We start from the raw sequence: 57,671 nt of genomic DNA, 5'->3' as shown, positions 1-57,671 counted from the left end.
CTCGGCTTGTCGCCCTGGTCATTGGTGGCAGTCACCCTGCTGATGACCCACGTGACAATCGTCGGCGTCACGGTCTATCTGCACCGTTACTCAGCCCATCGCTCGCTTGAGCTGAATGCCGGCCTGAAACATTTTTTCCGTTTCTGGCTGTGGTTGACCACGGCGCAGAACACCCGCGAGTGGACCGCTATCCACCGCAAGCATCACGCTAAATGCGAAACCGTCGATGACCCGCACAGCCCGGTCATCAAGGGTCTGTCCACTGTTCTGCGCAAAGGCGCCGAGTTGTACCGCGCCGAAGCGGAAAACCCCGAGACCCTGCGCATCTACGGCAAGAACTGCCCCGAAGACTGGATCGAGCGCAATCTCTACACCCCCTTCCCGCTGCTGGGCGTGGCGATCATGGCCGTCATCGACCTGCTGCTGTTCGGCACCATCGGCATCACCATCTGGGCCATCCAGATGATGTGGATCCCGGTATGGGCCGCCGGCGTGGTCAATGGCCTGGGCCATGCCATCGGCTACCGCAACTTCGAATGCCGTGACGCGGCGACCAATCTGGTGCCTTGGGGCATCCTGATCGGCGGTGAAGAACTGCATAACAACCATCACACCTACCCCAACTCGGCAAAACTGTCGGTGAAGAAGTGGGAGTTCGATCTGGGCTGGGCCTGGATTCAAGTGTTCAGCTTCCTGCGTCTGGCCAAGGTCCAGCGGGTCGCGCCGATTGCCCATCGTGTCGAAGGCAAAGGCCACCTGGACATGGACACCGCCATGGCGATCCTCAACAACCGCTTCCAGATCATGGCCCAGTACCGCAAACTGGTGATCGGGCCGCTGGTCAAGCAGGAGCTGGAAAAGGTCGATCACTCGGTCCGCCACCAGTTCCACCGCGCCAAGCGCTTGCTTTCGCGCGAAACCAGCCTGCTGGACGACAAACACCATGTCCGCATCCAGAACATGCTCGAACACAGCCAGGCGCTGAAGGTCATTTACGAAAAACGCCTGGCCTTGCAGCAGATCTGGGTCAAGACCAGCTCCAATGGTCACGACATGCTGGCCGCCATCAAGGATTGGGTACACGAAGCCGAAGCCAGCGGGATTCAATCCCTGCGTGACTTCGCCGGCCAACTCAAAACCTACTCCCTGCGCCCGACCGCTGCCTGACGCCATTGATCGGTGCGCCCCCTAACCAGGGCGCACCTTTCGGAACTTCGCTTCAAATCCTCCCTCTCAAAGACACTTCGCCACCCAGGCAGGCTTCGTTGTGGCCGCTTTCGAATCCAAAGCGGCGCACGCCCTTTGAGATGTGTACCCATGGTCATTACAAACCAAGAAGACCCATCCCCTTCGCAATGGCCCGAGGCCGCGCAAACCCTGCTGGCGCTGATGCATGCCCAAGGTGAAGTGGCGCGACTGAGCGAACGCGAACAGCTGTTCAGCACCCTGCTGGTGAGTGTCAATGCCGTGCTCTGGGCATTCAACTGGGAAACCCGCCAGGTGCTGTATGTCAGCCCGGCCTATGAGCGGATTTTCGGGCGCTCCGCCGACCTGCTGCTGTCCGACTACAACCACTGGCGTGACAGCATCTACCCCGACGATCTGGAATATGCCGAGCGCAGCCTGGCGGACGTGCTGGAAAAAGGCGCGATCGAAGACCGCGAATACCGGATCATTGCCGCCGACGGCCAAGTGCGCTGGCTCAGCGACAAATGCTTCATGAACCGCCAGGCCGAGCCAGGGCAGCCGGTCATCATCGTTGGCATCGCTGAAGACATCACCGACAAGAAGCAAATGGAAACCGAGCTGCAACGCCTGGCCACCACCGACGCCCTGACCCAGAGCAGCAATCGTCGCCACTTCTTCGAAGGCGCTCATCAGGAATTCGAAATCGCACGTCAACAAGGGACACCGTTGTCCTTCCTGATGCTGGACATCGATGACTTCAAAATCATCAACGACACTTATGGTCACCAGGAAGGCGATAACGTGCTGCAGCGTATCGCGGAGAGCGGTCGAGCAGTGTTGCGCCGTGGCGATCTGTTCGGGCGCATTGGCGGTGAGGAGTTCGCGGCGGTGTTCCCGGGCTGCACGCCGGACATGGCCCTGCAAGTGGCTGAACGACTGCAGAGGGAGATCCAGCGTTTGAGCTTCAAGCATGACGGCCAGACGTTTGGCATCACCGTCAGTCAGGGGCTGACCAGCCTTGTCGCCGGGGACGAAAGTGTGGATAGCCTGTTTGCCCGCGCGGATGCAGCGATGTATCAGGCCAAGCGTGAGGGCAAGAACCGGATAGTGACGGCCTGAATACCCTTCCAGGAACTGCCTTGCCAGCTCCTGCAGGGTTTGGGTGAAGCCTTATTTTTTGCGCAGGCGTACCAACTCCGGCAAACCGATCTTGAGCAAGCGCGCCGTACGGCTCTTGGCCAGGTCCTCAAGCCCCTCATGCTCACTCAGGCGCGCCAGCTGCGCCGCCATGTTCATCACCAGCGCTTCGCGGGAATAGACACCGCCACCGAGCTGGTAGGTCGCCGCAATCAGTTCTCGTAGCTCCAGCGGCAATCGCCAGCGGGTACGCAGCGCCGAACCGTAGGCCGCGCTGAATTCGGCCAACGCCTCGCCAACCGCCTCTTGCTCGTCCAGCTCACCACCGGCCTGCTTCCATTCCTGCAAACAACGCAACAACGCCAGATCGCCGAGCCGATGCAACATACCCGCGCAATAGCATCGCGCCTGATCCAGATCGAGCAAGCGCGCCAGCGTTCGCGCGTATTCGGCGGTGTGCAGCGACAAGTCCCAATAGCGCTCGGCGTAGTCCGACAGGGACGGATCACTGAGCCGTGCACTGCGCTTGAGGGCCAGCCCGAGAATCAGGTTCATGCTTTGCCCGGTACCCAGTCGGTGCAGCGCCTGCGACAGGGTTTGTACAGGTGCGCCGTGATGCTGGGCCGCGCTGTTGGCGGCGGCGATCAGAACCGCCGTGACCTGCGGGTCTGTGCGGATCTCGTCTTCCAGCACCGCCAAGTCCAGACCGTCAGGATTGAGGCTCCGCTTGACCGCCAACTGCACGTCGGTCATCAGCGGCGCGCCCTCGGACAGTTCACGACGACGCTCCAGGAATACAGACAGGGTCATGCCCGGCGCCAGCGCCGGCACTTCGCACGACACCTCTTCCCCCGCATCGAGCAGCAATCCGTGCAAGCGCTGAGTCAGGCTTTCCATGTTCAACGGTTTGGTCAGGTAGGCGGCAGGCGCCAGCGGCAAGACCTCGCGTACGCTGGCGCTGTCGTTGCGACTGCTCATCAGGATGAATGGCAACGGCGGGTTGCGTTTGCGCTGGCGAACACTGCGCAACACATTCAGGCCATCGACACCGGGCAATTCCCAGTCGACGATCACCAGATCGTAAGGGTGGGCCGCCAGCAGCTCCAACGCCTGCTGGCCGTCGGCGCACAGATCCAGTCGTGCGTCACAGCGAACGTTCAACAACACTTCCTTGAGCAGATCACGGGACCAAGGGTCGGCCTCAGCGATCAGTACTCTCGGAACCGCGGGTAAAATGACAGCTGTCATACAGCGCTCCCTGACAATGCTCGAACCTTATCCAATGCCGCTCCTTCGAATAGTATCAATACGTGGTATCTGTTCTGGCAGATATGAAAAAACCCGCCGAAGCGGGTTTTTTGTCGATCAAGTCACACTTGGCGATCAGAGCTCAGCGAAGCATTCTTCGATGATCGCCAGACCTTTGTCCAGTTGTTCGTCCGGAGCAGTCAGCGGTACCAGGACGCGCAGAACGTTGCCGTAGGTGCCGCAGGACAGCAGGATCAGGCCTTTGTCGCGAGCCTTGGCCACAACGGATGCCACAGCGGCAGCGTTCGGCTTGTGGCTGTCGCCGTTTTCGAACAGTTCAACAGCGATCATTGCGCCCAGGGCACGGACTTCGCCGATCACCGACGGGTATTTGGCCTGGATGGCCTTGAGGCCAGTGACCAGACGCTCGCCGACGGCCTTGCAGCGGTCCAGCAGGTGCTCTTCTTCGAACACTTCCATCACGGCCAGGGCCGCAGCGCAAGCGATCGGGCTACCGGCGTAGGTGCCGCCCAAGCCGCCCGGAGCGATGGCGTCCATGTATTCGGCCTTGCCGCACACACCGGCCAGCGGGAAGCCGCCAGCGATGGATTTGGCGAAAGTGGTCAGGTCGGCAGCGACGCCCATCTGTTCCATGGCGAAGAACGTACCGGTACGGCCAGCGCCCGTCTGAACTTCGTCAGCGATCAGCAGGATGCCGTGCTGGTCGCACAGGGCACGCAGACGCTTCATGAATTCTTTCGGCGCGACGTAGAAACCACCTTCACCCTGTACAGGCTCGATGATGATCGCGGCGATGTCTTTCGGCTCGGCGTCGTTCTTGAAGATGCGCTCGATGGAAGCGATCGAATCGTCGATGCTCACGCCATGCAGTTCGTTCGGGTACAGCGCGCGGAAGATACCGCCTGGCATCAGACCCATGCCGGCCGAGTAAGGCACGACTTTACCGGTCAGGCCCAGGGTCATCATGGTGCGACCGTGGTAGGCGCCGGTGAAGGCGATCACGCCGGCACGGCCAGTGGCGGCACGAGCGATTTTCACGGCGTTTTCCACGGCTTCGGAACCGGTGGTGACCAGCAGGGTTTTCTTGGCGAAATCACCTGGCACCTTGGCGTTGATTTTTTCGCACAGTTCCACGTACGGCTCGTAGGCCAGTACCTGGAAGCAGGTGTGGGTCAGCTTGTTCAGTTGCTCGGTCACGGCGGCGATGACTTTCGGGTGCACGTGACCGGTGTTCAGCACAGCGATACCGCCGGCGAAGTCGATGAACTCGCGACCTTCAACGTCGGTCACGGTAGCGTTCTTCGCGGACTCGGCGAAGATCGGGTGAATCTGGCCTACGCCACGTGGAACAGCAGCGGTACGGCGGGCCATCAAAGAAGCGTTAGTCTTGCTCATACATTCCTCATTCGCCGCTCATCGGTCGGCGTGGTTCAAGGATCAGGCAGCGAGGAGGCAACTTCGGCAGCATGCGATGATCGACTGCCACAGCTTTCCCCGCCACAGAGAAAATTCCGTTTGAAGCACGCAAAGGAACAGCGCTCTCGTGCCCTTTGCGTTTGAAGCAATGCCTTGCCGGGCTTATGCCCTCGAGCTTAGATGCCCAGGCAGAGGTATTTGATTTCCAGGTAATCTTCGATGCCGTACTTGGAGCCTTCACGGCCCAGGCCCGAGGCCTTGATGCCGCCAAATGGCGCGACTTCGTTGGAGATCAGCCCGGTGTTGACGCCGACCATGCCGTATTCCAGGGCTTCAGCCACACGGAACACACGACCCAGGTCACGCGCATAGAAGTACGAGGCCAGACCGAACTCGGTGTCGTTGGACATCGCGATCACGTCAGCTTCGTCTTTGAAACGGAACAGCGGCGCCAATGGACCGAAGGTTTCTTCCTTGGCCACGGCCGCGTTGTTCGGCACGTTGGTCAGGATGGTCGGCTCGAAGAAGTTGCCTTCCATCGGCTTGCCGCCGGACAGCACGGTGGCGCCTTTGGCAACGGCGTCAGCGATGTGCTCTTGCACCTTGGCCACGGCTTTTTCATCGATCAGCGGGCCAGTGGTGGTGCCGGCTTCCAGACCGTTGCCGATCTTCAGCTTGGCCACGGCCACTTTCAGCTTCTCGGCGAAAGCGTCGTAAACACCTTCCTGGATGTACAGGCGGTTGGCACAGACGCAGGTCTGACCGTTGTTACGGTACTTGGAAATGATCGCGCCTTCGACGGCCTTATCCAGGTCCGCGTCGTCGAACACGATGAACGGAGCGTTGCCGCCCAGTTCCAGAGAAACCTTCTTGATGTCCTTGGCGCATTCGGCCATCAGTTGACGACCGATTTCGGTCGAGCCGGTGAAGGACAGTTTGCGCACGATCGGGTTGCTGGTCAGTTCGGTGCCGATGTCGCCGGCGCTGCCGGAAACCACGCTGAACACACCAGCCGGGATGCCGGCACGCTGGGCCAATTCAGCCAGGGCGAACGCGGAGAACGGCGTTTGCGAAGCAGGCTTGAGCACCATGGTGCAACCGGCGGCCAGGGCCGGGCCGGCTTTACGGGTGATCATTGCGGCCGGGAAGTTCCACGGGGTGATGGCAGCGGTCACGCCGATTGGCTGCTTGATCACGATCAGGCGCTTGTCTGGCTGGTGGCCCGGAATCACATCACCGTAGATACGCTTGGCTTCTTCGGCGAACCACTCGATAAAGGAAGCGGCGTAAACGATTTCGCCCTTGGCTTCGGCCAGTGGCTTGCCTTGTTCCAGGGTCATCAGGCGAGCCAGGTCGTCCTGATTCTCGATGATCAGTTCGAACCAGCGACGCAGCTTGTTCGCACGCTCTTTGGCGGTCAGTGCACGCCAGGCCGGCAGCGCTTTGTCAGCAGCTTCGATTGCACGGCGGGTTTCGGCAGCGCCCATTTTCGGCACAGTACCCAAAATTTCGCCCGTTGCCGGGTTGTTGACCTTGATCGTCTGACCATTGTCCGCATCAACCCAAGCGCCATCGATGAAGGCTTGCTGGCGGAACAACTGGGTGTCTTTAAGCTGCATGTCGGCTTTCCTTAACAGCACCGCGCGATACGCGGAGCAAATTATGATTGTAGAAAGGCGCCTCAGTAGGCTGCCGTCAGGGAAATCATTCACCGGGCTGAAGCACATAAATAGCGCACGTATTGAATTCGTGCGGTTCAGCACCCAGACAAGAGCGTTTGAAATCTCAAACGAATCCTAGGATCAAAGGGGTTAAAGGACAATAGGGCGTTCGAAAAAAAGAACGAAAACGTCTTTTTTGCTGCGATTTTCTGATCAACGTAACAAAGGCAGGTTACGCTTTGGAAAAACGCAGGCGATTCAGCAGCATGGACGCCCGCAGTGCATATGAGTATCATGGCGCCCGCGCTGCACCAGTAGCTCAGCTGGATAGAGTACTGCCCTCCGAAGGCAGGGGTCGTGGGTTCGAATCCCGCCTGGTGCACCATCTATAGAAACGAGAAAGCCTCAGGCCGTAAGGTCTGGGGCTTTTTTGTGGGTGCACAAAAAAACCGCCTAAGCGGTTTTTTTCATTCCGTCGTCCAATCAAACTCGTCGTATTCATCATCGTCCTCGTCATCCTCGAACACTTCATCTTCGAGCACGTCGTCTTCAACGATGTCTTCTTCCGGCTGATTCAGCAGAAAATCCTTACGACTTTCGGTAATCGCTCGCCGTAGTTCCTCACCCTTTTCCGGGCAGTTAAGCATTTGGGCGATGCGGTCGATTTTTTTTGTCACGGCATCCTCCAACGCATCGACTTCAAGCTGATAGTGCGCGCTTTCGGGGAGGGATGCCAAATCCCCGGAAGGCCGCGCACTTCAGTTTTTTCTGCAAAGCCGCTGAAGTGATCAGGCTTCAGCGGTGGTAACGCCGGACCACGCTGCTGTTTTTCAGCACATGACCGTTGATTCGTTCCAGCAGCTGCGCACGGGTCAGGCCTGCCGGCAACGCCTCCGGTGCGAGGTCCAGGGCGTAGATCTGGATGATGTAATGGTGCGCACTGTCGCCAGCCGGCGGGCAAGGGCCGACGTAACCGGCGGTGCCTTTGCTGTTGATGCCGGACACGCCTTCAAGTGTGGACTTTGCGCCGACACCGGACGCGATCTGGTGGGTGCTCGCTTTGATGCCGTAGTGCACCCAGTGATCGACACCCTGTCCTTTCTGGCCGTCAGGGTCGTGCATGACGATGGCGTAACTGAGCGTTCCGGCCGGGCCGGCGCTCCAGCTCAGCGCCGGTGAAACATTATGCCCGCCGCAGCCCGGCGCATCGCTGGCAGCGGCAGAAGTGAACAACCGGTCATCCGACACGCCTGGGATGTTCAGGGTGAAACGCTCCTGGGTCGCTTGTGCCGCCTGCGCCGCATGCGCCGGCAATTGCACGCAAAGGGCGACCGCTATGGCCGCTAGCCAAGGGTTCAGAGAGGTCAATCGGGTCATGCCGGAGTACCTTGTGCGGGTGGGGCCGTCGTCGGCGTGCAAACTATAGCTGGAGCTTTCATTTGGTGGCACCAGGATTTGGCGCAACCTTCAACAATTGCGCCGTTTTTTCAATGAAGCACCGCGCCTCAGAACCGTCCTACACCCGTTACTGAAGACGGTGACGAGGATAGGTCGACCGCATTTCAACCGCCGAACAGCAAAACGCCCGGCGCCTGCATTGCGCAGAGGCCGGGCGTTGTCTGGAGGGTGGCGGTTTTATTGAACCTCGCCTGCGCCAGCAAATTTGCTCATGACGAAGCCGACAAATTCTTCGACTGTCATTTTCTGGCCGTTGAACTCGACCTGATTGTTGGCGTAATGCAGTTTGCTGACGATGTTGCTTGCGTCCAGTTTCGCCAGTTGCGAGCCGACGGCCATGCTGCCAAACATGTCGGCGGTGGCGGTGGCCTGATCGGCGATCAGCTTGGCGTCCGTCTGGCCGTCGATTTGCGATTGCACGGTGAACACATCAACGAGCATTGGCTTGGACACTTGCAGATTGATGTCCAGCAGCGCAATCAACTGTCTGATCAGTTGGTCAGTCGGCAATTCGATCGATTGTGGTTTGGTCAGGTCCAGCACCAGGTTGGCGCGGCTTTCACCGTTGGTGGTTTTGAACGAGAGGTTTTCCAGGGCCACCTGCGGGCCGGCCGCCAGCAATTGCTCCAGACCGGTTTTCAGTTGCGCCTCTTCGGCTTCGGTCAGCTTCAGTTCCGGCACCGGTTGACCCGCCTCGGCTGCCTCGGCGGCAAGTTGCTCGTACGGCTGCAGTTTGCTCTGGTAAACCTGCATCAGCGACATCGTCGCCGGTATGTCGAGGTTCTTCAGGCTCATCGCCAACTGTGCCGAACCGAACGCCTTGCCGTTCAAGGACACTTCACCCACCTTGTAATCGGCACGCCCGGAGGCGCTGGTGCCCGATTCCTCGGTCTGGTTCTTCATCTCGAAATTCTTGAAGCCCAGCACGGACTGTTTGGCACCGAACGTGGTTTGGCTGCTGGTCAGCACAACGGTGTTTTCGCCGGTGTAGTAGCCGTAGGTGCTTTTGCTCAGGTTGCTGGCCAGAGTCAGGCCGTTCAATTCGACCTGCACCGGTGCCTGATCTTCGGAAACGGTGGTCAGCTTCAGACTGTCCATGTAGCCGTCGGCCTTGACCTTCTGCGCCTGGGCGCTGGCCGAAACATCGAGTTTCAGGCCAGAAAACTTCAAGCTGGACTTGTCATCCAGTGCGGTTTCCAGCGGCAGCATTTCCAGCGTGCCGTTGGTGGAGTTGTCGTAGCCGATATTGACCACGCCTTTGAGCGGGGAGACATCCTTGGCGGCGGCAAACCATTTTTCAGTGAGCGGCGTCTTTTCCAGTTCGTAATGACTGGTGGCCATGACCGGCAGCCACTTCAGCGACACCAGGCGCGAGAACGGCAGCGGACCGTGTTCGATGTGATCGACAAACAGCAGCTCGACCGGCTCCTCGCCGAACATTTCACCTTCGCCCTTGAGGCGATAGTGCGCGGTGCTGCTGAACACATGGCGCTCCAGCGACACCAGTTCCAGCGATGCCGTGCCTTTATGACCGACCAGCGCCGCTTGCAGTTGCTGGTTGGCGTCAGCCAGGGAGGTGTTCAGCACGCTTTCGATTTTGGTGCCGGTGTACCAGGCACCGCCGGCGCTGATTGCACCGATGGCCACGACAATTCCCAGTAACACGCCTGCTGATTTATTCATGAATGACCCGTTCAATGTCCGTTGTTGAAGGTGTAGTCGTCTTCCCTGAACCCATGACGGGTTGCGGTCGCGACAGCGCTGAAAGTGGGATGCAGATTAGCATCAGGCGCGGTGGACGGCCCAAGGATTAAAGGTGAAAGAGTGTCTATGGCGCATGTATGAGCGATTGTCTTCGCTGGCAAGCCAGCTCCCACAGGTCGCGGACATTCCCCGTAGTAGCTGGCTTGCCAGCGAAGGCGTCAGACCTGCCAACGCAGCATCAGGAATACTGGACCTCGATCTCATCGAGCTGATGATCAAAGGTTTTAAGCCGCGCGGTCCAGGTGTACACCAGCACTTCAAAGTCGCGATTGATCACCGCCCCGCCCATCACTTCCCCCTGCGGGTCGCAGAAATCCAGCTGATAGCGTTCGCGGGCCATGGCGGCGGCGACATCGGCCAGTTCCCGCGCATTGTTGAGCCAGTGCCAGCCGTCGTCGGCCACTTGCTTGTCGAGCGCCAGGCATTGTTTTTTCAGGGTTTCGAGACTCTTTTCCAGCGGTGTGCCGGTGAGTTCGCCCATGACCTCCTGGAACGTGCGACCTGGCTGCCAGTAACTGCCCCAGAAATAACGGTCGAACACCGTTTCGACACGACGCAGCGCGACCTTGGTGTCCCAGATCAGTACCAGGGTCTTGCCTTGTTCGAGTTGTCTTTTTTTGATTCGCTGGTTCTGGACCGAGGCCCAGGCCACCACCGCGATGGACATCACGGCAATCAGCGCCGTGGCGCTGTCGAGGAACACCAGAGCCTTGTCGATCTGGTGGGTCAGCATAACGCCGTAGAAATAGGTGGCCGAAAGCAGCACTAACGCTACGACGGCGCACCAGAAGCCGAGAGCATAAGGGTTTTTCATTATTGGTTTCCCCATGACCTGCGCGAGCTTTGCGAAGCAAGGGCGCCTGACTCCAGCGCCCCTCCAACACTTCAAAGCATAGCAACGGCCTCAGGGTTTGCCGGAGTTCGACGCTTGCGTTCGTCCGCTTTCCCACCCTCCGCCCAGGGCGAGGAACAAATCGATCTGGCTCATGGCAACTTGCGTGTTCGCCGTGGCCAGTTGCGCCGTGACGTCGGTGTAAGTGCGGGTCGCTTGCAGGTCCGCCAGGAACGACTCGCGGCCGGCCTGGAAGAAGCGGTGCGTCTGGTCGGCCGCCAGTTTCGCCGATTGCTCGGCATCCGCCAGGGCATCACGGCGTTGCAGCAGCGCGGAGTACTGGGCCAGGGCGGTCTGGGTTTCGCGAATGGCGTTGAGCACAACGCCGTCGAAGTGTGCCAACACACCCTGGGTCGTGGCTTCGGCTTCACGGATGCGGGCGCGGGTGCCGTTGGACGGTACGGTCCAGGTCAGCGACGGCCCGAACCCCCAACGGTTGGTGGATGGGTCGCCGAGATCCCCCAGGATGCCGACGGTACCGATGGTCGCGCCGATGCTGATGTTCGGGTACAGCTCGCCCGTAGCGATGCCGATACCGGCCGTCGCGGCCGCCAGTCGGCGCTCGGCCTGCCGCACGTCGGGACGACGCTTGAGCAATGCGGCACCATCGCCCACAGGCACCAACTGCGCGATTTTCGGCAGTTCAGCGCAAGTCGCAGTGCCGGCCGGCAATTGATCCACAGGCTTGGCCAGCAGCATCGACAAACGGAACAGCCCGGCCTGACGTGCCGCCTCATAACGGGGCATGTCGGCACGCAACGACTTGAATTGGGTTTGCGAGCGCGTGACCTGGGTCTCGTCGCCGCGTCCGGCGTCGCGCAAGCGCTGGATCAGCGTGGTGCTCTGGGATTGCAGATCAAGGGAATGCTGGGCGATCTCCCGCTCTTCGTTGGCCGCGCAGACTTGGGTGTAGGCCCGAACCACATCCGCCACCAGGGTAATGCGCGCGGTGTCGGCGGCAGCCTGGGTGGCATCGGCATTGGCCTTGGCCGCTTCGATGCCACGCTGCAACGTACCGAACAGGTCGAACTGGTACGACGCAGAAATACCGATATCGCCGATGTTGGCCACCGGCACCTTTTCCGGCAACAGGAAGGCTTGGCCGGACTCCTGCAAACGCTCGGCGCCCATTTTCACGCCACCGCTCCAGCCACCGGCCGCCTCGGCCTCGTCGACTTGCGCACGAGCGCGCAACAGGCTGGCCGCCGCCACGCGCAGGTCGGTGTTGGATGCCATGGCTTGCTGCACCAGTTGATCGAGACGCGGGTCCCGATACAGGCGCCACCAATCGGCAGGCACCGGCGCCGAGACCACGGGCTTGCCAGCCACCGCCAGTTCGCCCTGCAAGTCATCACGGTGGATGGCCGCCTCCTCTGGCAAGTGATAGTCCGGCCCGACCACCTGACACGCCGACAGCAACAAGCCTAATCCGGCAACCGCCAAACCCGTGGCTTTGCTCATTGCGCAGGCTCCCGGACCTGATCGTCGATGATCGACACAGTCGCGGTGCGCCCGGCGATCATGCGGAAATCCGCCGGTACGTCATCGAAAGCAATCCGCACTGGAATCCGCTGGGCCAGGCGCACCCAGCTGAACGCCGGGTTGACGTTGGGCAACAGGTTGTTGCCGCTGGTGCGGTCGCGGTCTTCGATACCGGCGACGATGCTGACCACATGGCCACGCAGGCGCGCGCGGTCACCAATCACCCGGATGTCGACGCTCTGGCCGATATGGATGCCGTCCAGTTTGGTTTCTTCAAAATAGCCGTCGATGTGAAACGAATTGCTGTCGACGATAGACAGCACCGGCCGCCCGGCACTGACGAATTCCTGGGCACGCGGCGCGCGGTCGTTGACATAACCGTCCACCGGGCTGCGAATCACCGAGCGGTCGAGGTTGAGCTGAGCGCTGTCCACCGCCACCTGAGCTTCCATCAACGCCACTTGCGCACGGGCGACCTTGGACTGGCTTTCTTCCAGCTGTTCGGCAGGCACCAGATTGCCCAGGCCCTTGTTGCGCTTGGCTTCGCGCTGGGCCTGGGCCAGGGTTTCTTCCCGGTCGGCGACGGCGGCTTTCGCCTGGCGCAGGGCCAGTTTGAAACGGTCCTGATCGATGCTGAACAGCACCTGACCGCGCTTGATCGGCTGGTTGTCGCGCACGTCCACCTGCTGGATCAGCCCGGAAACGTCGGGGGCGATCTGCACAATGTCGGCACGGATGTGACCGTCGCGGGTCCAGGGGGCAAACATGTAATACAGCACCATCCGCCAGACCACGACCACGGCGAAGCTCACGATCAACAGGGTCAGGGCCACGCGGCCGATGGTCAATAAAGGCTTTTTCATGTCATCAGGTATCGACTGAGTGAGTCCACGACGCCAAGCAGCAAGGCGTAGAGAGCCACGTTAAACAATGCCCGGTGCCAGACCAGGCGATAAAAGTGCAGACGCGTGAGCACCCCGTGCACCAACAGGAACAACACATAGGTAATGCCCATCAGCACCAGCAGTGTGGGCAGGAATACCCCGCTGAGATCCAGGTCACCAATCATAAAGGCGCTCCATCGATGCCATGGGGAAGCGGTTCTTCAAGCTCGGCGGAACCGACAAATTCGACGCCAGGCAATAACGCCAGGCGCAAGCCACTCAAGGCGTGCAACAGTTGCAGGCGGGTCTCGTCATCGCCCGCGCCGCCCAGCGCTCGACGGGCTCGGTCCATGGTCATCAGCAACGGGCTCGGTGCGGGCAAGCGCCTGCCAGCCTTGAGGCACGCCTTGAAGTATTCGCCGACCTCGGCCACCACCTGGCGCAACAGCGCGTTCGGCACCCCGTCAATACGCGGCGCGTAGGCGAGAAGATCGAGCATATTCAGCGCCACGCGGACTTCCCGCAGGGCAATCCCGGTGTCCTGCCCGGTCAAGGCCAGACGCGGCAAATGCTGCATCAGGCGGTCAAGCATTTGCACGCCAAGATGCCGGTGCTCGGCCAGACTGGCCGGCTCGGACAGGCCGACAATGTCACGCCAACTGAATCGGGTCAGACGCTTGGCCGCCAGTTCGGCGCCGAATGGCCGGGCGATCAGGGTCCAGACAAACGCAAACAGCAAGCCCACGGGGCCGGCCAGGTTGGCGTTGGCAAAGCTGAGGAAGTCCGCGTCGTACGCGCCCTGAATGCTGATGAAGGACGAGGTGTTGACCAGTGTCAGCAACATGCCCAGGTAAAACTGCGGCTTGACGGTCAAGGTGCCGACGATGATGAACGGCACGGCGAACGCCAGCACCAGCATCGGGAAATCGTGCAGGTTGGGCAGCACCAGAAACAGGTAAAGGCTGGCGAACAACACCGACATCGCCGTCCAGAAAAAGAACCGGTAAATCTGTGGTGCAGGGTCGTCCATCGAGGCGAAGAAGCTGCACGCCACGGCCGCCAGAATCACGGCGGAGCCCCCGTCAGTCCAGCCCAGCAGAATCCACAGCACCGATGCAACGATGATCGCCGTGACGGTGGACGCCGCTGAGTAAAGCATCAGGCCGCGATCCAGAAATGGCGACAGTCGGCCGAGCCGCCAATGCCGATACACCGCGTGCCAACTGTCCTGGTTTTCGCATTGGATGGCGATTTGCAGACTGCGGCAGTCCTGCCACAGATCGATCCATTCGCCGAGGCGGTACAGCGCGTTGGAGAACAACAGCTGCTTGCGGTCCTCCAGCGCTTCGACATTGGGTTGAAGGGCTTGGACCTGGTCTTTGAGCGCCTGCCAGCGATCGACATCCGCGTCCTTGTGTTGCAGCCATTCGCCAGCGGCGCTGAGGAGCGGCGCGAACTTATCCACAAGCTCGGGCGTGCGCCGCTCCAGGGCGTAAAGCGCATCGTCGAGGGCATCGACCACGGTCAGCAGGTGAATCATCCGCCCGCGCAGCTCCTTGGTGTTGCGCACCGTTTGCGGCCGCGCGCCTTCGTGGGGCAACTGACCGATCATCAGCTCCAGGCTATTGAAGGTCGCCACCATCGACGCACGTAACGCACTGGCTTCGGCCGGTTGCACATGGCGACCGAGGAATTGCAGGCTATAGGTCGAGGCATCGGCGAACCATTTGCTCACCGAATCGTTGAACACCGGGGCCAGCCGCCGGGGCCAGAACATCGCGCCGACGACTGCCGCAACGGCGATGCCGAGGAAGATCTCCTCCGTGCGTGCCTCGGCGACGTCCCACACCGACAACGGGTTATTCATCACCGGCAGGGCGATCAGCGGCAAGGTGTAACCGGCGAGCATCAACGCGTAGTTGTTGGCGGTGCGCAGGTGCAGGGACAGAAACAACAGAATCCCGGTCCACAGCGCAATGACCAGCACCAGAACATAGGGGCTCTGGACGAACATCGGCACGAAAAAAACCGCCGCGGCAGCACCGAGGAAGGTGCCCACTGCACGGTACAGCGCCTTGGAACTGGTCGGGCCGACAAACGGGCTGGAAACGATATACACCGTGGCCATCGCCCAGTAAGGACGCGGCATTTGCATGAGCAAGGCGATGTAGAGCGCAATCATCGAGGCGGCGAACGTACGCACGCCGAAGAACCAGTCCCGCGCCGGGGGCACGCCGGTAAAAAAGCCGCTCAAGGGTAGAGCACCGGTGCTTGTCCGGCCGACTCGAAGGCCTTCAATACACGCAAGGTGGCTTCGAGGTCGCGCGCATCGATGCCTTCGAGCACCTCACTGCGCAAGCGCACCAGCTCAACTTCGACGGCTTGCACCAGTGTCCGACCGCTGTCGGTGAGGCTCAGGCATTTGGCGCGGCGATCCTGCGCATCCTCGGTGCGACAGACGTACCCGGCGTGACACAACTGATCGAGCAACCGCACCAGGGACGGACTCTCCATCCCCGCCGCCTGCGCCACCGTCACCTGACGCACCCCCTCGCCCAACCGTCCGATCATCAACAACGGCACGGCACAGGCTTCGGAAATTCCGTAATTGAGCAGCGTGCTCTGGCAGATTTTCCGCCAATGCCTGGCGGCCACCACCATGGAGCTGCTGATGTTCATCTGCAGAGCGTCGAGATTATTCGGCACGGGAGAAAACACACTGTTAGTTTGCTAACTATCAATATGGCATTGGAGAGGTTTTTCCGTCAAGTTTTGAAACAAATTCGCCAACTGTCAGCGCTTTTTGGCCCGCTCATAGATTTCACTACGTTCACGTTTCCCGACCGCGACGACAGACACGACTACACGCTCATCGATAACCTCATATACCAACCGGTAACCTGAGGACTTAAGCTTGATTTTGTAGCAATCAGGCATGCCATGAAGTGCGTCGGATGGGATTCGAGGCAACTCGAGTCGTTCTGCCAGCTTCTTTTTGAATTGCTCGCGCAACGTATGTCCAAGCTTGTCCCATTCCTTGCGCGCAGACGGCAGGAATTCGAGCTTATAGGTCATCCAGGCTTACCGGGATCGGTGTTTCATGACGACGAGAACGAATGATTTCCGCCAGCGAAAGGTCATCAAGGCGCTCCATCATGGCCTCGAAAACATCGGCAGGGACCATGTAGCCCATGACTCGATTGTGATTGAGCACCGCAACGGGCCCGCCGTGAGCACCGTTTAAAACGGCAGTCGGGTTTTTCTTTAACTCAGACACACTGACAGCCATGTCGGCCAGAACACTTTGCATAATTAAGACCTCAAATAAGGTCGTAATTCTGGTCTGTTTTTCCCAAGCGAGCAATGTTGCAAGCAACCTCCCATCAGATTTCTTATACCCCCCGCCCTTTCCTCAACATCACATCCAGCTGATCAACCACCTCCGCCCAATCGGCATCCTCCAGAATATCGTCGCGCAGAAAATCCGCCTGGCTCTGGGTCCAGAAGAACGCATCCGCCAGGTGCAGTTCCGGTTTGAGCGGTGAATGGGTGGAAATGAATTTATCGATGCTTTCGGCGTCGTCGGGCAGGCCGAGTTGTTTGAACAGCGATGGGAGGCTGTGGGTCGGGTTTTCCATGTCTGGAGCTCCTGTGAATCAATGAAGGGACCGCTGCGCGGTCAATCGCGGGCAAGCCCGCTCCCACAGGGTGAGCGCATGACCTTGTGGGAGCGAGCTTGCTCGCGAAGACGCCGCACATCTAATGACTCAACTCCCGCACCTCGGCATGCGGCACCATTTTCAGGAACTGTGGCATGTCCATGTGCAGCAGGTTGATGTGGTTGCCGGCTTCCAGATAAATGTCCTTTTGCCGGGTCAGCAGCGGGTCGATGACCACGTCCAGCCCATAGGCCTCGCCCAGGGCGGGTACGGCGCCGCGCTCGCAGTCATCGAACAGGTGCGGCAGAGTGCTTTCGCGCGAGACTTGCCATTCGCCGCTGCTGCGCACTTTGCTCAGGTCCAGGTGGCGACTGGCGGGCAACACGGCCATCAGGTAATGGCCGTGGTGGTCGTCGAGGATGACCGACTTGGCCACCCGCTCGGCTGGAATGCCCGCGACTCGCGCCGTTTCCAGGCTACTGGCCGAGTGAGGGTGGGTGACGATGTCATATTCGCATTGAGCCTTTTCCAGGCTTCGCTGCACGGTTCTTGCCATACGCATGATGCACCTCGGTGTCCGCAACAACGTCTGACGGACGATGGTTGACGCTTTTCCACGTAGTGAAAGTCTAGGCCCGCCGGGCCAAACCGGTGGGAAATCCGCCCATTGGACACGTCGACACCTGAACAAAATTCATACAACCAAACGGTCAACTAAACTGTATACAGAACCGTCCACGACGCTCCCGGAGGGTGACGTGAATACGCGCTGTTGTACCGCTGCACTGCTAATGGCGTTGAGCGCATCAGCCTTCGCTGCAGACACTGTCGGGCTACCGGCGACCAATCCCGCCGGAATCTGGTTGATCACCTTCGGCCTCGCGTTCCTGATCGCCGAGGCGGCCCTGCCCAATTACGGCGTGATTGGCCTGGGCGGAATCGTGATGTTCGTGATCGGCGCGCTGATCCTGACCAATGCCGAACTCCCCGCTCCGTTGATGATCGTCTTGGGCCTGATCAGTGCGTTGCTGCTGGTGTTTCTGCTGATCCGCGCCCTCAAGACCCGCCCGCGCCATACCATCAGCGGCGATGCCGTGCTGGTCGGCAGCATCACCCCCGTCACGTCATTGCTGGCCGACGATGCCTGCCACGGCTGGGTGCATTTGCAGGGCGAATACTGGCAAGTGTCGAGCGCCAAACCCCTGCAGATCGGGCAGAAAGTTCGCGTGGTGTCGCGCAAGGGATTAATGCTGAAAGTGGCCGCGACTGACGCGGTGCCAGCGGGAGAATAGTCATGGGCCTGCAGGTGGGTTTTGTCGCGCTGCTGTTACTGCTGATCGCGCTGGCCGGATCGACCTTCCGCATCCTGCGTGAATACGAACGCGGGGTGGTGTTCCAGCTCGGACGCTTTTGGCAGGTCAAGGGCCCGGGCCTGATTCTGTTGATTCCGGTGGTTCAGCAAATGGTTCGCGTCGACTTGCGCACCGTGGTGCTCGACGTCCCGGCGCAAGACGTGATCACCCGCGATAACGTCTCGGTCAAGGTCAACGCCGTGCTGTACTTCCGCGTACTCGATCCACAGAAGGCGATTATCCAGGTCGAGGACTTCCTGATGGCCACCAGTCAGCTGGCGCAAACCACCTTGCGCGCGGTGCTGGGCAAACACGAACTTGATGAGCTGCTGGCTGAGCGCGAACGGCTGAACATCGATATCCAGCAAGTGCTCGACGCCCAGACCGATGCGTGGGGCATCAAGGTGGCCAATGTCGAGATCAAGCACGTGGACCTCAACGAATCGATGATTCGCGCCATCGCCAAACAGGCCGAAGCGGAGCGCGAGCGCCGGGCCAAGGTGATCCACGCCGAAGGCGAATTGCAGGCCTCGGAAAAACTCATGCAGGCCGCCGAGATGCTGGGCCGCCAGCCCGGGGCCATGCAGTTGCGTTACATGCAGACGCTCAGCTCGATCGCCGGCGACAAGAGTTCGACCATCGTCTTCCCACTGCCGATCGAACTGCTCAAGGGCATGGCGGACTTGTCGTCGAAACCTTGAGCGCCGTCACTCAGCCCCCATGACGAACAAACGTGCCCGAGTGTTACCCGCAGCGGTTTCGGCGACTTTCTGCCAACCGCCGGGCAGCGGGGCGAATTCGTCGGGTTGATCCGCCGTGCTGATCAACCACACGCGCCCCGTTGCCCTGGGCAATTGACTGAGATGGTCGAGATAGATCCTTGGCGCATCACCATTGACCAGTGTGCCGAAGCCATAATCATTCGGGCGGCTGGATGTGCCGTTGACCAAGGGCGGGGTGTACAGCAGCGGATCCGTGCCGGTGCGGTTGTAATAGACGTAACTCATGTACCAGAGCATGTCACTGATGACGATTCGGTCGCCCGCCACGTAGTGCTGATTGACGAAATCGACCATCACATTGATCTGGTCATTCACATCCACGGTGGCATTGTTTTTCAGCCCGACCAGCTCGGTGCCGACAAACAGCACCAACAACCCCAGCGCCAATACCCGAAAGCCGCTCAGCAAGCGGTCGATGGCCAGTGCCATGATCAGCGGCAGGCCCATCGCATAGGCATTCAGATAGCGCTCGATAAACACGGGTGAAATAAACGAAACCCCGTAAACCAGCAACAACGGTAGCAGGGTGTAGAGTGCCAGCAATGCACTCCAGCGAAAGGGGCTGCGATCACGCAGCACCGTCATCACCATCACGGCTAGCAATAGGATGGGCAGCGCAACGAACAAGAGCCGGGGCAACTTATCCCCATCGTCCTGGATCAGAAAGTCCCACACCATCGACGGCAGGGAACTGAGCGTGACCGGCAATTCCCAACCCACATCGCCATTGGCCTTGAGCTCACCCATGTGCCGGGTCAGATCGACCAGGCCAGGGATCCAGGGAGCAAACAGCACCACAATGGCCACGTTGCTCAGCCACCAGGCCGGGCGAGTGATGTGCTTCAAGGGTTGCTCCGGCTGCAGACGCAACACCAGCAGGTACGCCCAATGGACGAGCACACAGAGCGCAGTGAAATAGTGGGTGTAGAACGCGGTGGCCATCAGTAGCGCGTAGATCACCAGCGCATGCGTATTGCGAGGCTGCTTGACCCAATACACCAGTGCGATGGTAGCGCCGAGCAACCACAACCCCAGCCACGAATACATCCGCACTTCCTGGCTGTAGCGCACCGCCGTAGGCAACAGCGCCAGCATCAACCCGGCCAGTAATGCCGCCCGCGGATTGGCGATCAGCCGGACCAGCCACATCCCCAACATGACCGACGCGACACCCGGCAGCGCACTCATACTGCGTATCGAAAAAAGGCCATCGCCAAACAGCCCGATCCAGCCATGCAGCATCATGAAATACATCGGTGGATGGACGTCACGGGCGGCATGAGCCCAGATACCATCCAGGGTGTACCGACTCATCAACAGGCTGGAACCTTCATCGCCCCAAATCGCGGCATCGGTCAGGCCGTATAAACGAGTCAGGACGGCCAGCATCAGGACCAGCAACCCGCCACCCCACCACAGCAGTCGCTGCCTTGAGTCGAGCACTGCCAAGTTCGCGGTCGATGGCCGGGGTTTGGCCAACCGCTCTTTTCTTTGCGCCTCCACTACCACTCTGTTCACCTGCACTGCCTAATCGTTCCGCTCACTTTAGGCTAATGTCAGCCGCCACGGCCAGCGGATACACCGGCGCCACCTCCCCTCCCTTCCACGCACCGCTGTTGCGCTGTCCGCAGGGCGATCTGATTCTGACGAACGGCTTCGATCAGGCTGTCGATACCGGGTTTGCTCCAGCCAAGCAGGGAGTCAGCCGCAAAGACCTAACAGTTCTGATAGTTCTCAATTGTGAGCCGGGCGAGTAGAACTGATGGCCTGCATTCTCTTCGGCCCCGCGGAGTTCGCTGGATGACCAGAGCCAACGCTGTGAAACAACGCGTGATACTGCTAGCGACCAACAGCAGCCAATCGATCATTGGCGAAAGCGTCGAGGGCAAGGTCAACACCATCGGTTACTCCGCCTATGGCGAGCAGTCAGCGCAGCAGGAAGTCGCATCGGCGCTGGGGTTCAACGGTCAATTGCGCGAAGCCCGGCTCGGCTGGTATTTGCTGGGCAACGGCTATCGCGCCTACAACACGCGCTTGATGCGCTTTCATAGCCCGGACAGCTGGAGTCCGTTTGGCGGGGGTGGGTTGAATGCGTATATGTATTGCATGGGAGATCCGGTGAATCGGGTGGATCCGACGGGGCACGGTTGGCTGTCACTTGCAGCTTCATTGCTGGATCGCATGGGGGTCGTGATGCCCAACACCCGCCCAATGGATCATGTTTCTTTCGTGACACGCACAGGTCGCCGCTTCAATGCTCTTGGCTTACCCGATATTCCCTCCACCGCCTTGAACCTGGAGATCGGGATGAGACCAGAGAAAACAGGTGAATTGGCAGGGCTTGCCAGCGTAGGTGCGCCAATTTTTGCACCGAAACCCAAGGTCAATTGGGTAGGTAATAATTCGGCAGGTGACTGGCACACGGCAGCGAATTGGGGAGCTGATAACTATCCTGTAAGCGGAACTCGAACCGTTGCGACTTCGGGAAGCAAGCGTTCGGCGCGCCCCTCTCAAGTGTCCGCATCGTCCACCTCACAACCTTCTCGCCCTCGCATTGATTCTTTTGATCTGCCTAGAACGGAGTATTCAGGCCCCGGCCCAGTGAAGCCACGGTTCGAACATTTGCAACTTCTGGGCGGGGAAGTTCCCCAACCTCCCAACTACTGGAAAGGGCGACCACCTCAGGATCAACCACCTACACCCCAGCCCCGAAATCCCGCCCCCCAGATGCTTGGAAATGCCATAACTCCGCAAGAGGCCCGCGACAGGCATGCCGCTGCTATTGCGCTACTGAGATTGGGACAATAGGAACAAATCGCAGGGGCGATTGCAGAGTTACTTGCATCAGACAACACTCGCAAGCACCGTAATGCCAACTCAATGCCCAAGTTTAACGTGATGAGGTCATCCTACCTCTGCATCCCCCACCGCCTCACCGTCACCTGCTCCAGCGAATCAAACACCAGGTTCTCCACCAGCAGCCCAATCAGAATCACCACCGCCAAGCCGGCGAACACCATGTCGGTGTACAGCTCATTGCGATTCTGAAAGATGTACCAGTCCAACCCGCCCTTGCCGCTGGTGGCACCAAACACCGGTTCAGCGGCGATCAGCGTGCGCCAGGCAAACGCCCAGCCGATTTTCAGCCCGGCGAGGATCGACGGCAGTGCGGCCGGAATCAGGATGAACAACACGAAGCGTATGCCCTTGAGGCCATAGTTGCGCCCGGCCATGCGCAGGGTTTCCGACACACCGAGAAACCCGGCGTAGGTGTTCAGCGCCAGAGCCCAGAGCACCGAATGCACCAAATTCGTCGGGTTGATCCGCCGTGCTGATCAACCATACACGACCGGTTCCCCTGGGCAATTGACTGAGGTGGTCGAGGTCGATCCTTGGCACATCACCATTGACCAGCGTGCCAAAGCCATGCGCTGCCGAAACGTTCCCCTCACTTTAGGCCAATGTCAGCCGCCACGGCCAGCGGATACACCGACTCCCACCCCCCGCCCAGCGCTTTGTACAACCCGACCATTGCCAGCGACACACCGGTCGAACTTTCCACCCATTGCTCCTGAGTGGCCAGCAAGGCGCTTTGTACAGTGAGCACGTTGACGAAGTCCACGACCCCTTGCACGTACTGCTGTTGTGCCGTGCGCAGGGCGATCCGGTTCTGACGCACAGCTTCGGCCAGGCTGTCGCGGCGCAGTTGACTGGCGTTATAGGCGCTCAATTGATCGTCGATTTCATGCCAGGCGCGCAATACCGTTTGCTGATAGGCGATGGCGGCCTCCTGTTGCTGGGCTTCGCGCAGGTCCAGCACCCCGCGCAAGCGTCCACCGTCAAACAGTGGCAGGCTCAATTGCGGGCCGATGCCGAACGCGCGCGAGCCCCATGAACCGAAATCGCTCAACTGCCGGGCTTGCGAGCCGACGTTGCCCGACAGGGTTATGCGCGGATAAAAATCGCCCTTGGCCACCCCAATGCTCGCGGTCGCGGCATGCAAACGCGCCTCGGCCTGGCGAATGTCCGGACGCCGTTCGGCCAGTTGCGACGGCAGGCCGATGGCGATCTGGGGTGGGGTCTGCGGCACCGGCGCATCGGTGGATAACTCGGCGGTGAGTGCCTGCGGCGGCTCGCCCATCAACAGGCTCAGCGCGTTGATCAGTTGCGTCTGACGTTGCGCCAGGGCGGGCAGGCGCGATTCGATGGCCGCGACTTGGGCGGCGGCTTCGGCAACATCCAGGTCCGTCGCGACACCGTCGGCCAGCCGTAGCTGCGACAGTTTCAGACTGTTGCGTGCGACTTCAAGGTTCTGCTCGGTGACTGCGCGGGTGTTTTGCACGCCACGCAGCTGAATGTAGTCCTGGGCGGTTTCAGCGAGTACCGACAACAACACCGCGCGACGGTCGTTTTCGGCGACTTCCAGGGTCGCGTCGGCGGCTTCGGTTTCGCGGCGCACTCGCCCCCACAAGTCCAACTCCCAAGCAGCGGAAAAACCCGCATTCCACAGGTTGAACGCCGAATGGCCGTTGTGCCCCGACGGATCGCTCAGGCCATTGCCACTGTTGCGCTCACGGGAATAGCTGGCCGTGGCGGCGGTGGTGGGATAGCGGTCGGCGGTGATCACCTGACGCACGGCACGACTTTGCTGCAAGCGGCTGCTGGCGAGTTTCAGATCGAGGTTGTCGGTCAGGGCGCGCTGGGTCAGGGCCGAAAGCTGCGGATCGTTGAAGACTTCCCACCAGCGCTCGCCCAGGGTTTCGGTAATGGCTTGGCTGGGGGCGGCCTTCGATGGTTTTGACCATTCGGTGATGGGCGGGGCCTGGGGCCTTTGGAAGTCCGGGCCGACGGTGCAGGCACTCAACGAAGCAAGACTTAACCCAATGGCCAGCGACTGCATGCAAAACCTGAGGCGAGGTCGCTTGCGTACACCCGCCGATTCTGGGGACGCTTCGCGGCCCTGCGGGAGCACGCGCCCCCGCCACAAGGATGAATAGTTGCTGACGTTCATCGTTGCGCAACCCCGTGGTCACCGACGCCAGCCGTATCGATCCTCGCTTCCACCGACATCCCCACACGCAATCGTTCGGCCAGTGGCTGACCCGGTTCCAGCATGATTTTCACCGGAATCCGCTGCACGACCTTGGTGAAATTGCCGGTCGCGTTATCCGGTTTCACCGAGGCAAAGGTCACGCCGGTGGCCGGTGCGATGCTCTCGACACGCCCGTTCAGCGTCGCACCGTCAAAGGTATCGACACGTACCTGCACGTCCTGCCCCGGATGCACATGGGTCAATTGGGTTTCCTGAAAGTTCGCCATCACGTAGGCCTGCGCCAGCGGCACCACCGCGAGCAGTTTGCTGCCTGGCGTGACATAGGCACCGACCCGCACTGCCCGCTCACCGACCATGCCGTCCTGCGGCGCGACGATGCGTGTGTAGGACAGCTCATAACTGGCGATTTCCAGCTTCGCCTGCGCCCGTTTCAGGCCACCCTCGGCGGCGTCGCGCTGCGCCGTGAGGATGTCCACTTGCTTGCGTTCCGCCGCCAGCACTGCCGTGACGTTGGCCAAGCGTGCACTGGCCTGATCGATGTGGGTGCGCGCTTGTTGAGCGTTCTGCACCGTGCCGGCACCGACGCCGGCGAGGTGGTCGTAGCGGTTGAGTTCATGTTCGGCGAAAGCCATTTCCGCCTTGGCCGACACGACTGTCGCTTGTGCCTGAGCAATCATCGAAGCCTGGCGTTCAAGGGTCGCCCGGGCATTCTGCAATTGCGCCTGGGCCACGAGGGTTTCGGCGGACGCCGCTTCGGCGGCGGCCCGCAGATCGCGGTCATCGATCAGCGCCAGCAACTGGCCGGCCTTGACTTGCTGGTTGTCTTCGACCAGCACCTCCTTGATGAACCCGGCCACCCGCGGCACCACCAGGGTGTAGTCCGCCGAGACAAACGCATCATTGGTGCTTTGTTGTGTGCGCTGGCCGAATGCCCCCGGCGCCAGCAGATACACCAGCACGCCCACCGCGATCACAACGGCGACGCCCATGGCCACTTTTTGCTTTGATTGAGTCGTCATAAAAACCTTCTGTTTCAGTGAGGCGTTCAAGTCGCCGCCCGCGGCGGAAAGACCCGAGTCGGTAACCAGAAAATCAGCAGGATCAGCGCCACGGCGATACCGGCCATGCACAGGTACAGGTCCGCGGCGGTCAACACCACGGCCTGCTCGTGCAACCGGTGCGCAAGGCCTGCGCTGTCAGCGTCGACCAGGGGTGAATTGCCCAGGCGATCCACCAGCATCGTCGAGTGAAAGTGCAGACGCGCGGTGGTCAGGGTTTCCAACACGCCGGTGGCAATCACCGCCGACAGCCCTTTCACGGTGTTGAACCAGGACGACGCGAACGGTCCGTCCATCGGATTGATACTGCCGGTCGCCAGCATCAGCAGCGGCAGCACCGCCATCGGCTGACCGAAGATTTGCAACCATTGCAGCGCATAGAAATCGTCGCGAATCCACGCCGACGTCAGCTGTGAGCCCCCGAGGCAGGACAGCATCAGCATGCTCAGGCCGATCCCCAACACCCAGCGACAATCGACCCAGCGCAGGTTGCACAGCGCCGCCACCAACGGCAGCGCGATCAACTGCGGCAGTGCCGCAACCAAGGTGACCGGCGCCGTCTGCACCGGGCGATAACCCTGGACTTGAGCCAGGTAGCTGGAAGGAATAATGATCACCGCCAGCAGCACGACCAGCACCCCGGCCAGGGTCATCAGGGCGAATGAGAGGTTGCGGATGCCGAGCATCTGCATCTTGAAAAACGGAATCGGCTGCGACCATTCGTTGATCAGAAACGCCACCAACAGCAGCACCCCACCCACGAGCAGTCCGCTGATCAGGTTCGACTCGAACCAGTCCAGGCGATTGCCCTGCAGGATACCGACCACCAGCATGCAGATCGCCGGAAACCCCAGCAGCAAACCACGCCAGTTGAACTGTTTGAAACGCTCCAGCCGCAGCGGGTCCTGGGGAATGCCATAGGCCACGGCGGCCATGGCAATCAGGCAGGGCACGACGACCTGCCAGAAGGTCCATTGCCAGCCGACATACTCGGTCCAGAGCCCGGCCAGCGGTGTGCCCAGTCCCGGGCCGAAGGTCGCCGTCAGTGCATAACCGGCCAGGCCATACAGCTTGACGTTGGGAGGCAAAAATCGCAGCGCGACGGTCATCAACATCGGCGGCAATGCACCACCGGCCAGGCCTTGCAAGGTGCGCAGGATCAGCAGGCTTTCGTAGTTCGGCGCCAGTGGGCAGAGCACGCCCAGCAGAGTGAACGCGCCAATGGCGCAGAGGGTGAAGCGGCGCAGCGAGTACGTGACCGCGCACCACGGCGCGAACGCCGCCGCGGCCACCGAGGTCGCGGCATAACTGGCGACCAACCAGGTGCCCTCGTCGTAGCCTATGGCCAAGGCACCGCGAATATCCGCCAGGGCCACCTTGGTCACCATCTCGTTCAGGCCCGACACCAGCACCGCCAGCAACACGCCTACCAGGCCGATGATGATTCGCAGGCCGAAAACTGGCGGCGTGGCAATTGCGGGTTGGGTCGCAGCGAGAGGTGCCGTGGCCGTGAGGGATGTCATTACTGCGAGCTCCGGAATAAACCTGCGGAGCATTCTATGAAGCGCATGACCTGACGAAAATTGACTTATTGGCAGCTTATAAGTGCGTTTTATGCAGCAATGCGTCTGGGCGGGGCGAGCTCGTCTCAGGCCTGGTTTGCGGCCTGCCACGTTTCTTCGCAACAGGTTTTCAGGGTTTCACGCAGCCAGCGGTGAGCCGGGTCCTTGTCGAATCGCGGATGCCAGGCCTGGGTCAGCATCAAGGTCGGTAGCGGGATCGGCAAGGTGAACGAGCGCAGCTTCAAGCCCAGGCGCTGCACGCTTAACAAGGCTTCCTTGGGCACGGGCAAAATGAGATCCGAGTCCGGCAGCGCAAACATCGCCGCATGAAAACTCGGCGCAATCACGGCCACCCGTCGTTCCAGCCCCAGGGCATTGAGCGCCGCGTCGATTGGCCCGCGGGCGATCCCCCGACGGGACATGCTGATGTGAGAGAACCCGGCGTACCGCTCGGGGGTGATTTCCGCGTCGAACAACGGATGATCCTCACGCACCAACCCGACAAAGTGAGTGGAGAACAGGTTCTGCACCTTCACTTCCGGGGTTAGCGGCCGGGTATTGCTGACGTTCAGATCGATGCGTCCTTCACGCAGCGCTTCATCGTCGCCATCGCCCTCGGGGACGAAACGCAATTCGCAGTGGGGCGCCTGACGATCCAGCGTGTCGAATAACCGGCCACCGTAAACGCCCACGAAGAAGTCGTTGGCGCGAATGTTGAAACGCCGCCGCAAAGAGCCCAGCTCCACCCCATCGGCCGAGCGAAACAGCAACGCCGCCTGGTCCACCACGTCACGCACCTGCCCGCGCAATTCCAGCGCCTTGGGTGTCGGCACCAGACCACGACCGGCGCGCACCAGGATCGGGTCGCCCATGGCTTCACGCACGCGGGTCAATGTACGGCTCATGGCCGCGGGACTGAGGTTCATCCGCCGCGCCGCGCCGACCACACTGCCCTCGTCGAGCAGGGCGTCAAGGGCGACCAGCAGGTTCATGTCGGGTAGTTGCATGGCAAGCACTCATGTCTGGTCAGAACTGACTCAAACACAATGCTAGCAGTTCTCTACCAGACGGCGCCGTTCATCACGCCTCACAGTACGAACGATCTTCCAGCCACAGCCCCAATCCACGAGCCGAGAGTGGCCTGGAAATCAGATAACCCTGGGCGACCTCATAACCTTGTTCCTTCAGAATGCGCTGCTGGCCCAGGGTTTCGATACCTTCGGCCACCACGCTCAGCTTGAGACTCTCGCCAATGCGAATCACCGCTTCGCTCAGCGCCTGGCTGGTGGTGTCATTCTCCAGATCGTGCACGAAGCTACGGTCGAGCTTGAGCTCCTGGAGCGGTATGCGACGCAGGTAACTGAGGCTCGAATAACCTGTACCGAAATCATCCATGGCCAAGCGTATTCCCAGGGCATGGACCTCGTTGATCGTGGTCAAGGTGTCTGGATTGCTGTCCATCAAGACGTTTTCGGTTATTTCCAGCGTCAGGTCGTTAACCGTCAACCGCTGTTCGGAAAGGATTCGGGTCAGAATGTCGGGCAATTGGCGATTGTGAAAATTGGTCGGCGACAGATTGACCGATATGGCTGGCACGCTCAGCCCTTCGCGCCGCCAGGCAGCCAATTGACCGCAAGCCTCACGCAGTGCCCACTGCCCGAACTCAACAATCAGCCCACACTCTTCGGCCAACGGTATAAAGCACCCGGGTGAGATGTCGCCCAGCTGCGGATGTTTCCAACGCGCCAGCGCTTCTACCCCATAAAGTGCGTTGTCTTGCAGATTGATCTGGGGCTGGTAGACCAGATGCAACAGTTGCTGATCAATGGCTTCGCGCAACGCCGTTTCAAGCCTCAATCGCCCGCGCGCCAACTGGTCCAGGCCTTGACTGAAGAAGCTGACACAACCCCGCCCACTTGTCTTTGCCTGATACATGGCCATGTCGGCGCGATGCAGCAGTGTTTCCATGGAGCGGCCATCGTCGGGAAAAAGGCTGACACCGATACTGGCCGACGGCTTGAGCGTCACGCCCGAAATCTGGCAGGGTGCACTCAGTTCTTCCCTCAAGTACTCGATCACCACCTGCGCCTGGCTCAATGCGCACTGGGGCAACACGACGACAAACTCATCACCCGACAACCTGCTGACGATGTCGACTTTGCGACGATACTTGGTCAGGCGCCGGGCGATCACTCGAAGAAACTCGTCACCCGCAGGATGCCCCAATGAATCATTGACCTGCTTGAAGCGATCCAGATCGATAAAGAGGACCGTAAGCGGCGTGCCGTTGCGGGAGGCATCGGCAATGGCTTGATTGGCACGGACATGAAGCTGATTGCGATTTGGCAAACCGGTCAAATCGTCATAAAACGCCAGCTGTTGGATGTGAGCGCGGGACTGCTCACGCTCAAGCGCCAGTGCACACAGGTAAATACTGGCATTGACCAATTGCTCATGCAGCAGTGACGGCTCGCGGGGCGAGCGATAGTAGAACGCAAAAGTACCCAAAACCCTGCCTGAACTGGACTTTATAGGCGTCGACCAGCAAGCCCTGAGCCCGAGAGGCAATGCGAGGTCGCGAAAACCGACCCAGAACGGATGAGAGGCAATATCGCGGACCATCACCGCTTGGCCGCTGAACGCCGCCGCGCCGCAAGAACCTACCCCAGCCCCGATAGCCACTGCATCCAGCGCCGCACTGTAGCTTTCTGGCAGATCAGGAGACGCCAGGGTGCGCAGCAATCCGTCGTCATCCACGCTCAAGATCGAGGCAATCACCTCCGGCGCGATCCTCTGGACCTCTTTACAAACAAGGGCCATCAAGGACTCTATGGACTCCTCCCGCACCATGGCTTCGAGCATTTTATTGCGCAGAATCTCCGGCATCCGAGAGTGGGTCACGTCAATCATTACGCTGACGGTATTGATCAAATGACCCTGCGCATCACAGACCGGGTAAATCGTGACATTGCACCACACCCGGCGGCCTTCACGGGGGTAGGCGACCGCCTGCGAATGATAAATCTCCCCCGACATCACCTGCTCTTGCATGGCGACTTTGACGTGCTGATCGAAGTCCGGCGCAATCACGCTGTCGAGTGGTTGTCCGTAGACCTCATCGGTGGCGTGCCCGAACATGCGGGAAAACCCACCGTTGGTATACACAATGCGCCATTGGGCATCGGTGATGATGATGGCATTTTCCGAAGTGTCGACGACGAGCGACAACAGTTGCAGGCGTTCGTGTTCCTTATGATGTCGGGTAATGTCCCTGATGATCGCGGCATAAAACTGTTGCCCTGCAGCGCTGACCCTGGAGATGGACATGGCCCCCCAGCGGTAGTCGCCGTCCTGGCGCTCGATCAGCACGTCACGGCTGGTGCCGACAATTTTGTTGATACCGCTGCGACGATTGGCTTCGATGTAACTATCGTGGCTAGCCTGGATCAGTTGTGGCACCAGGAAGTTGACGTTCTTGCCCATGACTTGATCGCGGGTATAGCCCCATAGGCTTTCAGCGGCATCGTTGAACACAATGACCCGATTCTGGCTGTCGATAACCACAACGCCATCGATACTTTGCTCTAGTGCCTGGGTAAAGACCTGCGAAAAATCCTGAACATCCGACATATGGCAGTGATCCGCTAACTACGATTTAACATTCCAGGCTAAATTCGCTGTACTAACAATGCTCGACGCGGCCTGCTTTTCCATTTCCCCGGGCATCAGGTCTTGAAGTGGCGGACCATCGCACTCAGCTCGGAGGCCAGACGGGACAATTCGCCACTGGCTGAACTCGTCTGATGCGCACCGTCGGCCGCCCGTGTAGACAACTCACGAATATTCAACAGATTGCGATCCACTTCATGGGCGACTTTGGCCTGCTCTTCAGTGGCGCTGGCAATGACCAGATTGCGTTCGGTGATCTGGTGGACAGCAACAAAAATCTCTTCCAGTGCCTTGCCCGCCGCTTCCGTCGCCTGCAACGTGCTACTGGCTCTCAACGTGCTGGCGCCCATGGCATCAACCGCCTGGTGCGTGCCGGCCTGGATTCCGGCAATCATCTGCTCGATTTCCCGTGTCGACTCCTGGGTGCGATAAGCCAGCGTTCGAACCTCGTCTGCCACCACGGCAAATCCACGCCCCGCTTCACCGGCCCGCGCAGCTTCAATGGCCGCGTTGAGCGCCAGCAGATTGGTCTGGTCGGAAATACTGCGAATGACCTCCAGCACCTTGCCGATGTCACGAGTCTGAGTGGCCAGATCCTGGACCAGCGCGGAACTGGTGCTGATCTCCCGACTCATGGCATCCACCTCTTCGACGGTCGCCTGCACTTGGCGCCGACTCTGGCCCGCCAACTCGTTGGTGGCGTTGGAAGCCTCTGACGTGGACACCGCGTTTCTCGCAACCTCTTCCACCGCGGCAGTCATTTCAGTCACGGCGGTGGCCGCTTGCTCAAGCTCATTGTGTTGTTGATGCAGGCCGTGATTACTTTCCACCGTCACCTGTCTCAACTGCTCGGCGGAGCTGGCCAATTGATGGGCGTATTGACTGATCTGCTCAATGGTCTGGCGCTGGCTGACCTGCATTTTCTGCAAGCCCGAGAACAACTGACCGATTTCGTTGCTCGATTGCACAGTGATCGAACGACGCAGATCCCCGGAGGCGATTTCATCGAAATGCTCCCCGGCTTCGCGTAGAGGACGCAACAAGCGGCTGGCGATAAACCACCAGCAACCGGCCACCAGCAAGGCGGCAATCATCAACAGGATCAACGCTTGAACCTGGGCCAGGTTGTAGCGTGAATGTGCCTGAACCATGATTGAAGCGATCTGAGTATCGAGCTGTTGTTCGAAGCCTTGCAGAGCCTGGTCAAACCGGTCGTTGGCCGCTCTCGCCTTGAGATTGACTTCAACGTAGCGAGCCTCTGTCCCTTCATTCAGCGCCTGCGTCTGCTCCTCCAGCGTGCTGCGATAGGCTGCGAAAGCCTGCTGTAATTCATCGCTCTGAAGGGTCGAACCGCTGCTTTTTTCTTGCGCCGCAAACGCTTCGAAGAAATCAATGGCCTCCTTGAACAGGATCGTAGACCGTTGCAGGCTGGTTTGGGCTTTGACCGTGTCGCCCATGCGCGCTTCAAGGAAAGCGCCCGCCATCCCGACCCGTGCGCGCAACAGGCGCAGATAAGCCAGGTGAACCCGGCTGTTCTGGGTCACCCCCACCTCATTCAAAGTCTGGATCTGTTCATCACTACTCGATGCACTGCGCCAGCTTGTCAACGACGAAATCAGCAGTGCACAGACGAAAAGCGCAAGCACCCAGAACATTCCTGTTCGGATCTTCAAATGAGTCAGCATCTTGGACAGTTCCCAGTTGCATCAGCAGTAACCGGCCAAAGCCGACGATTAGATTACTCCCATGCTATCGGCCGATTTTGACCTGAATCAAACAAACAATGACGTAATCCATCAATACCTTAGTCTTATAACATCATTCGCTTGAACGTAGTAAGGCCGGAAAATGTCGCATAACGACGAGGGTGTTGACGCAAGAGGTTAAGAACATGAAGGAACGTAAAGTCGCAGGCCAAGTGGGTGCCGCTATCGCCGCGCGCCGCAAGGCGAAGGGTCTGACTCAAGCCCAAATCGCCGAAGCCATAGGCGTGGAAAAGGAGACCGTCAGCCGGATGGAAAATGGCGTGATCTCACTGACCCTGCAACGACTGCAGCAAATGTCCGAGGTGCTTGATTGCTCGCTCAGCGATCTGGTGCGCACAAATGCCACGGACGCCCATAGCCACTCCCAGAACATCAATGAGCTGATTGCTAGCTTGCCGGTCGGTGAGCGAGTGATGGTTGTCAATTTCGTGGCTGAAATCGTCAAAGTTTTGAAAGCCAAAGGGTCCGTTCAACAGCTGTGATTGCCCCCCGACGGATGACAGAACCTCGCCCGAGGTTGTGACTCCACCGCTGCCCCCCCAACGCTTCTCTGCCACACGCTCAAGCAAATCCAACACCAGGCTCTCCACCCGTGACCCGATCAGAACCACCACCGCCCATGGCCATTGGCTCATGGATGTCGCTTGCCGCCAGCCACCCATTTTCACCAACCGTTTAAAGGCGCCAATAAAATGACACGACTTCACCTCCCATTTCGAAACTCTAGCACTTTGTTACGAAATATTGACACCGTCAGTTTGATATCACATCATTCGCCCGCTTAAAAACGGCTATATGTGCATGGCACGGTGGTAGATTTCTCTGGCTTAGTTGATTGATGAGTGTTTTTTCATGATCTTATTGAGACGAGCATCACCACCGACAGCGATGTCTGGATACTCTTTGTCTCTTAATTAGCAGCCGTCAAATTTTTCCGATACTTAACCATTCGAGTTGAGTGTTTCTCGTGCAGTTCGGATGAGTGGAGTAGAAGGCTGTGGGTCATGTCACGTTAGCCATCCGGCATCTACAGGATGAGCAAATGTCGCTTCGCAAGGGCGGCTTGTATTGGATCGCCCTGGACCGTGCGAGCGATGCAGAAATTCTTGCTCAGCAGTTTCTGTCAGCCTTATCCGAAGCACATATCGCCACGCTGATATGCAGCGGCACCGACCCTCGGACAATTGTCGAGACCTTGGCTGCAGACAGCGGCCCTTCTGCGCTGCGCATGTTTTCCATGCCTCACGATGCCTCTGCTCGCAAAGCCTTCACCACCCTGACCTCGGACTTGAAACGAATCAAGATCGCACGCGGCAGTTATCTGCTGTTGATGGTCAATTCGGACTCTCTGGATAATCTCGGCACTGAACAGTTACAGCATTGGTGTGAAAATACCCGACAATGGTTGTTAAGTATTAACTGCACACTTTTAGTGCTTTGCAGCGGTCAATCGCCGTTATTGCATGAATGCTTTTCACGTCTTAATGAACAACTTTCCGGTTTGGCGCAACTGTATCGCCAAGATGGTGCAATTCACTACCAACTGAACTTTTGGCACAGTGACTTGGGTGTTTGCGCCGCGCAAACATTTGACCTGGAAGTGACCGACATCGGTTTTTCCTTGAGCGATTCGCAGCTATCCAGCCCCTCGCAAATCCGCACCGACGACCAGCGTATCTACCTGACCCAGCGATCCGCCCTTGAGGGATCGGCCCCGTTGTCTGAGCAATGGCGCCTTTTTGAACATCGTGCCGATCTCCTGCAGCAGGCTGCCCGCGCGCGCGCCGCCTGCGTGATCGTGACGCTGGAAAGCAACCAGGATGTGGAACCGCTGGCTCGGCAATTACACGGATTACGCGAGCAATGTGGTGCCGCGTTGAAGATCATCGTGCGGGAAATGGAGTCTTGCCTGCGCTACCGCGACGAGCGTCTATTGCTGACTTGCGGGGCTAACCTGATCGTGCCTGCCAAAACCACACTGGCGAACTTCCTCAGCATGGTGGAAAGCGCCCAGGGACAGATCTGGCGTTATCGTCAGACCGCCGATATCCAGTCATTGTTTGCACGACTGCGTCCTCCGGCGCGACGCGGATTGTTGCCGCCACGTGAATTTATCGACCTGCTGGATGACATTTACGGTGGCACTTCGGGCGAGCTTGCTCATCAATTGCTGCGGTTGCGCCCCAGAGGCGACCTGAACATCGACCAATACTTGAGTCAGATCACCTTGCGCCGCTTCGGCGATGTCGCCTGCGCACTCAACGGAGTGTTTTATCTGTTTCTGTTCGCTTGCCGTGGCGACGGACTGGAGCCGGCACTGGGCAATATCTGCCGCCTGCCATGGAGGGACATTTTCAGCGAGTGCAAGGTCCTGTCCGGCGTGGACGCGTTGCCGCGTCAGGATTTTGTCGATGCCCCCGAGATGCCTGAAGCTTCACGCCTGGCCACCGGACAGGTAACCGCTGATTTGACTCACGCCATCACCCAGAGCGGTTACGCGCCGCAACGCATTACGCTGCCGTTGTCGGAGCCGTGCCCATGAATTACGCCCAACTGCTCCAGGTTATCGCGGCAAGCTGCCTGATGACCGTCGCGTTTATGCTGGCGCTACGCAGTCTTTTGCAGCGCTTCAATCGGCTGCTTCAGCAGTATTTGTCACCGCGTTATCTGCAGCCGCGCGGGGTGCGTCGGCGCAAGTCCGTGTCGCCTGTTGAGCGTGACGCACATGAATAGTCCCGAGCGATTCGACGTGGACAGGACAGCCGTACAAAGCGACTGGAGCTGGCCGGGCCTGGGGCTGTGGAACCTGTATTTTCTGATTAAGCTGGCGATGTTCTGGGGCGGCTACCTGAACCTGCAGATCCTGCCGAACCTGGTTTTCGCCGCTGTATTGCTGGTGCCGCTGCGCAATCGATACCTGGCGCTGCTGCGCACGTTGATTGCCATACCACCCGCTGTAGCGTTGTTCTATCAGGACACCTGGCTGCCACCCTTCAGCAGGTTACTGGACCAGCCAGGCGTGCTGAATTTCAGCGGCGATTATCTGCTCGACCTGGCCGGCCGTTTCATTGACCCGAACCTGTGCGGCGCATTGCTGCTGTTGGTGGTGGCATATTTCTTCGTGCGTCAGTGGCTGCGCCTGACCACCTTGACCCTGGCCGGTTTCGCCTGGCTGGGCGGAGCAGGGTTGATGGCAATGCATGCGCCGGTACAGCAGAGCACTACGCAAGCGCCCAGTACCGGTGGCGCACCGATTGTCAGCGCCGAGCCGGACAACGCGACACTCGACACTTATTTGCAAAATTTCTACAACACCGAGGCCGGTCGGCAGGTTGTATTCCAGCCATCACAGTCGGCTGCTCAGCCATTCGATCTGCTGCTGATCAATATATGTTCAATGGCCTGGGATGATCTGGACGCTGTGGGTTTGCGTAACAACAGCTTGCTGCAGCAGATGGACATTGTGTTCGAGAACTTCAACTCGGCCACTTCCTACAGCGGACCGGCCGCCATTCGGCTGCTGCGCGCCAGTTGCGGCCAGCAGCCGCACAGCAAGCTTTATGACGTGGCACCCGAGCAATGCCTGTTGATGGATGACCTGCGCAAGCTGGGCTTCAACAGCGAAGTCATGCTCAACCACACCGGCCAGTTCGAAGGTTTTATCGACGAAGTGCGTGCCCAAGGCTCATTGCCAGCGCCGGAAGTCAGTGTCTCCAGTCTGCAACGTGCCCTGGTGGGTTTCGATGGTTCGTCAATCTGGCGTGATCGTGACGTACTGAACAAATGGTGGCAGCACCGAGAGGCGCAAAGTGATTCCAGGGTGGCGCTCTTCTATAACACCACGACGCTGCATGACGGCAACCGCAGCCTGACCCTCGATGGCGGCACGAAGAGCGCCGAGTACAAGCCCCGCGCCCAAGCATTGATCGATGACCTGAGCACTTTCCTTAAAGACCTGGAGAAAAGCGGACGCCGGGTGGCGGTGGTGATCGTGCCTGAGCATGGTGCGGCCTTGCACGGTGACCGCATGCAGATATCCGGAATGCGGGAAATCCCGAGTTCGTCGATTACCCACGTGCCGGTCGGCATCAAGTTGGTCGGCATGGGCAAGAACACGCGATCGGAGCCGATTCTCGTCACCGCACCGAGCAGTTATCTGGCGCTGTCGGAAATTATCTCGCGCCTGTACGCCGCGCCGCCCCAAGGCGATGGCCTGGGCCCGGACTGGCAGGCATTGCTGGCCGATCTGCCGCAAACCCCGGTGGTCTCGGAAAACGCGGGTACCGTTGTCCTCGATTACGCGGGCAAGCCTTACGTTCGGATCAAGGAGAAAGGAGCTTGGCTTCCTTACCCGCAAAATCTCAAGTAAAGAACCAGACGCTCTCGCGCTACGAGCGAGCCGATGATATTGCCCGGCTTAAAGCCGAGCTGCACTTGCCGAGCCTGGAATACGTCGATGTCTCGGCATTGCTGGAATTAAGCCGCGCGCTCAAGCGCTGGCCGTTGCTGGCTGATTTCGCAATCACTGGCAATCAGCCGCCATCACCGGTTGCCCAGCCCGTACAACCGGGCAAGGTCGGAGCGCTTAAGTGACAGCACTGAGTATCTGCGGGGTACGTGGAGGCGTCGGTACCACTTCGTTGGTAGCCGCACTCGGTTATGCCCTGGAAAGCCTCGGTGAGCGGGTACTGATGATCGACATGTGCCCGGAAAACCTGCTGCGACTGCATTTCAATCTGCTGGATAGCGGGGAGTCGGGTTGGGCGCGGGCGATGCTCGATGGCCAGCAATGGCACAAGCAGGCCTGGAGCCTGACGCCGACCCTGCAGCTTTTGCCTTATGGTCGCCTGAGTGCCGATGAGTCCATGAGCATTGAGCAGCAACTGATCCATGACCCGCAGATCTGGGCACGGCGCCAGGCGAGTCTGGCGGCCCACTTTGACTGGCTGCTATTCGACATACCGCAACGCTTGCCAGGGCACGGCACCATCGGCCCCTGCCTGCTCCCGATCCAGATAGCCGAGGCCGATGCCGCCTGCCATGTGCTGCTGTTGCAGCAGGCGGGCAGCAATCCCGTCCTGGTGAACCGCTTTGATCCGGGCAGCCAGCTGCAACGCGATCTGTTACTCATCTGGCGTAAATTCTATGCCGCTCGTCTCTTGCCCCTGACCGTGCATGCAGATGAAGCCATGCGTGAAGCGCTCGCGTTCAAGCAACCAGTGGGGCGATACGCACCGGAAAGCCTTGCTGCGCTAGATGCGCTGAGCCTGGCGACCTGGTGTCTGGCAAGACGCCGAGAGGTGACATGATCACGCATTGGTTTCCTTACCTGTACCTGCGCCGGCGCTACGACTGCCACCCGTTGACGGCTTTGCTGCTGGCGTCGTGCACCGCGTTGGCCTGGCTGTTCCTGCGCCTGGAGTCGCCGGCCTGGCAGCGTCTGATCGAGCAGCGCCAGCGCTGGTATCCGCACCTGGCCAGCAAAGTCCCAAGTGTCGGTGACCCTTTGCGCATTGCCCTGCAAAGCCTGTGGTTACTGGTGTTCCGTCCCTGGCCGCAAGCCCGGCGGCGCGCTGCACCGCAATGGATGCATCGCGTTGGCGAGTCCAACCACCGTCTCTGGAGTCGTATCGGTGTTTTTCTAAGTGGCCTGCCGGAGCACGCCAGCGAGAACAAAGCCGTACTGGATGGTGCCCAGTGGTGGCGCAACCTTCGTCCTCGCCAGCAACATTGGCTGAATTACAGCTGCGCCGCTGTCGCGTTGATCCTCTTGGTGGTGTGCATCACCGAGCCCTTCAACTACTTATCGCAATCGGTTTTCGTGATTTTGCTGTGGGTGGTCGCCATGGTGATCCGTCGCGTGCCGGGCCGGTTTCCGACGCTGCTGCTGATCATGCTGTCGCTCATCGTCTCTTGTCGTTACCTGTGGTGGCGCTACACCGCGACCCTGAACTGGGACAGTCCGCTGGATCTGGCCTGCGGCGTGTTATTGCTGATTGCCGAAACGTACTCCTGGCTGGTACTGGTGTTCGGTTACATACAGACCTGCTGGCCGTTGAACCGCCCACCGGCACAACTGCCTCGTGATACAGAGCTATGGCCTACGGTCGATCTGTTGATCGCGACGTACAACGAAGACCTGTCCATCGTACGCGGCACCGTGTATGCCGCCCTCGGTATCGACTGGCCCCGCGAAAAGCTGCGTATTTCGATACTCGACGATGGCAACCGCGAAGAATTCCGCGTGTTCGCTGAACAGGCCGGGGTGAACTACATCACTCGTAGCGACAACAGGCATGCCAAGGCAGGCAACCTCAATCAAGCCTTGAAGCAGCTCGATGGAGAGCTGGTGGCCATTTTCGACTGCGATCACGTGCCAGTGCGTTCATTCCTGCAACTCACGGTGGGCTGGTTCCTGCGCGACCCCAAGCTGGCGCTGGTGCAGACGCCGCATCACTTCCTGTCGCCAGACCCTTTCGAGCGCAACCTCGATACCTTTCGGCACCAGCCCAATGAAGGCGAGCTGTTTTACGGCCTGGTACAGGACGGCAACGACATGTGGAACGCCGCATTTTTCTGTGGCTCCTGTGCCGTGCTCCGACGTTCGGCGCTCGATGACATCGGTGGCTTTGCCGTGGAAACCGTTACCGAAGATGCCCATACCGCACTGCGCCTGCACCGCAAGGGCTGGAACTCGGCTTATGTGCGCATTCCCCAGGCGGCGGGGCTGGCCACTGAAAGCCTGTCCGCACATATCGGTCAGCGGATTCGCTGGGCTCGGGGCATGGCGCAGATTTTCCGCACGGACAACCCGTTGCTGGGCAAAGGCCTGACGTTCTTTCAACGCATTTGCTACGCCAACGCCATGCTGCACTTCCTCGCAGGCCTGCCGCGCCTGGTGTTCCTGACCGCGCCTTTGGCGTTCCTGCTGTTGCACGCCTACATCATCTATGCGCCGGCCTTGATGATCATTCTGTATGTGATCCCGCACATGGTTCATGCGAGCCTGACCAACTCACGCATGCAGGGAGAATACCGTTTGACGTTCTGGGGAGAGGTCTATGAAACCGTACTCGCCTGGTACATCGCTCGGCCGACCACCGTTGCCCTGTTCAACCCCAAGAAAGGCAAGTTCAACGTGACCGCCAAAGGCGGCTTGATGGCTGAGGACCAGTTCGACTGGGGGATCGCCAAGCCGTATCTGGTGTTGGCGCTGCTGAACATCGTTGGCCTGGGTTTTGCGGTATGGCGTCTGATTTACGGGCCGGGCACTGAAATCGGGACCACGCTGGTCAGCAGTCTGTGGGTCATTTACAACTTGCTGATCGTGGGCGCTGCGGTGGCCGTTGCCGCAGAGGTTCACCAGGTGCGCAAGTCCCATCGTGTGCAGGCCAAATTGCCGGCGGCGGTGCGTCTGCAAAACGGGCGATTCTATCCCTGCATGCTGGTGGATTACTCCGAAAGTGGTACCGGCGTCGAGCTGGACGTTGAGCTTTCCCTGCCCATCGGTGAGCGGGTTTTCCTGATGATGCAGCGCGGCGAACGCGAATTTCTGTTCTCCGGCATCATCAGCCGCAGCCACAAGAACTTCATTGCCATCGCCCTGAACGAGCTGTCGTCGGAACAGAAAATCGATTACGTGCAATGCACGTTTTCCCGTGCCGATGCCTGGTTGAACTGGAACGAAAACTTCGAACCAGACCGGCCGCTGCATAGCTTCATCGACGTCCTGCGTCTGGGTGCCAGTGGCTACTACCGCCTGTATCAATATTTGCCTGCCTGGACACGGTCCCTGGCCCGCCCGGTCATGCGTCTGCTCGCTTGGCTGATCAGCTATGCACCGCGCTTCGCCAAAGCCGCCCCCTTTTCTTCTACATCTCGATCGGTATGCGCCCCATGAGTCGCTATTTCAATTTCACGCTGGTAAGCCTGCTGTCGCTGGCAATGAGTTGTGCCCAGGCGCAGCCCATCAAGGAGCAAACCGCCAAGGTGCAGCCACCGGTTACGACGCCAGCGTCAGATTCGGCTGCAGTGAGCAGCGTGCCTGGCTGGGACGTTTCGCGTAACTTCGAAGAACTGGGGCGATTGACCGACAGTCTGTTGCTGGGCACGCATAACACCGATCAGTTTGAATTCACCATGCGTCGCGACCGCATCGCCAGCGATGCGAAGCTGCAGCTTGAATACACACCCTCACCGGGACTGCTGCCAACGCTGTCGCATCTGCGGGTTTACCTCAATGACGAGTTGATGAGCGTCATCACCATCGACAAGGAGCAATTGGGGAAAAAGACCGTCCGCCAAGTCGATCTCGATCCGCGCCTGATCAGCGACTTCAACCGGGTGAGGCTGGAGTTTGTCGGCCATTACACCGACATTTGCGAAGAGCCTTCCAATAGCGCGCTGTGGGTCAACATCAGCCGGGCCAGCCTGGTTTCCCTGAAAGAGCAGGCGTTGATGGTCCAGAACGATCTGGCCTATTTTCCGATGCCATTTTTCGATGCTCGCGACTACGACAAGCCTGTTCTGAATATGGTATTTGCGGCTTCGCCGACGCTTGGCGAGCAACGTGCGGCAGGCATTCTTGCCTCGTACTTCGGCAGCCAGGCCGCGTGGCGCGGCACGAATCTTCCGGTGTCGTTCGATCAACTGCCCGCACCGACACCCGCCAGGCCGGTCACCGCGTCCATCGTGTTTGCCACCAACACTCACCGTCCCGCATTCCTGAGTGACCTGAAGCAGTTCCCGCCGGTCGAGGCGCCGGTGGTGCAGATGATCGACAACCCGAACGACCGCTACGGCAAGGTGTTGCTGGTGCTGGGCCGTGACGAGGCCGACCTGGCCGTGGCCGCGCAAGCGCTGGTGCTGGGTGGCGATCTGTTTCGGGGTGATCGGGTTGTTATCGACAAGGTGCAGCAGATCCAGCCACGCCAACCTTATGACGCTCCGAACTGGATGCGTACCGACCGGGCCGTTCGTTTTGCCGAGCTGATCAAGTATCCCGAACAATTGCGGGCCAGCGGCCTGCAGCCATTGCCTATCAGCCTGGACATTAACCTGCCGCCGGATCTGTTTGTGTGGCGCAACCAGGGCATTCCGCTGCAAACGAAATACCGCTATACGCCTCCAGCGTCCAATGACGGTTCGCGTCTGAACATCAGCCTCAATAATCAGTTCATCACCAGCCTGCCGTTAGTGGCCAGCAGTAAGGACCGGCTCGAAGAGTTGCGCCTTGCCGTGTTATCCAGCGAGTCATCGAACATCAATGAAAAACTGTCGGTCCCGGCACTGAAAATCGGCGACCGCAACAACCTGCGGTTCAATTTCAGCTTCGCCACGACGACCAGCAGTTCCCAGCGGGATCGTTGCCAGACCTCGTTACCGGTGGACACTCAAGCAGTCATCGACGATCAGTCGACGATCGATTTGTCGGGTTATCACCATTACATCGCCATGCCTGATCTGTCAGCGTTTGCCCGCAGCGGCTTCCCCTTCAGCCGCATGGCGGATCTTTCCGAAACCGTGGTGATGGTGCCGTCGCAGTCCAGCGCTGTGCAGTTGAGCACGTACCTGGAAGCGATCGCCGGAATTTCGGCACGCTCGGGCCTGCCCGCGATCAATCTGACGTTGAGCGATAACTGGGAAGAGGCGTCGAAGCGCGATGCAGACGTGCTGATCCTCGGTTCTCTCCCTCCTGACCTGCGCGACAACCAGGACATGAATGTTTTGCTGGACCGCTCCCGGGACTGGCTGCTGAAAGCAAACCACCAGGGACCGGGCTCGTCACAAAGCACTAACCCGGGCAGTCCTGTTGCCAGCCGCGTCGAGGTCTCAGCCAAAGGCCCGATTGCTGCAATCGTCGGCATGCAGTCACCGTCCCACGAACAACGCAGCATTGTGGCCCTGTTGGCCAATGAAGATGCGGGCTTCCAGTTATTGCGCGAGACGCTCAATGACAGCGGCAAGATGGACGCGGTCGCGGGCTCGGTGGTGTTGATCCGTAGCAGTGGCGTTCAGGGCCAGATGGTCGGCGACCACTATTACGTCGGCAGTCTGCCCTGGTGGCTGATGCTCTGGTTCAAGTTGTCCGAGCACCCGATCCTGATCGCATTTCTCGCGGTGTCTGGCGTACTGCTCAGCGCATTCCTGACCTGGCGTATCCTGAAATGGGCCGCTCGTCGTCGTCTGGCTTATGAAGAATAAGTCGGTGAAAAATGCCCGGTCGCGACTTCTTGCGGCGGTTCTACCCATCCTGGCATGGCCCGCGCAGGGTGCGAGCCAGTGTGTTTGGCCGGCCTGGGAAAACTTCAAGCAGCACATGATCAGCGCTGATGGGCGGGTTATAGACACGTCCTCTGCGCAGCAAATCACCACGTCTGAAGGGCAGAGCTACGGGCTGTTTTTTGCGTTGGTGGCCAACGATGGGGAAAGCTTTGACCAGCTGTTGACCTGGACCCGCAACAACCTGGCGGACGGCGATCTCAGCCGTCATCTTCCTGCCTGGGAATGGGGACTCAACAAGGACGGTCGATGGGGCGTGCTCGACAACAACAACGCCAGCGACGCTGATCTGTGGATTGCCTACAGCTTGCTGGAAGCCGGTCGCCTGTGGCGCAGGCCTGATTATCTGACGTTGGGCAATCACATGCTGTGGCGAAGCGCCGCACAAACCCTGCGCAAGCTGCCGGGGCTTGGCCTTATGTTGCTGCCAGGGGACGTCGGTTTCGAATCCGGCAAGGGCTGGCGCCTGAACCCCAGCTATCTGCCGCCACAATTGTTGTCCCGATTCGCGCTCATCGCACCGGTTTGGGCCGAAGTGGCGCAAAACTCCCGGCGCCTGTTGATCGAAGGCGCCCCCAAGGGCTTCGCACCGGACTGGTTGGTGTGGCAGGCCGGAAAAGTTGTTTCAGTCGATGGGAAAGGCGCACAGGGTAGCTACGACGCGATTCGTGTCTATCTGTGGCTCGGCATGTTAGCGGCCGATGCCCCCGGGCGCACCGACTTGCTCGATCACTTCAAACCCATGCTTGAGGCCACTGCCCGCCTGGGGTATGTGCCAGAACACGTCGACTCCGGCTCCGGCAAGAACAAGGGCTCCGGGCCTGTCGGGTTTTCGGCGGCACTTTTACCGTTGTTGGCCGCCGATGCATCGTCGGCGGCAGCACTGTCTGCCCAGCGTGAACGCCTGCGCCAATCGCCGCCATTGGCCGATGCCTATTACAACCAGTCGCTGCTGATGTTTGGCCAGGGCTGGGACGAACAGCGCTATCGGTTCGACAAGGATGGGCGACTTCAACCGAACTGGACGAGTACATGCACGCAGTGAACAGAGCCCCCCAAACCAGCGCACTTAAGGTTTTAGTCTTGCGCTGCACACTGCTGCTGCCCTGCCTGAGCGGTGCCGCGCTGGCAGCGACGGCTCCTGTTACGCAACAAGAGCAACAGCAATGGCTGCTTCAACAGATGCGTATCGGTGAAGCGTTGCAGCGCGAAGACTTGGTTCGCGACTCTTTGGCGCGGTTGAAATTGATTGCCCCGGACAATCTTCAGGTTCTGGTGGGCGAAATACGCCAGGCGTTGGCTGACAAGTCGCAAACGCCGAACAGCGCCTGGATCGAGCAGCGATTGGCTCGCCTGCGCCAGTTGGCCCCGGACTCCGCGCAACTGCGCCAGGCTCAGGCACTGATCAAACTGCAGAGCCAGGACGGTCTGCGCCAGCTGCAGCAGGCTCGGCTATTGGCGGCTGCCGGGCGCTTCGAAGAAGCCAGCCAGGCCTTTGAGCAGCTGTTCGCAAAGGAGCCGCCGGACCTCGCATCGGCGCTTGAATACTGGAGCGCACGCAGCCGCATCAGCGGCGAGCGTGCGGCCGTGATCGGTCATGTGCAGGCGCTGGACCGGGAATACCCAGGCAATACCGCCGTACGACAGATGCTCGTCGGGCTATTGTTCGCCGAGGGTCGCAACGACGATGCCCTGGCCGTGTTGCATCAATTGGCAGCTGATCCCAAGGCCAGCGCCAATGCGGCCGAACGGGAATACAACTACCTGATCAAATTGCCGGTTGGCCCGCAAACGGCGCAGGCATGGCAGGCATTCATTCACTATTACCCGGACTCATCGTTCGCTAAAGACGCCAAGAAGCAACTGGCGCTGCAACAAGGCTTGTTGGCCGATCCTGCCTGGCAGGCCGGCGTCAAAGCCAAGAGCCTGCTTGAGCAAGACAACGCCCCAGACGCTGCGGCCAAGGCGGCGACAGCCGAAGGACTGTTGCGCCGTGCCTTGAAGGCGTATCCGCAAGACTCAAGCCTTTATGGCGCACTGGGTATCGCGTTGATGCGCCAAAGCAAATACTCGGCGGCACACGAGGCGTTCTCCACGGCGCTGAGCAAGGAGCAGGACACCGATTACATCAGCAAATGGCAGGATCTACAGACTGTCACGCGCAACTGGATGATCCTGCAGAAAGGCGACGAAGCCCTGCAACGAAAGGACTATGCGGCGGCGCGTAGCGCGTATCAACAATCGCGAAGCCTCAAGGCTGATTCCGCCGACCCATTGATCGGCCTCGCCAATGTCGCTATGGCCGAGTCCAATGAAATCGAGGCCGAAGCGTTACTGTTACAGGCGCGCAAGATCGAACCGGGCAATGGCAGCGTCGTGCGTGCCCTGGTCCGACTGTATCGTGGCCAGTCAAACGAGCGGGCCGAAGCCTTCCTCAACACCTTGCCCGCCAGCAACCAGCGTGAGTTTTCCAGCCTGCGTCGGAGCATTGAACTTGAGCGGCTGAATTTGCAAGCTGACCTCGCCAGTCAGCATTCGGACTGGGCTCAGTTGGCGTCCCTGCTGAAGAAAATCCGCCTGCTGGAGCCTGACAATCCCTGGACGACCTATCGCCTGGCCGCCGCCGAGATTGCCATGGGGCAACCGCGAGAGGCTGATAAAGCGTTCAGTGAATTACTGGCGCTCCAAAGCCGCAATCCTGAGGCTCGTTACGCCCACGGTCTGTACCTGGCCAACGAGAGCCGCGACAGCGAAGTGCTGGCCACCCTCAGGCAAATCCCGGCCGCCGCCTGGACCGATAACATGCGTGAACTGGAAACCCGGATCAAACGTCGGATGTTGATGGCTCAAGTCGAGCAGCTACGCAACGCCGGGCATGAGCCTCAGGCCATTGCATTATTGTTGCGTGACCCGACCGTGGATGATCTTGGCACCCTCGCCGACTGGGCGGCACAGCGTGAAGACTACGCCGAAGCCGAACGTTACTACCGCAAAGTGCTCCAGCTCCAGCCGAAAAATGACGAGGCGCAGTTGGGCTTGATCGAAACGCAGATTGCCACCGGGCACCTCCAGCAAGCGCGTGCCGGCCTGGAAAAAATCGTCGTGCCGCCGTCGGCACCTGCGCCCTGGCAACGACGTCTATCCAACGCCTGGTCCGCGGTGGGTGAAAAGGACAAAGCCGCCGCGATGTTCGCCAATCTGCTGAAAACACCACAGACCGATCCGCTGATCTACCGCGATGCGGCGCGTCTGATGGCCAGGGATCAGCCGCAACAGGCACTGGATAATTACGCCCGCAGCATGGCAGCAGCAGGTTTGATTTCACCTGCCCAAGCCAGCCCCCGCGACAACATAGCCATGACCGAGGCCAGTCGCGCCAAGGACAGCGATGAGTGGCTGGCGCGAAGCCTGCGCAGTGATGTCGATGAGCTTTATAAACAGCAGAACCCGACCGTCAATCTTTACCATGACTACGCTTGGCGCACCGACAACACTGCACCGGGCATCTCCGACCTGACGACGCAGATAACCATTTTGCGTATCGATTCGCCGTTCGCTCAGGGCAAGGGTTTCGTTCAGGCCGAACAAGTGGGCCTTGACGCCAGCGCCTTCGACACCGACGCCGATGGCTTACACCGGGAACAGTTCGGCACCTGCGCCGTGCAGTACCAGGTTAAGGCGACGGGTACGCCGGTGCCCAATGGCTGCCCCAGCACTTCACTAAGCACCAGCGGGCCAAGCCTCGCTGCGGGCTGGAAAAACGATCAATGGGCGCTCGATCTTGGCCATTCGCCGCAAGGTTTCGAAGTGGGCAACTGGCTCGGTGGTGTCGCGTACAGCAGTGACTGGAGGTCCATTGGCTGGACGTTGACTGCCTCGCGCCGGCCCATGAGCAACTCGGTGGTGTCCTACGCCGGAGCCGTCGATCCGGTGACCGGTACGCGCTGGGGTGGCGTGACCAGCAATGGTGTGACCTTGAGTCTGAGCCATGATGAAGGGGGTGTTGATGGTGTTTGGGCCAGTTTCGGCAGCCATTGGCTGCGCGGCAAGAACGTGGTCGACAATCAGCGGCTTTCAGCCATGACCGGATACTATTACCGACTGGTCGACCGTGCCGACGAGCGCATGCGTACGGGTTTGACCCTTATGTATTGGGGTTACGACAAAGACTTGAGCGAGTACACCCTGGGTCAGGGCGGCTACTACAGTCCACAACGGTATTACTCCATCGGCATACCCTTCAGCTATGCCTGGCGTAATGCCAACTGGTCGACGCTGCTGGAAAGTTCGGTGGGCTGGTCCGTCTCAAAAACCGATGGAAGCGATTTGTATCCGCTGGACGGTCCGGCGGGCAAGGTGTTCAGCCAGGCCGCCGCCGCTGGATTGGAAATCGATCCGGACACGACCCTGACCAAGGCCGGAAGCAGCAGCAGCGGCGCGAGTATCCGTGTGCAAGGTTTGGTCGAACGCCGCCTGACCGATCACATGGTCTTGGGCTCGGGGATCTCCTTGCAACACAGCGAAGGCTACGCCCCAAGCCGGGTGATGCTGTACCTGCGTTACACCTTCGATGAATGGCAGGGCAACCTCCCGATGCCGATCGAACCAATAACGCCGTATGCGGACATGCGGTGATGATGGGAGGTTTCACGGCCGCCCCCCTTGGGCTCTAGAAGCGAACGTGTTCACGGTTAAGCTCACCGGGAGCCGTGAGTGACGGGGTCACGAGTATTCGGGGATGTGCGCTGAACCCTCCATCGGCGCGATGTTGGCTATGCTGCTGACAGCATGATGCTGTTCACTATTGGGGGATGATTGATGTTCTACGTGCAACGCAATGCAGAAGGCCACCTGATGCGCGTGGAAGCCGAAGCTTACGCCGAATCCACGGAAACGCTTCCGGCCGACCACCCTGACCTGCAGGCCTGGTTCGCCAGTGAAGTCATGGCCACCAGCCACAAACAACTGCTGCAAATCAAACAGCTCAAGCAACTGAGGCAGAGTGACCTGGAAATGATCCGGGTACTCGATGACTTGATCGAGGTGCTGATCAGCAAAGGCGTGATCCTGGTCACCGATCTGCCAGCGCCGGCGCAGGCCAAATTCATGGACCGCAGCCAGGCCCGTGAGGCCTTGGGTGGGCTGAGTCTTCTGGTTGAGGATGATGAGGAAGGGTTTATCTGACGCTTCGCTGACGTTACTGAAGCCATCGCGAACAAGCTCGCGATGGCGGCATCAACGACGACACACCCCATGCCCTAAGCCCAAGGCTTGGGCTCTCCGACCAACCGCCCCTGAACCCCATACACACCCATCTCGCGAATCACCGCCAACTCCCCTTCGGTTTCGACACGCTCGGCAATCAACGGCAGATCAATACTGTGGGCGGCACGTTGAACGGCTTCGATAAACAGGCGTTTATCGCTCTCCTGATCGATCGCGCGGATGTAGCTGCCGTCGATTTTCAGATAGGCCAATCCGAGTCTCGCCAGGTTGCCGATCATGCTGAAGCGCCCACCGAAATGTTGCAGGCTCAACGAGAACCCCAGTTCGCGCAAACGCCGCGTCAGGTCTGCGAGGTCGGCTTGCTCCGGCAATTGCTCTTCGCCGATTTCCAGGGTCAGTCGTGGCCCCAGATTGGAATGCGAACGTAGCGTCTCGAACAGCGCATTCAACGCTTGCGGATCTTGCAGAGTCGCCAATGACAGGTTCAACGCCAGTGAATGTTCGTGATCGTCCATCTGTTCAAGCACCAGCTCCAACATTAGCCGGTCCAGTCGTGCAGCCCAGCCGAACCGTTCAAGCCATGGCAGGAAACGTCCCGCCGGGATGCTCTGACCCTCATCGTCGATCAAGCGTGAAAGCACTTTGTAATTGAGCACCAACTGTGTGTCCTGGCTGGCGACGACCGGTTGGAAATACAGTTTGAATCGCCGCTGATTCAGCGCCTGATCCAGCATCTTATGCCAGGCATGGTGGTCGTCACCGCCCCCGGCCAACGCACTGTGATCGAGGCAGACCCAGTTCGAGTCAGTCTGGCCCTCGGCCTGCGCCAACGCCTGGTCCGCCAGCCCGAGCACGGCTTGCGGGGTATCGCCATGAATAAAGGGTGCCAGGCCGATGGCGGCCACCGAGACCACGTCCGTGGCGCCGGTCGCATGCAGGCTGGCCAGGGCGGTGTCGAGGTGCTGCGCCAGTTGCAAGGCCTCCTCGCGCACCAGCCCTGGCGCCAGCACGGCGAATTCGCCGCCTCGGATCCGCGTGACCAGATTTTGCGTTTCCGGGTATCTGGCGCACTCGCGGGACAACTGCTGGCCGACCGCTTGAAGCAACTGATCGGTGCGCTGCCCGCCCAGCCGTTGGTTCAAACCCGCCAGGTCCTGAACCCGCAACAGCAGTAAATAACCGGAGCTGGCCTGTTCGGGATTGCTCACCCGTGCGTTCAATTGCATCTCAAAATAACGTCGATTGGCCAGCCCGGTCAGGCTGTCCTGATAGGACTCGATTCGCAGTTTTTCACTGCGTTCGGCCTGTTCCTGAAACAACGCCTTGAGCTTCTCGACCATCTGGTTCATGGCCAATACCACTCGACGCAATTCCGGCGTGCGCGGTAATTCCGGCAGGCTGAGAAACTCGCGACGGGCAATGGCGTGGGACTGCTGGACCATGTAATCCAGCGGCTTCAATTGCCGACGCAGCAACAGCGCGCCCAATACCGCACTGACCACGCCACAACCCAGCAACCACCCCAGGCTGCCCAATGCGCTCTGCCACAGCTTGGCCAGTGCGAACATCGGGTGACTGACCACCTCGACCCGCGCCGCCTGCTCCCATCCACGACTGACAATCGCATCGCCGCCAGCGGGTTCCAGGCCAATGAGTTTGACGAACCAGTCCGGCACATGGGTATCGGCCGGCATGCCGCTGCGTTCGACCAGGGTTTTATTGGTGGCTATATCGACCACTCGGATGCTCGCGTAATAACCGCTGTCAAAGATCGAGCTGACCAGTAACTCGGTCATCGCCGGGTCGTCGATGTTCGGCGTCAGGGACAGCGCCAGCGCCGTCGCCGCGTCCTGCGCGTGGGAGCGCAGTTGATTGACGTATTGGGTGCGCGAGCTCTCCAGGCTGACCACGAAGTTGCCGGTGAAGGCGACGACCAGAAACAGACAGATAGCGATCAACAGTTGTTTGAACAAAGACATCTGTGGGCGTGCTCCTAGTGGGTCGTCTCGACCGGGAATCCTTCGGCCTGCATTTTTTTCAGCACATCCTGCCATCGGGACAGACGTTTGGTGTCACCAACCTTCTGATTACCCTTGGCACCCGGCAACCACAACCCTTCGGCATTGAAAGAGTAGACCGGCAGTAAATCCTTTCTTTGGCTGGCCGGCCTGATCACGTCGATCAGGCTGTCGAGCACCAGCGGCTCGGCGTCCGGGCTGGAGTAGTAGGTCAGCACCATGTGCGCACGATTCAGGCTCAACGCCTTTACGTAGGTAATGCGCAGCTTGTCACTGGAGACGCCGAGGTGGCGCAGGCTGAAATATTTGGCAATCGCGTAATCTTCGCAATCGCCGGCGCCCTTCCACAGGGCTTCGATGGGTGTTTCCCAGTAATCAACCTGGTGCCACAGGTCGATGTCCTCGACGTAGCGCACTTGTTTGTTGAAAAAGCGGTTGACCGCATTGAGCTTGTCCAGCTCGCTGACCTGCTTCTGGGTGGCCAACAAGTGTTGCCAATCATCAATGCGCTGCTGACCTTCGCCCAAAGGGCCGTACAATGCCCGCGCCCGACCGCTGATCAGGGAAAAATCCCAATCGGCATGCACCCCGCCCAGCAGCACGCCGGCCAGGAGCAAGGCGCCGCACAGACAGCGCAATATCCGGGAGATCGGGAAACGTACCGCCAATGCAAGGCATCCAGGGTAGTCAGGAGAACGTCGGTTGATGGTGTCGGTTCGCCCGTTAAAAAACAATGGCACGCTGAGATCAATGACCACGCGCTAGACTAAGACAAAGCCCCCTATGTTGGGCGTTTGACAACCTGTCCGGCAGTCACTAGTGTCAGTTGGATCCAAAAACCTCAATCAATCAGGGTGCGTAGTAGTGACACAAAAGCCCAACCCTCTCGGCAGTATCAAGGTCAACGGGCCGATTCCCGCTCATCTGGCACGCTCAGTGATAGAACAAACCCTGCGCTCAGCCATTCTCGACGGTCGTATTCCCTGCGGTACGGCCTTGCGCCAGCAAGACCTCGCCGACTTGTTTGGCGTCAGCCGCATGCCGGTTCGCGAAGCCCTGCGCCAACTCGAAGCCCAGGCACTGCTCAACGTGGTCGCCCATAAAGGCGCGGTCGTGGCGCCGCTGGTGCAAGGCGACGCCGCTGAAACCTATGCACTGCGGATCCTGCTGGAGTCCGAAGCGCTGCGCTTGTCGATTCCCTTGCTCGAAGACGAGGATCTCGCCCAGGCCTCCCGCTACATCGACGAGTTGGAAACGGAAAAGGACTACACCGAAATCGGTCGACTCAATCGCTTGTTCCATATGTCGCTCTACAGCAAGGCCTCCAATCGCCGGCTGTTGACACTGGTCGAAGACGGGTTGAACGAAGAAGAGCGTTTCCTGCGCTTCAATCTGGAAGCCATGGGCCTGGGCCAGTTATCCCAGGAAGATCACCGGGCACTGCTGCGGGCCGCCGAAGACCGGGACGTCGAAAGGTCAGTGACGCTTCTGGAAAACCACCTCAATCGTGGGGTCGAAGTCATTACTCGCTACCTGGGCAGCCTTGAAGCCCAGAACATAAAAACCTCCAAGTGAAACCGATCGGCCTGTGACGAGGGAGCTTGCTCTCGCCGGGCTGCGCAGCGGCCACAAAACCTGCACACGGTTTCTTTAGTACCTGAAAGCGAACGATCCCTTACAAATTTCCCGCCTCTACCTCCCTTTCCCATCCGCACACCTCAGTGATAGCGGCTGCCTTGAATTACGCTCACTCTTGGGTCGACAACGAACGATGAACGGGTGAAGCGCCGCAACTGCGGAGCAGTCCTCGCACCAGAAACCTACGGAAGGAGCCTTGCCACGGGAGCGCAAGAGTCGGTGTCACCCCCGACACTTCTCCCTTAGTCAAATCACCTCAATCATTCAGATCAGAAAGTTGCTGCGAGTGAGGCATTCACTCTTTATTTAAATTCTGACTTATATAAGACGGAAGGAGCAACGACATGCCAATAAAACTTATATAAGAAGTTTTATTGAAACTTCTCGCACCCGAGAAAGTTTAACTTTAAAAATCCAACGAAATAACTTGCTCAACACTTAATTTATGTACTAGTTTTTTCCACGCCGCCCATGCACACCGACGGCAGCACCATATAACGCTGGTCCAAATGCAACTAAACAGATCAATTCATTTGAGGTACGCCCTCGCCAACAGAAAAACAATATCAACAGTTAGTGCACAACTACAGTCCATCTGAATATTTAGAGGTTCGCCCATGAAACCAACTAAAGACCGTCTCAACCAGAAGAAAGCCGAGCTTGGTTCACACCCGATTTTTTCGGAAATACATTCACTGTCTGTATTGCAACGCTTCATGGAAACCCATGTGTTTGCCGTGTGGGACTTCATGTCCCTGACCAAGCGTCTACAGCAGGAATTGACGTGCATCCAACTGCCGTGGCTGCCGCCGCAAGATCCACAGGCCGCTCGGTTAATCAATGAGATCGTGTTGGGCGAAGAGTCCGACGACCGCCCGGTCCATGGTCACTACAGCCATTTCGAACTGTATCTGGATGCGATGCGTGAAGTCGGCGCCAGCACCTCCGCCATCGAGCACTTCGTCGCGCTGCAACAAGAAGGCGTGAGTTACGACGTGGCGTTGCAAAGCGTGAACGTCGATCCAGCGGCGGCTCGGTTTGTACGCCATACGCTGCACACCGCGCTACATGCGCCAGGCCATAGCGTGGCGGCAGCGTTTCTACATGGCCGCGAGAGCGTCATTCCGCAGATGTTCCAGCGCATTCTCGACGATTGGGGCATCGGCATCGAACAGGCGCCGACCTTCCGCTATTACCTCCAACGACACATTGAAGTCGACTCCGAAGACCACGGCCCGGCCGCGGAAAAACTCCTGGCCCGGCTGGTCGATGGTGATCCGCAACGGCAGGAAGACGTGTATGCCAGCGCCATCGCCGCGGTGGAAAGCCGCATCGCTCTGTGGGACGGCCTGCGCCTGAGCATGAGCGAACACCTATCGCAGGTGAACGCATGAACGCCGCCGACTACCAATCCTTCGCCGACGCCTGGGAAAGCCGCGCGACCATTCGCACCCGCCCGCGTCGCGTGCTGGAGAACGACGACAAACTGATCTACCCATTAAGCCGCCAACCGCTGGTGCTCAGTGATAGCTTCCAGCGTGAGTGCCCGGAACAGCGCGACTTCGCCCTGGTGCAGACGCTCTACAAATTCATCAACGACGTGGTGATTTTCGAAACCGAGATCGTCGACAAGACCGCCCGCAGCATCGCCAAGAATCGCTTCGACGTGGCCTTCCCGTTCGCCTGCCGCTATGACGCCATGACCGTCGTCGTGGACGAGGATTACCACGCGCTGGTGGCGATGGATTTCATGCAGCAGACGGTCGCCATGACCGGCATTGCCCCCATCGAACTGCCGGGTGAAATCGAGCTGAGCCGTGCGATCCCGACGGCCGTGGCACTCGCGCCGCAGCACCTGCGTGGCGCTGTGGAGCTGATCTGCGTGGCCATCGCCGAAAACACCGTGACCGGCGATGTGGCGGCCTTCGCCAAGGACGATACGGTCAAGCAGTCGATCAAGGGCTTGATGGCCGATCACTTGTTGGACGAAGGCCGGCACTCCGGCTTCTGGTCGCGGATGGTGCGTATCTACTGGCACACCGCGAGCGAAGGAGACCGCCAATGCATCGCACGGATCCTGCCGGTGTTCATCGGCCACTACCTGACCAACGACATCCAGAAGTCCTTCGACCTCCGGTTGATCAACGCCTTGCAGATCAGCGACACGGCGCGGCACGCCCTCAGGCGCGAAGTGTCGGGGCTGGCCTTCCCGATCAATCGCCATCACCCGTTGGTGACCAACATCGTGCGGTTCTTCCACAGCAGTTCGCTGCTGGATTCGCCGTGCGTGCAACGCGCCTTGAGCGACTACCTGATTTGAGGAGGAGCCAACATGAGACGTCTCGACATATTGCTCGTTGGACACAGCCAGGCCCTGACCGACCTGGCGCTGGAACTCGAACAACACGGTCATGTACTGATGCGGGTAAAGGCCGGCGATGCGCTGATGCCAAAGCCCGTGGACTTGTTGATCGACGATGCCACGTTGACGGTTCAGCGCTTCAAGGATGTACCGCGACTGACGCTGCAACTGGGCATCGGTTTACCGGGCGCTTCCGGGCTGCCGTCGCTGGACTTGCTGTGCCGGCACGGTTGCACGCTGGTCAGCCGCGTCCCGATAGCCGATGAACCCTCGGGCAATGGCCAGTCCTTGCGTCTGCGCGCCGTAGCGGAACTGGTGGACCACGCGGCCCTGCTGGTCAGCCGCTTCTCCAGGGACGCCGACTGTTTTTTGCTGGCCGGTCCCACCCCTTCGGCGCCCTTCGAGCGCGTGGAAAGTCTGCTGTTTCTCGAGAGCCTGGCCTTTGTGCATCGGCTCAATGCCACCGATGAACCGCGCCTGCTGCATTTGGCACAGACGCCAATCATCGAGCGGCTGGAGCAGCGATTGATTCAGTCTGCTGATCGCCCTGCGCTGAACATTGCCGGCACATCACTCGATTACGGCCAACTGCATAACCACAGCCGAGCCATCGCCCAGCGTTTGCAGCCGCTGCTGGGCCGGCATCCAGGCCCCATTGTGGTGGGTATCTGCCTGCCCAAATGCAGCGCGTTGTACGCGGGAATTCTGGCGATTCTCGGTTGCGGCGCTGTGTATCTGCCATTGGAGCCGAGCCATCCGTTGCAGCGTCAGCAATACATCCTGTCGAACGCCGGCGCGGTCTTGCTGCTGCATGACGGGCAACATCCGCTCTCATCAGAAATGCCGGGGCTGGACATTACCCTTATCGATGTCGATGACGCGGATCCCGATCAACCGCTGATGCACCAACGCCCCAATCACGACGCACCGTGCATGGCGCTCTACACGTCGGGCACGACGGGTCACCCCAAAGGCGTGCTGCTCAGCCAGGCCAATCTCGCCCACTTCACGGCGTGGTACGCCGACTATGTGCAGTTGACCGAGCAAAGTCGGGTGCTGCAGTTTTCGTCGCTGAGTTTCGACTCTTCGTTAATCGATATTTTCCCGACCCTGCTGCAAGGTGCCGAGTTGATCGTGCCCAGTGAGGACCAGCGTCGCGACACACTGCAATTGGTTGAGTTGATCCGCCATCAACGTCTGAGCCATGCCTTTTTGCCACCGGCCTTGCTGAGCATCCTGCCGCTGGAGCAACTGCTAGGCCTCGATCACGTGATGACCGGCGGCGATGTCTGCGAGCCCTGGGTCATCCAGCAACTGACCCGCCAAGGCACGCTCTACAACCTGTACGGCCCCACCGAAGCCACGGTGCTGATTACGGCGCGACGACTGCGGACCGGCGATAACAATCGGTCGCTGGGCGGTCCGATCGCCAACAGCCAGGTGCTGATTCTCGATGAAGACTTGCAGCCTGTCAGCGAACAGACCGTTGGCGAGTTGTTCATCGTCGGACCGGGTGTTTGCCTGGGTTACCTGAACAATCCACAGCAGACCGCCGAACGTTATCTGACCTTGAGCCTGCCCAATGGCCAAAGCCTGCGCGCCTACCGAACCGGCGACATGGCGAAGTGGACGCCTGAGGGGGTCGAGCTGTGCGGACGGCGTGATAATCAAGTGAAAATTCGCGGCTTCCGGGTCGAGCCGGAGGAAATCGAACGCTGCCTGCGCGACAGTCAGTTGTACCGGCAGGTGGCGGTGGTCATCGACGCCCAGCGACGGATTCTGGCCTTCCTCGCCCAGCCTCAGGAAGATCGAATCGGTGCCGCTCGCCAGGCACTGAAGACCCATGCGGCGCAGCACTTGCCGGACTACATGCAACCCATCGCCTGGACCGAAATGGCGAGCATGCCGTACGCCAGCAACGGCAAAATCGATCGCAAGGCCCTGCTGGAACTGCCGATCACCGTCAGCGAAAGCACCCCGCGACGCTTGCCTCTCGATGCCGATGAAGCGCTGTTGCTGCAGATCTGGGCCGAGCTGTTGGAGATGCCGGGCAGCGATATTTCCACCGACGAAAGCTTCTTCAATCTGGGCGGTCACTCGATCCTGCTGTCACGCATGCTCCTGCGTTTACGCGAGGAGTTCGGTCGAAGTATTTCGATCAACCGCTTCATCGAGCAGCCCACCATCACCAAGCTGGCGACGCTGGTTCGCGGCTCCGGAAGCGAAGAGGTGTTGAGCCCGCAAGCCATGGCCGATGTCCAGCGCGAACTGGAGGTGCAGCCATTGCCCGCCAACCGCCTGGGTGATGTGCATAAAGTCATCGTCACCGGTGCCAACAGTTTTGTCGGCGTCCATATTGTCGAAGCGCTGCTGGCGTGGGGTGCCAGTGAAGTCGCATGCCTGGTGCGCGACAGCGATGGGCAACCGGCTCCCGAACGGTTTGCCCAGGCGCTACGGGAAAACCGTCTGGAGCATTTGGACCTGAGTCGGGTTCCGGTATACGCAGCGGACATCACACGTCCCCAGCTGGGGCTGGCCGCTGATGTATATGAGCGGCTGGATCGAGAGTTCGGTGCATTGGTGCACAACGCCGCCAACGTCAATCACGTGCTCGATTACGAGTCATTGGCGCGGGATAACGTCGAGCCAATTTTCGAGTGCCTGCGACTGTGCGAAGGGCGTAGCAAAAAGATCTTCAACTTCATCTCGACGCTTTCGGCCTCGAGCACCATCTCCGCCGAAGGTCGGGTGCTTGAGTTACCCGCGGCACATACCCCGCCGATCTACATCAAGAATGGCTACAACCTGTCCAAGTGGGTCGGCGAACGGATTCTTGAGCGCGCGCGGGAGCGCGGGGTATGGGTCAATCTCTATCGCCCCGGAAACATCAGTTTCAACAGCGCCACAGGCGTGTGCCAGCCGCACAAGAACCGTTTGATGCTGATGCTCAAGGGGTCGATCCAGCTCGGTCAGGTGCCGGCATTCGCGCTGAATTTCGACCTGATGCCGGTGGATTTCCTCGCCCGTTTTATCGCCTTTCATGCCAGCCGTTATCAGCCGCAAAGGCCGGTGTTCAACCTGCACAACCCCGAACCGCTGGATTGGGGCACCTACGTTGCCTCCTTTCGCGAAGCGGGTCGCGAATTTTCCCTGGTCAGTGTCACCGATTGGCAGCAACAACTGGGTCGGGTCGACAGCGACAACGCGTTGTTCGGGGTGTTGGGTTTCTACCTCAATGGCTTCGAGGAAGACATCGGCGACATCTCCATGATCGGCCATGACAACGCCAAGGCTGGCGTTCGGCAAATGGGCGCGTGTTACCCGGAAAAGTCCCCTGCGCTGCTGCGACGCGGTTGCGACTACCTCAAAGAAATCAATTTCATCTGATCCATCCCAACCAAGAACGGAGAAAAACCATGAGCACTCTGCAACCCGACACCCTGATCAAAAACCCGCAAGGCTGCCAGGTGGTGTCCTCGGTGGAAGTACCAGTCGATGCCGCAAAAGTCTGGGCCGTGGTCGGCAACTTCGCCGGCTTCGATCAATTCATCCCGGCGCTGTCGCACATCGAGATGACCGGCGAGGGCGTGTCGTCCCTACGCAAGAAGTTCTTCAGGGACGGCAACCTGGTGGTCGAGCAACTCAACTCCCGAGACGACCAGGCTCTGAGCATGACTTGGACCACGATTTACAACACCTTGGGCGTTGCCAATTTGTGGGCGGCCATGAACGTGGAATCACTGGGAGCAGGTCAATCGCGGGCCACTTGGACGATCATTGCCGAACCTGCACAGGGGGGTGCTGATGCGCTACCTGGGTTCAAGGATTTCGTTCAGGGCTTTGCCGATGATGCGATGAATAATGTGTTGAAGGTGTTTGCATAAGGCTGGGCTTGCTTCGCTGCCAGCCGACCACTTCGGTTGCTGCTACAAAGCCAGCCTCTGAGTCCAGGGGCCGGCTTTTTTATGGCTGATGATTTTTGACTGGTCCAGAACGACAAAACCCCTACCTGCATCTGCAGATAGGGGTTTCGGAATTTAATCTTGACGATGACCTACTCTCACATGGGGAAACCCCACACTACCATCGGCGAT

At 59.5% G+C, this 57,671-nt stretch carries 46 protein-coding genes, 1 tRNA gene and 1 pseudogene (1 of these 48 running past the window's edge); 22 read left to right on the top strand and 26 right to left on the bottom strand.

Annotated features, from left to right (window positions below):
- Together desA and AC1Q6D_RS27960 are read left to right on the top strand one after the other, a co-directional pair.
- On the top strand, positions 1 to 1,167 hold the 3' portion of the coding sequence (gene desA, locus AC1Q6D_RS27965; protein ID WP_103406559.1) for a delta-9 fatty acid desaturase DesA. The gene continues 18 nt to the left of window position 1, outside the view; only the last 1,167 of its 1,185 coding nucleotides appear in the window; its start codon lies beyond the left edge, outside the window; its stop codon occupies positions 1,165 to 1,167.
- Positions 1,168 to 1,317: 150 nt separating this feature from the next.
- A complete protein-coding gene (locus tag AC1Q6D_RS27960; RefSeq protein ID WP_103406560.1) occupies positions 1,318 to 2,307 on the top strand; it encodes a GGDEF domain-containing protein in 990 nt (329 codons plus the stop codon).
- 51 nt (positions 2,308 to 2,358) lie between these two features.
- Here the strand turns inward: AC1Q6D_RS27960 and AC1Q6D_RS27955 are convergent, their stop codons facing one another.
- From AC1Q6D_RS27955 to gabD, 3 genes are all read right to left on the bottom strand, one after another.
- The gene (locus tag AC1Q6D_RS27955; RefSeq protein ID WP_103406561.1) at positions 2,359 to 3,573 is read right to left on the bottom strand and encodes a response regulator; all 1,215 of its coding nucleotides are present in this window, start codon (positions 3,571 to 3,573) and stop codon (positions 2,359 to 2,361) included.
- 135 nt (positions 3,574 to 3,708) lie between these two features.
- The gene (gene gabT, locus AC1Q6D_RS27950) at positions 3,709 to 4,989 is read right to left on the bottom strand and encodes a 4-aminobutyrate--2-oxoglutarate transaminase (protein ID WP_103406562.1); all 1,281 of its coding nucleotides are present in this window, start codon (positions 4,987 to 4,989) and stop codon (positions 3,709 to 3,711) included.
- 197 nt (positions 4,990 to 5,186) lie between these two features.
- Positions 5,187 to 6,629 carry an NADP-dependent succinate-semialdehyde dehydrogenase gene (gene gabD, locus AC1Q6D_RS27945; protein WP_103406563.1) on the bottom strand — a complete coding sequence of 481 codons (1,443 nt, stop codon included), beginning with the start codon at positions 6,627 to 6,629 and terminating at the stop codon, positions 5,187 to 5,189.
- Between the two features lie 350 nt (positions 6,630 to 6,979).
- Here gabD and AC1Q6D_RS27940 point away from each other — a divergent pair.
- Positions 6,980 to 7,056, top strand: a tRNA-Arg gene (locus tag AC1Q6D_RS27940).
- Positions 7,057 to 7,138: 82 nt separating this feature from the next.
- Here AC1Q6D_RS27940 and AC1Q6D_RS27935 read toward each other — a convergent pair.
- From AC1Q6D_RS27935 to AC1Q6D_RS27875, 13 genes are all read right to left on the bottom strand, one after another.
- On the bottom strand, positions 7,139 to 7,408 hold the full coding sequence (locus AC1Q6D_RS27935; RefSeq protein ID WP_219739184.1) for a hypothetical protein: 270 nt from the start codon (positions 7,406 to 7,408) through the stop codon (positions 7,139 to 7,141).
- Between the two features lie 58 nt (positions 7,409 to 7,466).
- A complete protein-coding gene (locus AC1Q6D_RS27930; RefSeq protein WP_103406564.1) occupies positions 7,467 to 8,048 on the bottom strand; it encodes a YbhB/YbcL family Raf kinase inhibitor-like protein in 582 nt (193 codons plus the stop codon).
- A gap of 258 nt (positions 8,049 to 8,306) precedes the next feature.
- Positions 8,307 to 9,812 (bottom strand): YdgA family protein, encoded by a 1,506-nt coding sequence (locus tag AC1Q6D_RS27925; RefSeq protein ID WP_103406565.1) that lies wholly within the window; start codon positions 9,810 to 9,812, stop codon positions 8,307 to 8,309.
- 259 nt (positions 9,813 to 10,071) lie between these two features.
- Positions 10,072 to 10,707 carry an NADH:ubiquinone oxidoreductase subunit N gene (locus AC1Q6D_RS27920; protein ID WP_103406566.1) on the bottom strand — a complete coding sequence of 212 codons (636 nt, stop codon included), beginning with the start codon at positions 10,705 to 10,707 and terminating at the stop codon, positions 10,072 to 10,074.
- 90 nt (positions 10,708 to 10,797) lie between these two features.
- Positions 10,798 to 12,246, bottom strand: a complete 1,449-nt coding sequence (locus tag AC1Q6D_RS27915; protein WP_047536042.1) for an efflux transporter outer membrane subunit — start codon at positions 12,244 to 12,246, stop codon at positions 10,798 to 10,800.
- Positions 12,243 to 13,130, bottom strand: a complete 888-nt coding sequence (locus AC1Q6D_RS27910; protein ID WP_103406567.1) for an efflux RND transporter periplasmic adaptor subunit — start codon at positions 13,128 to 13,130, stop codon at positions 12,243 to 12,245. Before AC1Q6D_RS27910 ends, AC1Q6D_RS27915 begins: the two co-directional genes overlap by 4 nt.
- A complete protein-coding gene (locus tag AC1Q6D_RS27905) occupies positions 13,127 to 13,336 on the bottom strand; it encodes a DUF1656 domain-containing protein (RefSeq protein ID WP_047536034.1) in 210 nt (69 codons plus the stop codon). Before AC1Q6D_RS27905 ends, AC1Q6D_RS27910 begins: the two co-directional genes overlap by 4 nt.
- Positions 13,333 to 15,405, bottom strand: a complete 2,073-nt coding sequence (locus AC1Q6D_RS27900; protein ID WP_103406568.1) for an FUSC family protein — start codon at positions 15,403 to 15,405, stop codon at positions 13,333 to 13,335. The genes AC1Q6D_RS27905 and AC1Q6D_RS27900 overlap by 4 nt, the downstream gene beginning before the upstream one ends.
- Complete coding sequence (locus AC1Q6D_RS27895) at positions 15,402 to 15,830, bottom strand: MarR family winged helix-turn-helix transcriptional regulator (RefSeq protein WP_047536030.1); 429 nt, start codon at positions 15,828 to 15,830, stop codon at positions 15,402 to 15,404. Before AC1Q6D_RS27895 ends, AC1Q6D_RS27900 begins: the two co-directional genes overlap by 4 nt.
- Positions 15,831 to 15,944: 114 nt before the next feature.
- Complete coding sequence (locus AC1Q6D_RS27890) at positions 15,945 to 16,226, bottom strand: type II toxin-antitoxin system RelE family toxin (RefSeq protein WP_103406569.1); 282 nt, start codon at positions 16,224 to 16,226, stop codon at positions 15,945 to 15,947.
- Positions 16,216 to 16,461: a type II toxin-antitoxin system Phd/YefM family antitoxin gene (locus AC1Q6D_RS27885; protein WP_103406573.1), complete on the bottom strand. Its 246-nt coding sequence runs from the start codon at positions 16,459 to 16,461 to the stop codon at positions 16,216 to 16,218. Before AC1Q6D_RS27885 ends, AC1Q6D_RS27890 begins: the two co-directional genes overlap by 11 nt.
- An 82-nt stretch (positions 16,462 to 16,543) precedes the next feature.
- Positions 16,544 to 16,789, bottom strand: a complete 246-nt coding sequence (locus AC1Q6D_RS27880; protein WP_047536022.1) for a DUF2789 domain-containing protein — start codon at positions 16,787 to 16,789, stop codon at positions 16,544 to 16,546.
- A 121-nt stretch (positions 16,790 to 16,910) separates the two neighbouring features.
- Positions 16,911 to 17,372, bottom strand: coding sequence for an aminoacyl-tRNA deacylase (locus tag AC1Q6D_RS27875; RefSeq protein ID WP_103406570.1), 462 nt, complete (start codon positions 17,370 to 17,372; stop codon positions 16,911 to 16,913).
- Positions 17,373 to 17,568: 196 nt separating this feature from the next.
- Between AC1Q6D_RS27875 and AC1Q6D_RS27870 the strand changes: the two genes are divergently transcribed.
- Positions 17,569 to 18,102, top strand: a complete 534-nt coding sequence (locus tag AC1Q6D_RS27870) for an NfeD family protein (protein ID WP_178083167.1) — start codon at positions 17,569 to 17,571, stop codon at positions 18,100 to 18,102.
- A gap of 2 nt (positions 18,103 to 18,104) precedes the next feature.
- Entirely contained in the window at positions 18,105 to 18,863 is a 759-nt protein-coding gene (locus AC1Q6D_RS27865; RefSeq protein WP_047536013.1) for a slipin family protein, read from the top strand.
- Positions 18,864 to 18,869: 6 nt separating this feature from the next.
- On the opposite strand, the gene AC1Q6D_RS27860 is transcribed toward AC1Q6D_RS27865, so the two are convergent.
- Positions 18,870 to 20,447: a glycosyltransferase family 39 protein gene (locus tag AC1Q6D_RS27860; RefSeq protein ID WP_371919940.1), complete on the bottom strand. Its 1,578-nt coding sequence runs from the start codon at positions 20,445 to 20,447 to the stop codon at positions 18,870 to 18,872.
- 297 nt (positions 20,448 to 20,744) lie between these two features.
- Between AC1Q6D_RS27860 and AC1Q6D_RS27855 the strand changes: the two genes are divergently transcribed.
- Entirely contained in the window at positions 20,745 to 21,752 is a 1,008-nt protein-coding gene (locus tag AC1Q6D_RS27855; RefSeq protein ID WP_492618489.1) for an RHS repeat-associated core domain-containing protein, read from the top strand.
- 101 nt (positions 21,753 to 21,853) lie between these two features.
- On the opposite strand, the pseudogene AC1Q6D_RS27850 reads toward AC1Q6D_RS27855, so the two are convergent.
- From AC1Q6D_RS27850 to AC1Q6D_RS27820, 7 genes and pseudogenes are all read right to left on the bottom strand, one after another.
- Positions 21,854 to 22,252 (bottom strand): annotated as a pseudogene (locus AC1Q6D_RS27850) (ABC transporter permease); the annotation flags it as partial.
- A gap of 140 nt (positions 22,253 to 22,392) precedes the next feature.
- Positions 22,393 to 23,844, bottom strand: coding sequence for an efflux transporter outer membrane subunit (locus tag AC1Q6D_RS27845; protein WP_371919939.1), 1,452 nt, complete (start codon positions 23,842 to 23,844; stop codon positions 22,393 to 22,395).
- Positions 23,845 to 23,951: 107 nt separating this feature from the next.
- On the bottom strand, positions 23,952 to 25,016 hold the full coding sequence (locus AC1Q6D_RS27840; protein WP_103406521.1) for an HlyD family secretion protein: 1,065 nt from the start codon (positions 25,014 to 25,016) through the stop codon (positions 23,952 to 23,954).
- Between the two features lie 26 nt (positions 25,017 to 25,042).
- Entirely contained in the window at positions 25,043 to 26,578 is a 1,536-nt protein-coding gene (locus AC1Q6D_RS27835; protein WP_103406520.1) for an MFS transporter, read from the bottom strand.
- Between the two features lie 125 nt (positions 26,579 to 26,703).
- Entirely contained in the window at positions 26,704 to 27,624 is a 921-nt protein-coding gene (locus AC1Q6D_RS27830) for a LysR family transcriptional regulator (protein WP_047536000.1), read from the bottom strand.
- A gap of 73 nt (positions 27,625 to 27,697) precedes the next feature.
- Positions 27,698 to 30,247 carry an EAL domain-containing protein gene (locus AC1Q6D_RS27825; protein ID WP_103406519.1) on the bottom strand — a complete coding sequence of 850 codons (2,550 nt, stop codon included), beginning with the start codon at positions 30,245 to 30,247 and terminating at the stop codon, positions 27,698 to 27,700.
- 95 nt (positions 30,248 to 30,342) lie between these two features.
- Positions 30,343 to 31,971 carry a methyl-accepting chemotaxis protein gene (locus AC1Q6D_RS27820; RefSeq protein ID WP_103406518.1) on the bottom strand — a complete coding sequence of 543 codons (1,629 nt, stop codon included), beginning with the start codon at positions 31,969 to 31,971 and terminating at the stop codon, positions 30,343 to 30,345.
- A gap of 206 nt (positions 31,972 to 32,177) precedes the next feature.
- On the opposite strand from AC1Q6D_RS27820, the gene AC1Q6D_RS27815 reads away from it, so the two are divergent.
- From AC1Q6D_RS27815 to AC1Q6D_RS27765, 11 genes are all read left to right on the top strand, one after another.
- Positions 32,178 to 32,534, top strand: coding sequence for a helix-turn-helix domain-containing protein (locus tag AC1Q6D_RS27815; protein ID WP_103406517.1), 357 nt, complete (start codon positions 32,178 to 32,180; stop codon positions 32,532 to 32,534).
- Positions 32,535 to 33,049: 515 nt separating this feature from the next.
- Positions 33,050 to 34,594 carry a cellulose biosynthesis protein BcsE gene (gene bcsE / locus AC1Q6D_RS27810; protein ID WP_103406516.1) on the top strand — a complete coding sequence of 515 codons (1,545 nt, stop codon included), beginning with the start codon at positions 33,050 to 33,052 and terminating at the stop codon, positions 34,592 to 34,594.
- Positions 34,591 to 34,785 carry a cellulose biosynthesis protein BcsF gene (gene bcsF / locus AC1Q6D_RS27805; protein WP_047535991.1) on the top strand — a complete coding sequence of 65 codons (195 nt, stop codon included), beginning with the start codon at positions 34,591 to 34,593 and terminating at the stop codon, positions 34,783 to 34,785. The genes bcsE and bcsF overlap by 4 nt, the downstream gene beginning before the upstream one ends.
- Entirely contained in the window at positions 34,778 to 36,421 is a 1,644-nt protein-coding gene (gene bcsG / locus AC1Q6D_RS27800; protein ID WP_103406515.1) for a cellulose biosynthesis protein BcsG, read from the top strand. Before bcsF ends, bcsG begins: the two co-directional genes overlap by 8 nt.
- Positions 36,391 to 36,645 carry a cellulose biosynthesis protein BcsR gene (gene bcsR, locus AC1Q6D_RS27795; RefSeq protein WP_090466007.1) on the top strand — a complete coding sequence of 85 codons (255 nt, stop codon included), beginning with the start codon at positions 36,391 to 36,393 and terminating at the stop codon, positions 36,643 to 36,645. Before bcsG ends, bcsR begins: the two co-directional genes overlap by 31 nt.
- On the top strand, positions 36,642 to 37,361 hold the full coding sequence (gene bcsQ / locus AC1Q6D_RS27790; protein ID WP_103406514.1) for a cellulose biosynthesis protein BcsQ: 720 nt from the start codon (positions 36,642 to 36,644) through the stop codon (positions 37,359 to 37,361). The genes bcsR and bcsQ overlap by 4 nt, the downstream gene beginning before the upstream one ends.
- The gene (gene bcsA / locus AC1Q6D_RS27785; RefSeq protein WP_103406513.1) at positions 37,358 to 39,952 is read left to right on the top strand and encodes a UDP-forming cellulose synthase catalytic subunit; all 2,595 of its coding nucleotides are present in this window, start codon (positions 37,358 to 37,360) and stop codon (positions 39,950 to 39,952) included. The genes bcsQ and bcsA overlap by 4 nt, the downstream gene beginning before the upstream one ends.
- On the top strand, positions 39,949 to 42,255 hold the full coding sequence (gene bcsB, locus AC1Q6D_RS27780; protein ID WP_103406512.1) for a cellulose biosynthesis cyclic di-GMP-binding regulatory protein BcsB: 2,307 nt from the start codon (positions 39,949 to 39,951) through the stop codon (positions 42,253 to 42,255). Before bcsA ends, bcsB begins: the two co-directional genes overlap by 4 nt.
- On the top strand, positions 42,245 to 43,378 hold the full coding sequence (gene bcsZ / locus AC1Q6D_RS27775; protein WP_103406511.1) for a cellulose synthase complex periplasmic endoglucanase BcsZ: 1,134 nt from the start codon (positions 42,245 to 42,247) through the stop codon (positions 43,376 to 43,378). Before bcsB ends, bcsZ begins: the two co-directional genes overlap by 11 nt.
- Before the next feature lie 38 nt (positions 43,379 to 43,416).
- Positions 43,417 to 46,968, top strand: coding sequence for a cellulose synthase complex outer membrane protein BcsC (gene bcsC / locus AC1Q6D_RS27770; protein ID WP_310650599.1), 3,552 nt, complete (start codon positions 43,417 to 43,419; stop codon positions 46,966 to 46,968).
- A gap of 183 nt (positions 46,969 to 47,151) precedes the next feature.
- Entirely contained in the window at positions 47,152 to 47,517 is a 366-nt protein-coding gene (locus AC1Q6D_RS27765) for a hypothetical protein (RefSeq protein WP_047535976.1), read from the top strand.
- Positions 47,518 to 47,591: 74 nt separating this feature from the next.
- Here the strand turns inward: AC1Q6D_RS27765 and lapD are convergent, their stop codons facing one another.
- Both lapD and lapG read right to left on the bottom strand, forming a co-directional pair.
- Entirely contained in the window at positions 47,592 to 49,538 is a 1,947-nt protein-coding gene (lapD, locus tag AC1Q6D_RS27760; protein ID WP_103406509.1) for a cyclic di-GMP receptor LapD, read from the bottom strand.
- Positions 49,539 to 49,552: 14 nt separating this feature from the next.
- Positions 49,553 to 50,245, bottom strand: coding sequence for a cysteine protease LapG (gene lapG, locus AC1Q6D_RS27755; RefSeq protein WP_103406508.1), 693 nt, complete (start codon positions 50,243 to 50,245; stop codon positions 49,553 to 49,555).
- A gap of 196 nt (positions 50,246 to 50,441) precedes the next feature.
- Between lapG and AC1Q6D_RS27750 the strand changes: the two genes are divergently transcribed.
- From AC1Q6D_RS27750 to AC1Q6D_RS27730, 5 genes are all read left to right on the top strand, one after another.
- Positions 50,442 to 51,152 carry a GntR family transcriptional regulator gene (locus tag AC1Q6D_RS27750; protein WP_103406507.1) on the top strand — a complete coding sequence of 237 codons (711 nt, stop codon included), beginning with the start codon at positions 50,442 to 50,444 and terminating at the stop codon, positions 51,150 to 51,152.
- Positions 51,153 to 51,832: 680 nt separating this feature from the next.
- Complete coding sequence (locus AC1Q6D_RS27745; RefSeq protein WP_103406506.1) at positions 51,833 to 52,609, top strand: DUF3050 domain-containing protein; 777 nt, start codon at positions 51,833 to 51,835, stop codon at positions 52,607 to 52,609.
- On the top strand, positions 52,606 to 53,535 hold the full coding sequence (locus tag AC1Q6D_RS27740) for a diiron oxygenase (RefSeq protein WP_103406505.1): 930 nt from the start codon (positions 52,606 to 52,608) through the stop codon (positions 53,533 to 53,535). The genes AC1Q6D_RS27745 and AC1Q6D_RS27740 overlap by 4 nt, the downstream gene beginning before the upstream one ends.
- Before the next feature lie 12 nt (positions 53,536 to 53,547).
- Entirely contained in the window at positions 53,548 to 56,964 is a 3,417-nt protein-coding gene (locus AC1Q6D_RS27735) for a non-ribosomal peptide synthetase (protein ID WP_103406504.1), read from the top strand.
- A 29-nt stretch (positions 56,965 to 56,993) separates the two neighbouring features.
- On the top strand, positions 56,994 to 57,461 hold the full coding sequence (locus tag AC1Q6D_RS27730; RefSeq protein WP_090466039.1) for an SRPBCC family protein: 468 nt from the start codon (positions 56,994 to 56,996) through the stop codon (positions 57,459 to 57,461).
- Positions 57,462 to 57,671 lie beyond the last annotated feature (210 nt).

It is taken from the genome of Pseudomonas sp. MT92 (assembly GCF_058792515.1).
Note: the sequence above shows the minus strand (reverse complement) of the source record. Positions and strands in the feature narration are given on the sequence as shown.

Coding starts and splice junctions, on each gene's coding strand:
- AC1Q6D_RS27840 (WP_103406521.1), bottom strand. CDS start 25,016: ATGACGACTCAATCAAAGCAAAAAGTGGCCATGGGCGTCGCCGTTGTG.
- AC1Q6D_RS27730 (WP_090466039.1), top strand. CDS start 56,994: ATGAGCACTCTGCAACCCGACACCCTGATCAAAAACCCGCAAGGCTGC.
- bcsZ (WP_103406511.1), top strand. CDS start 42,245: ATGAAGAATAAGTCGGTGAAAAATGCCCGGTCGCGACTTCTTGCGGCG.
- AC1Q6D_RS27825 (WP_103406519.1), bottom strand. CDS start 30,247: ATGTCGGATGTTCAGGATTTTTCGCAGGTCTTTACCCAGGCACTAGAG.
- gabT (WP_103406562.1), bottom strand. CDS start 4,989: ATGAGCAAGACTAACGCTTCTTTGATGGCCCGCCGTACCGCTGCTGTT.
- AC1Q6D_RS27835 (WP_103406520.1), bottom strand. CDS start 26,578: ATGACATCCCTCACGGCCACGGCACCTCTCGCTGCGACCCAACCCGCA.
- AC1Q6D_RS27920 (WP_103406566.1), bottom strand. CDS start 10,707: ATGAAAAACCCTTATGCTCTCGGCTTCTGGTGCGCCGTCGTAGCGTTA.
- AC1Q6D_RS27880 (WP_047536022.1), bottom strand. CDS start 16,789: ATGGAAAACCCGACCCACAGCCTCCCATCGCTGTTCAAACAACTCGGC.
- AC1Q6D_RS27740 (WP_103406505.1), top strand. CDS start 52,606: ATGAACGCCGCCGACTACCAATCCTTCGCCGACGCCTGGGAAAGCCGC.
- bcsF (WP_047535991.1), top strand. CDS start 34,591: ATGAATTACGCCCAACTGCTCCAGGTTATCGCGGCAAGCTGCCTGATG.
- AC1Q6D_RS27895 (WP_047536030.1), bottom strand. CDS start 15,830: ATGAACATCAGCAGCTCCATGGTGGTGGCCGCCAGGCATTGGCGGAAA.
- AC1Q6D_RS27735 (WP_103406504.1), top strand. CDS start 53,548: ATGAGACGTCTCGACATATTGCTCGTTGGACACAGCCAGGCCCTGACC.
- AC1Q6D_RS27915 (WP_047536042.1), bottom strand. CDS start 12,246: ATGAGCAAAGCCACGGGTTTGGCGGTTGCCGGATTAGGCTTGTTGCTG.
- lapD (WP_103406509.1), bottom strand. CDS start 49,538: ATGTCTTTGTTCAAACAACTGTTGATCGCTATCTGTCTGTTTCTGGTC.
- AC1Q6D_RS27745 (WP_103406506.1), top strand. CDS start 51,833: ATGAAACCAACTAAAGACCGTCTCAACCAGAAGAAAGCCGAGCTTGGT.
- AC1Q6D_RS27930 (WP_103406564.1), bottom strand. CDS start 8,048: ATGACCCGATTGACCTCTCTGAACCCTTGGCTAGCGGCCATAGCGGTC.
- AC1Q6D_RS27830 (WP_047536000.1), bottom strand. CDS start 27,624: ATGCAACTACCCGACATGAACCTGCTGGTCGCCCTTGACGCCCTGCTC.
- AC1Q6D_RS27905 (WP_047536034.1), bottom strand. CDS start 13,336: ATGATTGGTGACCTGGATCTCAGCGGGGTATTCCTGCCCACACTGCTG.
- AC1Q6D_RS27960 (WP_103406560.1), top strand. CDS start 1,318: ATGGTCATTACAAACCAAGAAGACCCATCCCCTTCGCAATGGCCCGAG.
- AC1Q6D_RS27815 (WP_103406517.1), top strand. CDS start 32,178: ATGAAGGAACGTAAAGTCGCAGGCCAAGTGGGTGCCGCTATCGCCGCG.
- AC1Q6D_RS27765 (WP_047535976.1), top strand. CDS start 47,152: ATGTTCTACGTGCAACGCAATGCAGAAGGCCACCTGATGCGCGTGGAA.
- AC1Q6D_RS27820 (WP_103406518.1), bottom strand. CDS start 31,971: ATGCTGACTCATTTGAAGATCCGAACAGGAATGTTCTGGGTGCTTGCG.
- AC1Q6D_RS27885 (WP_103406573.1), bottom strand. CDS start 16,461: ATGCAAAGTGTTCTGGCCGACATGGCTGTCAGTGTGTCTGAGTTAAAG.
- bcsG (WP_103406515.1), top strand. CDS start 34,778: ATGAATAGTCCCGAGCGATTCGACGTGGACAGGACAGCCGTACAAAGC.
- AC1Q6D_RS27865 (WP_047536013.1), top strand. CDS start 18,105: ATGGGCCTGCAGGTGGGTTTTGTCGCGCTGCTGTTACTGCTGATCGCG.
- AC1Q6D_RS27925 (WP_103406565.1), bottom strand. CDS start 9,812: ATGAATAAATCAGCAGGCGTGTTACTGGGAATTGTCGTGGCCATCGGT.
- bcsB (WP_103406512.1), top strand. CDS start 39,949: ATGAGTCGCTATTTCAATTTCACGCTGGTAAGCCTGCTGTCGCTGGCA.
- AC1Q6D_RS27875 (WP_103406570.1), bottom strand. CDS start 17,372: ATGCGTATGGCAAGAACCGTGCAGCGAAGCCTGGAAAAGGCTCAATGC.
- AC1Q6D_RS27890 (WP_103406569.1), bottom strand. CDS start 16,226: ATGACCTATAAGCTCGAATTCCTGCCGTCTGCGCGCAAGGAATGGGAC.
- AC1Q6D_RS27845 (WP_371919939.1), bottom strand. CDS start 23,844: ATGCAGTCGCTGGCCATTGGGTTAAGTCTTGCTTCGTTGAGTGCCTGC.
- AC1Q6D_RS27910 (WP_103406567.1), bottom strand. CDS start 13,130: ATGAAAAAGCCTTTATTGACCATCGGCCGCGTGGCCCTGACCCTGTTG.
- AC1Q6D_RS27855 (WP_492618489.1), top strand. CDS start 20,745: ATGACCAGAGCCAACGCTGTGAAACAACGCGTGATACTGCTAGCGACC.
- bcsA (WP_103406513.1), top strand. CDS start 37,358: ATGATCACGCATTGGTTTCCTTACCTGTACCTGCGCCGGCGCTACGAC.
- AC1Q6D_RS27955 (WP_103406561.1), bottom strand. CDS start 3,573: ATGACAGCTGTCATTTTACCCGCGGTTCCGAGAGTACTGATCGCTGAG.
- gabD (WP_103406563.1), bottom strand. CDS start 6,629: ATGCAGCTTAAAGACACCCAGTTGTTCCGCCAGCAAGCCTTCATCGAT.